The organism is Paraburkholderia sp. USG1, assembly GCF_031570135.1.
GTDB lineage: Bacteria > Pseudomonadota > Gammaproteobacteria > Burkholderiales > Burkholderiaceae > Paraburkholderia > Paraburkholderia dioscoreae.
The window spans coordinates 1-57671 of the sequence record NZ_JAMWXW010000011.1; the positions used below are offsets into that span (position 1 = coordinate 1).

The 57671-nt window shown below is 62.6% G+C and carries 38 protein-coding genes, 1 tRNA gene and 2 pseudogenes (1 of these 41 running past the window's edge); 30 read left to right on the plus strand and 11 right to left on the minus strand.

Annotation, left to right across the window (positions count from 1 at the left end; genetic code table 11):
• Positions 1 to 207 precede the first annotated feature (207 nt).
• The 8 genes and pseudogenes from NE850_RS16125 to cysK all read left to right on the plus strand — a co-directional run bounded on the left by NE850_RS16125 (position 208) and on the right by cysK (position 12150).
• Positions 208 to 2919: a hypothetical protein gene (locus tag NE850_RS16125; RefSeq protein WP_310698915.1), complete on the plus strand. Its 2712-nt coding sequence runs from the start codon at positions 208 to 210 to the stop codon at positions 2917 to 2919.
• A 596-nt stretch (positions 2920 to 3515) separates the two neighbouring features.
• Positions 3516 to 5498 (plus strand): acetate--CoA ligase, encoded by a 1983-nt coding sequence (gene acs, locus NE850_RS16130; RefSeq protein ID WP_007175517.1) that lies wholly within the window; start codon positions 3516 to 3518, stop codon positions 5496 to 5498.
• A 148-nt stretch (positions 5499 to 5646) separates the two neighbouring features.
• Positions 5647 to 6042: a DUF4212 domain-containing protein gene (locus tag NE850_RS16135; protein ID WP_310698916.1), complete on the plus strand. Its 396-nt coding sequence runs from the start codon at positions 5647 to 5649 to the stop codon at positions 6040 to 6042.
• Between the two features lie 4 nt (positions 6043 to 6046).
• Entirely contained in the window at positions 6047 to 8065 is a 2019-nt protein-coding gene (locus NE850_RS16140) for a sodium:solute symporter family protein (RefSeq protein ID WP_310698917.1), read from the plus strand.
• Between the two features lie 60 nt (positions 8066 to 8125).
• Positions 8126 to 8216, plus strand: a tRNA-Ser gene (locus NE850_RS16145).
• A gap of 134 nt (positions 8217 to 8350) precedes the next feature.
• Positions 8351 to 9494: pseudogene (locus tag NE850_RS16150) on the plus strand (NtaA/DmoA family FMN-dependent monooxygenase); the annotation flags it as partial.
• 127 nt (positions 9495 to 9621) lie between these two features.
• Positions 9622 to 10887, plus strand: coding sequence for an SfnB family sulfur acquisition oxidoreductase (locus tag NE850_RS16155; RefSeq protein ID WP_007175514.1), 1266 nt, complete (start codon positions 9622 to 9624; stop codon positions 10885 to 10887).
• 285 nt (positions 10888 to 11172) lie between these two features.
• Positions 11173 to 12150: a cysteine synthase A gene (gene cysK, locus NE850_RS16160; RefSeq protein WP_310698964.1), complete on the plus strand. Its 978-nt coding sequence runs from the start codon at positions 11173 to 11175 to the stop codon at positions 12148 to 12150.
• A 260-nt stretch (positions 12151 to 12410) separates the two neighbouring features.
• On the opposite strand, the gene NE850_RS16165 is transcribed toward cysK, so the two are convergent.
• On the minus strand, positions 12411 to 13238 hold the full coding sequence (locus NE850_RS16165; protein WP_007182508.1) for a MetQ/NlpA family ABC transporter substrate-binding protein: 828 nt from the start codon (positions 13236 to 13238) through the stop codon (positions 12411 to 12413).
• A gap of 307 nt (positions 13239 to 13545) precedes the next feature.
• Positions 13546 to 14562 (minus strand): sulfonate ABC transporter substrate-binding protein, encoded by a 1017-nt coding sequence (locus NE850_RS16170; RefSeq protein ID WP_007182507.1) that lies wholly within the window; start codon positions 14560 to 14562, stop codon positions 13546 to 13548.
• Between the two features lie 630 nt (positions 14563 to 15192).
• On the opposite strand from NE850_RS16170, the gene NE850_RS16175 reads away from it, so the two are divergent.
• From NE850_RS16175 to NE850_RS16190, 4 genes are read left to right on the plus strand one after another with little or no spacing between them, the layout of a single operon-like run.
• On the plus strand, positions 15193 to 16851 hold the full coding sequence (locus tag NE850_RS16175; RefSeq protein WP_165185468.1) for an ABC transporter substrate-binding protein: 1659 nt from the start codon (positions 15193 to 15195) through the stop codon (positions 16849 to 16851).
• 1 nt (position 16852) lies between these two features.
• The gene (locus NE850_RS16180; RefSeq protein WP_007182505.1) at positions 16853 to 17782 is read left to right on the plus strand and encodes an ABC transporter permease; all 930 of its coding nucleotides are present in this window, start codon (positions 16853 to 16855) and stop codon (positions 17780 to 17782) included.
• A complete protein-coding gene (locus NE850_RS16185; RefSeq protein WP_310698918.1) occupies positions 17779 to 18648 on the plus strand; it encodes an ABC transporter permease in 870 nt (289 codons plus the stop codon). The genes NE850_RS16180 and NE850_RS16185 overlap by 4 nt, the downstream gene beginning before the upstream one ends.
• Entirely contained in the window at positions 18645 to 20417 is a 1773-nt protein-coding gene (locus NE850_RS16190) for an ABC transporter ATP-binding protein (RefSeq protein ID WP_310698919.1), read from the plus strand. The genes NE850_RS16185 and NE850_RS16190 overlap by 4 nt, the downstream gene beginning before the upstream one ends.
• A gap of 281 nt (positions 20418 to 20698) precedes the next feature.
• Here the strand turns inward: NE850_RS16190 and NE850_RS16195 are convergent, their stop codons facing one another.
• Positions 20699 to 21973 (minus strand): acyl-CoA dehydrogenase family protein, encoded by a 1275-nt coding sequence (locus NE850_RS16195; RefSeq protein WP_007182501.1) that lies wholly within the window; start codon positions 21971 to 21973, stop codon positions 20699 to 20701.
• 51 nt (positions 21974 to 22024) lie between these two features.
• Positions 22025 to 23362 (minus strand): LLM class flavin-dependent oxidoreductase, encoded by a 1338-nt coding sequence (locus NE850_RS16200; RefSeq protein WP_310698920.1) that lies wholly within the window; start codon positions 23360 to 23362, stop codon positions 22025 to 22027.
• 980 nt (positions 23363 to 24342) lie between these two features.
• On the opposite strand from NE850_RS16200, the gene NE850_RS16205 reads away from it, so the two are divergent.
• The 6 genes and pseudogenes from NE850_RS16205 to NE850_RS16230 form a co-directional block, all read left to right on the plus strand.
• Positions 24343 to 25104: a substrate-binding periplasmic protein gene (locus NE850_RS16205; protein ID WP_405044849.1), complete on the plus strand. Its 762-nt coding sequence runs from the start codon at positions 24343 to 24345 to the stop codon at positions 25102 to 25104.
• Complete coding sequence (locus NE850_RS16210; RefSeq protein ID WP_007182497.1) at positions 25101 to 27899, plus strand: EAL domain-containing protein; 2799 nt, start codon at positions 25101 to 25103, stop codon at positions 27897 to 27899. Before NE850_RS16205 ends, NE850_RS16210 begins: the two co-directional genes overlap by 4 nt.
• A gap of 78 nt (positions 27900 to 27977) precedes the next feature.
• Positions 27978 to 28886 carry a class I SAM-dependent methyltransferase gene (locus tag NE850_RS16215; protein ID WP_007182496.1) on the plus strand — a complete coding sequence of 303 codons (909 nt, stop codon included), beginning with the start codon at positions 27978 to 27980 and terminating at the stop codon, positions 28884 to 28886.
• A 107-nt stretch (positions 28887 to 28993) separates the two neighbouring features.
• Positions 28994 to 30127: an acyltransferase gene (locus tag NE850_RS16220; protein WP_035518213.1), complete on the plus strand. Its 1134-nt coding sequence runs from the start codon at positions 28994 to 28996 to the stop codon at positions 30125 to 30127.
• 170 nt (positions 30128 to 30297) lie between these two features.
• Positions 30298 to 31560 (plus strand): MFS transporter, encoded by a 1263-nt coding sequence (locus NE850_RS16225; protein ID WP_007182494.1) that lies wholly within the window; start codon positions 30298 to 30300, stop codon positions 31558 to 31560.
• A gap of 126 nt (positions 31561 to 31686) precedes the next feature.
• Positions 31687 to 31797, plus strand: a pseudogene (locus NE850_RS16230) (LysR family transcriptional regulator); the annotation flags it as partial.
• Between the two features lie 76 nt (positions 31798 to 31873).
• Here NE850_RS16230 and NE850_RS16235 read toward each other — a convergent pair.
• The gene (locus NE850_RS16235) at positions 31874 to 32785 is read right to left on the minus strand and encodes a DMT family transporter (protein ID WP_007182493.1); all 912 of its coding nucleotides are present in this window, start codon (positions 32783 to 32785) and stop codon (positions 31874 to 31876) included.
• A 125-nt stretch (positions 32786 to 32910) separates the two neighbouring features.
• Between NE850_RS16235 and NE850_RS16240 the strand changes: the two genes are divergently transcribed.
• A complete protein-coding gene (locus NE850_RS16240) occupies positions 32911 to 33840 on the plus strand; it encodes a LysR family transcriptional regulator (RefSeq protein ID WP_007182492.1) in 930 nt (309 codons plus the stop codon).
• A 98-nt stretch (positions 33841 to 33938) separates the two neighbouring features.
• On the opposite strand, the gene NE850_RS16245 is transcribed toward NE850_RS16240, so the two are convergent.
• Positions 33939 to 34919 (minus strand): chemotaxis protein, encoded by a 981-nt coding sequence (locus tag NE850_RS16245; RefSeq protein WP_007182491.1) that lies wholly within the window; start codon positions 34917 to 34919, stop codon positions 33939 to 33941.
• A 413-nt stretch (positions 34920 to 35332) separates the two neighbouring features.
• Here NE850_RS16245 and NE850_RS16250 point away from each other — a divergent pair, with 413 nt between their 5' ends.
• From NE850_RS16250 to NE850_RS16260, 3 genes are all read left to right on the plus strand, one after another.
• The gene (locus NE850_RS16250; RefSeq protein WP_007182490.1) at positions 35333 to 35896 is read left to right on the plus strand and encodes a DUF4142 domain-containing protein; all 564 of its coding nucleotides are present in this window, start codon (positions 35333 to 35335) and stop codon (positions 35894 to 35896) included.
• Positions 35897 to 36085: 189 nt separating this feature from the next.
• Positions 36086 to 37819 (plus strand): tetratricopeptide repeat-containing glycosyltransferase family protein, encoded by a 1734-nt coding sequence (locus NE850_RS16255; RefSeq protein WP_310698921.1) that lies wholly within the window; start codon positions 36086 to 36088, stop codon positions 37817 to 37819.
• A gap of 87 nt (positions 37820 to 37906) precedes the next feature.
• Positions 37907 to 38932 (plus strand): aldo/keto reductase, encoded by a 1026-nt coding sequence (locus NE850_RS16260; RefSeq protein WP_007182488.1) that lies wholly within the window; start codon positions 37907 to 37909, stop codon positions 38930 to 38932.
• A 51-nt stretch (positions 38933 to 38983) separates the two neighbouring features.
• On the opposite strand, the gene NE850_RS16265 is transcribed toward NE850_RS16260, so the two are convergent.
• The 3 genes from NE850_RS16265 to NE850_RS16275 form a co-directional block, all read right to left on the minus strand.
• Positions 38984 to 39427 carry a hypothetical protein gene (locus NE850_RS16265; protein ID WP_232064128.1) on the minus strand — a complete coding sequence of 148 codons (444 nt, stop codon included), beginning with the start codon at positions 39425 to 39427 and terminating at the stop codon, positions 38984 to 38986.
• 134 nt (positions 39428 to 39561) lie between these two features.
• A complete protein-coding gene (locus tag NE850_RS16270; RefSeq protein WP_197740259.1) occupies positions 39562 to 39729 on the minus strand; it encodes a hypothetical protein in 168 nt (55 codons plus the stop codon).
• A 68-nt stretch (positions 39730 to 39797) separates the two neighbouring features.
• On the minus strand, positions 39798 to 40541 hold the full coding sequence (locus NE850_RS16275) for an SDR family oxidoreductase (protein ID WP_007182486.1): 744 nt from the start codon (positions 40539 to 40541) through the stop codon (positions 39798 to 39800).
• A 158-nt stretch (positions 40542 to 40699) separates the two neighbouring features.
• Between NE850_RS16275 and NE850_RS16280 the strand changes: the two genes are divergently transcribed.
• Positions 40700 to 41593 (plus strand): LysR family transcriptional regulator, encoded by an 894-nt coding sequence (locus NE850_RS16280; RefSeq protein WP_310698922.1) that lies wholly within the window; start codon positions 40700 to 40702, stop codon positions 41591 to 41593.
• Between the two features lie 6 nt (positions 41594 to 41599).
• Here NE850_RS16280 and NE850_RS16285 read toward each other — a convergent pair whose 3' ends face one another.
• The gene (locus NE850_RS16285) at positions 41600 to 42643 is read right to left on the minus strand and encodes a glutathione S-transferase family protein (protein WP_007182484.1); all 1044 of its coding nucleotides are present in this window, start codon (positions 42641 to 42643) and stop codon (positions 41600 to 41602) included.
• Positions 42644 to 42870: 227 nt separating this feature from the next.
• Here NE850_RS16285 and NE850_RS16290 point away from each other — a divergent pair, with 227 nt between their 5' ends.
• Positions 42871 to 43794, plus strand: coding sequence for a LysR family transcriptional regulator (locus tag NE850_RS16290; RefSeq protein ID WP_165185484.1), 924 nt, complete (start codon positions 42871 to 42873; stop codon positions 43792 to 43794).
• Positions 43795 to 43917: 123 nt separating this feature from the next.
• The gene (locus tag NE850_RS16295) at positions 43918 to 44235 is read left to right on the plus strand and encodes a single-stranded DNA-binding protein (protein WP_007182482.1); all 318 of its coding nucleotides are present in this window, start codon (positions 43918 to 43920) and stop codon (positions 44233 to 44235) included.
• Here NE850_RS16295 and NE850_RS16300 read toward each other — a convergent pair.
• The gene (locus NE850_RS16300; protein ID WP_007182481.1) at positions 44205 to 45131 is read right to left on the minus strand and encodes a LysR family transcriptional regulator; all 927 of its coding nucleotides are present in this window, start codon (positions 45129 to 45131) and stop codon (positions 44205 to 44207) included. The genes NE850_RS16295 and NE850_RS16300 overlap by 31 nt on opposite strands.
• A gap of 164 nt (positions 45132 to 45295) precedes the next feature.
• Between NE850_RS16300 and NE850_RS16305 the strand changes: the two genes are divergently transcribed.
• From NE850_RS16305 to uvrA, 5 genes are all read left to right on the plus strand, one after another.
• Positions 45296 to 47062, plus strand: a complete 1767-nt coding sequence (locus NE850_RS16305; protein WP_007182480.1) for an acyl-CoA dehydrogenase family protein — start codon at positions 45296 to 45298, stop codon at positions 47060 to 47062.
• Positions 47059 to 48276, plus strand: a complete 1218-nt coding sequence (locus NE850_RS16310; RefSeq protein ID WP_007182479.1) for a CaiB/BaiF CoA-transferase family protein — start codon at positions 47059 to 47061, stop codon at positions 48274 to 48276. The genes NE850_RS16305 and NE850_RS16310 overlap by 4 nt, the downstream gene beginning before the upstream one ends.
• A 69-nt stretch (positions 48277 to 48345) precedes the next feature.
• The gene (locus NE850_RS16315; RefSeq protein WP_007182478.1) at positions 48346 to 49659 is read left to right on the plus strand and encodes an MFS transporter; all 1314 of its coding nucleotides are present in this window, start codon (positions 48346 to 48348) and stop codon (positions 49657 to 49659) included.
• 180 nt (positions 49660 to 49839) lie between these two features.
• Positions 49840 to 51351: an amino acid racemase gene (locus NE850_RS16320; protein ID WP_310698923.1), complete on the plus strand. Its 1512-nt coding sequence runs from the start codon at positions 49840 to 49842 to the stop codon at positions 51349 to 51351.
• 670 nt (positions 51352 to 52021) lie between these two features.
• A protein-coding gene (gene uvrA / locus NE850_RS16325; RefSeq protein WP_310698924.1) for an excinuclease ABC subunit UvrA crosses the window boundary here: on the plus strand, positions 52022 to 57671 show its 5' portion. It continues 236 nt past the right edge of the window; 5650 of the gene's 5886 nt are visible here — the first part of the coding sequence; it begins with the start codon at positions 52022 to 52024; its stop codon lies off the right edge, out of view.

Genomic DNA, 57671 nt, shown 5'->3' on the forward strand with positions numbered 1-57671 from the left:
GGGCTGGTTGACATGGTCGCACCTCGATGAGTTGTGGACGAACGGCGCGCGCTGAAAATCCGCTCACCGGCAGCGCCATCAGATCATCGGTACCGCAGCCGCATGTCGTACGGGAATATTAAGTTTGTGCGTGCATTCGGGCGGAGCCGACTCATTTCGCTGTGCTGTAGCGATACCACAATGCAGTCGATGGGCATGACCTAATGAATGCTCGTATCGCTCCATTCAGAGGTCATCGAAATGACGACATCCACTTTGAACAGCACAGTGCGTGAAAGTGCACATGAAGATGGTTATCCTAAACAATATGATAATGGCGTGAAGCAGGGCGTCTCGCCGTCGCTCCCGACGATCCAGTCGCCCGACCCGCACGACCCAGTGTCTCCCTCCCTATCTACACCGTTCTCCAACAGTCTGAACTTCAAGACAGGACTTCTCCTGTCTACGTTGAACACTCTGCAGGACCGGCAGTCTCGGCCGGGAGACAGTTCCTTTTCATCCCGATTGATCTCGGCAAACCGTATGGGGCACGCGGCTAACGGCATGGCGTCGAATCTTGGGAGGTTCTTCGGTTCGTTAGGAAAGGCGCTGGATCCGTACGGTGGACAGAACACTACCCTGGCCGGATTGCAGGCAGGTAAGGGACTGGGCAACGCGATCGGCTATGCGATCGATTTCTCGAAGGTCGAGGATAAGCAGGCAACAGCGCGTAATTACATGCGTGGACCCTTGAGACAGGGAGCTTTCTCGCTTCTCCCCGGACACGATCCGAACGAAGAAATCATGCTCGTTCATTTCCGACCAGCTTCGGCATCGAAACAATCCCAAACGACCACACCCAGAACGGGTGATGCGCAAGTGCAAACGACGAACTCGCTGTATCAGTCGCACGGCACGCAGACGCGTTCGCCCGCAATGGGTCGCGATAGACGGACTCAAACGGATGGTTCCAGCGTCAGCCGGACGACGCAAACGCAGCAATTCGCGCATAGCCGCCTCACGCAGACGGATCCGAATCAAACCGAAATGCGACTGGCGCACGCGCCCGACGAAGAGACAGCGGACGAGCACGGGAATTGGCCGGCAGGCAATCACGCCAGTACTCAAACGGATAAGCAGGTTGTCGATGAAGAAACCCAGATATCGCGAAACGTGCAGGGTGCCGAGGTCCAGACGCGTTCGCGAAGAACAACGGATAGCGGTAATCAGGCGACGCCGCGGGTCGCCGACGCAGGCAATCAGAGTCGCATCCATGTGGCGGATCAGGCCGTGCAAACGCACTCATCGAGCCAACTGGATGAATCTGTTCAGACAAGCGCGCAAATGGAGCACAACGAAACGCAAACGAACCTCCGCCAGCATGACCGCGCGGTTCAGACTGCCAATAAGGCGAAGATCGATACAGCGACTCAGGCCGCTCCGTTCAAGACCACGGCAGGAACCCAGACAACGATCGTGAGGCACGACGCCGACGTACAGACCGTGCCGCCAAGCGTTGCCCCGTCAGGGACGCTGAAGCCGGATGCCTCAGACGGCGCTGGGCAACCAGTGCAGCCGGGTGTCCAGCAACGAAGAAGCGGGCATGATGCCGGATCTCAGGCCGGGGGGACGTTGCTTGATCGTGCATCTCAAGCGAATGTCGGCACTCAGCAGCGCGCCACGCAGATGTCCCCACCGGTGACCGATCATCACGGCAGTCAAACAGTGGTCATAACGCGCGAACGCGACACCCAGGCCGCGCCGCCGGTCCGATCTCGGGCTGTTCAGACTGAGCGCGTGTCCGCGAACTCCAACGTTCCCGAAGCTACGCGCAAGGTGCTGCCAGGCAGCATGAAAGCCAATGGCCACTGGTTACCGATCGACATACTCGCGCTGGCATCGAGTTCGACGAACGTGAACAACGACTCGAACACGATGAACAGGATGTCATTAGCCGCAGACTCGTTCAGTACCAGCGGCGACGCCATCGCCGTAGCCAACATCAACGGCAACAAGCTGCTGGGCCTTTCGTCGAAAGCACTGTCGCTGCTCGGCACGGCGATCGGACTCGCTCCGTCAGTCGGGCAATTGTCTTCCGATGTCAAGGAACTGATCCGTAATCCGGGAAACGAGCAGGCGAAATGGAACGTGGGTAACGACGCCGCGCAACTCGCAGGCGGCCTCCTCGCAACGGCCGCGTCTTTTGCTTTTCCGCCGGCGGCACTTGCACCGTTGCTGCTACCGAACTTCGCCGAGATCTATCACGCGGAGGCGCTTCGGCAGAAAGTCAGCGACCTGCGCGCGCAGGGGCTCAATGCAGAAGCCGACGCACTTCACACTGAGTATCAGAAAGCTGCACTCAATGCGACGCCTGTGGTCAACTGGTTCTCTTCTTTCTATACACCTGCCATGCGACCTGCCATCGAGAGCTTCGAACTATCTCAAGGAAACAAGCCCGGCGCGGCGCCTATGGGGGACATAGGTTCCGCAGCCAGAGGCGACGCGACTGTTCTCGACTACTACGGACAAGCGATGCAGCAGCGTGGACAGAGTCTCGCCAAGTCCGCGACACCTTACCTGAAGGCGCTAGCCAAGGACACGGGAACGGACTCCGTTACGATCGTATCGCGTGCGCCGCAGATGTTTGGGTGGCCATCTACGGGACAGCCGATGCGCGTATTTGACCGATCGATTGCGATGACCTATTCGAAAGAAACCGGCTCGGTGAGCTATCAGTTCTTCGGCAAGGAGAAGGACGGCGTTTTCCGGCTTCCCGTGCTGAACGAAGGCGTGACGACAGGACGTGGAAAAAAGAACCTTGTTGTCTTGGGTAATATGCTGGACCCCGACAAGCAGGGGGTTAAATTCGATCTTCAGGCGTATCGCGGCGATAAAACGGGCAGCATCTATCTGGTCGACCCCAATCACTACACGGCTTGAGGAATGGGAAGCGGCTGGGCGTTGATCCTGATTTAATTTCCAATACTAAGTAAAGTAGAGAGCCTGCTAATCGGTATTGCAGCGCCTGTATTCAGATGGCGATGCGCGCTTGCCGGATTGCAGTCATGCCGCTCCGGGGCCGCCGACAGGGCGGTGAACTCGCGAAGGCGACTGGGTTCATCGAGCGACGTCGCGTCGCTCGTCCGGCCGCGGTGCGGCGCTGCTGGCAGACCGCTACAAAAGCGCTGAACTACCCAGGAGTAACCCTGGGTGATGCTTGGGAATGGCGATGACGACGCGCATGTCTGCGGTGTGCCGTCATGACACGGCTGGATGGCTTCGGCTAACATTGAAGAATATAAGCGGCAGTGCGCGTCACTGCCGACGATACCGCTGCCCGTAAGTAGCAGGTAAGTTGCGGCCTTTATCGTGTTTGAGAGTCGGTGAGCGATCGCGCGCATGGTGCAGTGCGGCAGAGGCGATCGGGTTGCCGAGGGTTGGAGACACCCGCCGCAGCTTTCGGGCGCCATACGATACGGCGCGTTTCACGCGCGTCGGCACAGGTTTTACGTTTCATCTTCACCAAGGGGTTGTCGATGTCTGCGATTGAATCGGTTCTTCAGGAACGCCGTGTTTTCCCGCCCTCCGCTGAAACAGTAGCGGCTGCGACGATCTCCGGCATGGATGCGTACCGGGCGCTCGCCGCCGAAGCGGAGCGCGATTACGAAGGTTTCTGGGGGCGCCTCGCTCGCGAGACGCTAAGCTGGAATACGCCCTTCACCAAGGTGCTCGACGAATCGAAGGCGCCGTTCTACACGTGGTTCGAAGACGGCCAGCTGAACGCGTCGTACAACAGCATCGACCGTCACGTCGAAGCCGGCAACGGCGGGCGCGTCGCGATCATTTTCGAGGCCGACGACGGCACCGTCACCAACGTCACTTATCAGGATCTGCTGCAACGCGTCTCGCGCTTTGCGAACGCGTTGAAGAAGCGTGGCGTGAAAAAGGGTGACCGCGTGGTGATCTATATGCCGATGTCGATTGAAGGCATTGTCGCGATGCAGGCTTGCGCGCGGATCGGCGCCACGCACTCGGTCGTGTTCGGCGGCTTTTCGTCGAAGTCGCTCAATGAACGGCTGGTGGACGTGGGTGCGGTCGCGCTCGTCACGTCGGACGAGCAGATGCGCGGCGGCAAGGCGCTGCCGCTGAAGAACATTGCCGACGAAGCGCTCGCGATGGGCGGCTGCGAAGCGGTCAGGAGTGTGATCGTGTACCAGCGCACCGGCGGCAAGATCGCCTGGAACGCAGATCGCGATCTGTGGATGCATGAACTCACGCAGGCCGAATCGGATCAATGCGCGCCCGAGTGGGTCGGCGCCGAGCATCCTTTGTTCATTCTGTACACGTCCGGGTCGACCGGCAAGCCGAAGGGCGTGCAGCACAGTACCGGCGGCTATCTGCTGTGGGCCGCGCAGACCATGAAGTGGACCTTCGACTGGAAGCCCACCGACGTGTTCTGGTGTACCGCCGACATCGGCTGGATCACCGGCCATAGCTACATCACGTATGGTCCGCTGACGCTCGGCGGCACGCAGGTCGTGTTCGAAGGCGTGCCGACCTATCCGAACGCCGGCCGTTTCTGGGACATGATCGCGCGGCACAAGGTGTCGCTGTTCTACACCGCGCCGACAGCGATCCGCTCGCTGATCAAGTCCGCCGACGCCGACGGGAAAGTCCATCCGAAGAGCTACGACCTGTCCACGCTGCGCGTCATCGGCACGGTCGGCGAGCCGATCAATCCGGAAGCGTGGGTGTGGTACTACGAGAACGTTGGCGGCAGCCGTTGCCCGATCGTCGATACGTGGTGGCAAACGGAAACCGGCGGTCACATGATCACGCCGCTGCCGGGTGCCACGCCGCTCGTGCCGGGTTCGTGCACGTTGCCGCTGCCCGGCATCATGGCGGCGGTGGTCGATGAAACCGGCCAGGACGTGCCGAACGGACAGGGCGGCATTCTGGTGGTGAAGCGCCCGTGGCCGTCCATGCTGCGTAACGTGTGGGGCGATCCGGACCGCTACAGGAAGAGCTACTTCCCCGAAGAACTCGGCGGCAAGCTGTATCTCGCCGGCGACGGCGCGGTGCGCGACAAGGAAACCGGCTACTTCACGATCATGGGCCGTATCGACGACGTGCTCAACGTGTCGGGCCACCGCCTCGGCACGATGGAGATCGAATCGGCGCTGGTATCGAACCCGCTCGTCGCTGAAGCGGCCGTGGTGGGGCGCCCCGATGCGACAACCGGCGAAGCCGTGTGCGCGTTCGTGGTGCTCAAGCGTTCGCGTCCGGAAGGCGAGGAAGCGGTGAAGCTCGCCAACGAACTGCGCAACTGGGTCGCCAAGGAGATCGGTCCGATCGCCAAGCCGAAGGACATCCGCTTCGGCGAAAACCTGCCGAAGACGCGTTCGGGCAAGATCATGCGCCGCCTGCTGCGCTCACTGGCGAAAGGCGAGGAAATCACCCAGGACGTGTCCACGCTGGAGAACCCGGCGATTCTCGATCAGCTCGGCGAGTCGCTCTGAGCTTGGGTTTGCCGGTGCAAGTGGCAGGGGCGTATCGAACGGTGCGCTCTTGACCTGAGGCAACTATCGGCCACTCAAGCCGGCTCGCCATGGCCACCGCGCGGACAATCCCGATTGCCTGCACGGTGGCTTTTTGATACATAGGCGCATGGCCGCGCCGCACCCTCCCTCTCACGCTACGCTCAATCCTCCGCCCGAACCTCCCGCGGTCTCGGCGGCGATGGCGCGCGCGCACCAGAAGTACTGGCGCTTCAACCTCGCCCTGATCGCGACGCTGATGACGGTGGGCTTTCTCGTGTCGTTCGTCCTGCCGCTGATGACGCCGGCTCTCGCGCAGGTGCGTATCGGCGGTTTCAGGTTGCCGTTCTACTTCGGCGCGCAGGGCGCGATCCTGATCTACCTGGCGCTCATCGTCGTGTATATCGTGCTGATGCAGCGCGCCGATCGCCGGCTGCAACGCGCCTTCGTTGCGGACGCAGGCGCCGTGGTCGGCATTGCCGGCGCCGACGGTGGCGCTGGCACGCCCACCGCGCGCGGAAACTGAGCCGATGAAGCTCACGAACCGGCTGATCCGTTCCTACGCCCTCTACACGCTCGGCTTTCTGCTCTTCATCTATGTGATGTGGCGCATCGAGCGCACTACCGGTCCGGGCGTCTGGATCGGCTATGTGTTCCTGTTCGTGCCGATCGCGGTGTATGCGGTGATCGGCTTGCTGTCGCGGACTTCCGATCTGGTCGAATACTACGTGGCGGGACGGCGCGTGCCATCCGCCTTCAACGGCATGGCGACGGCCGCCGACTGGCTTTCGGCGGCCTCGTTCATCGGCCTTGCCGGCTCGATCTATGCGACCGGATATGACGGTCTCGCGTATCTGATGGGCTGGACCGGCGGCTATTGCCTCGTCGCATTCCTGCTCGCGCCGTATGTGCGCAAGCTCGCCCGCTACACGATTCCCGATTTTCTCGGCACGCGTTTTTCGAGTAACGCAGTGCGCGGCCTCGCGGCGCTATCGGCGATCCTGTGCTCGTTCGTTTATCTGGTCGCGCAGATCCAGGGTGTCGGCCTGATTGCGACGCGCTTTATCGGCGTGGATTTCGCCGTGGGTATTTTCTGCGGGCTAGCGGGCATTCTGGTGTGTTCGTTTCTCGGCGGCATGCGTGCCGTGACGTGGACACAGGTCGCGCAGTACATCATCCTGATCGCCGCGATTCTGATTCCCGTGTCGATGATCGCTCACAAGGACGGCCTTGGCTGGGTTCCGCAATTCAACTACGGCCGCCTGATGGAGCGTGTGGAAGGCCTCGAGAAGCAGGTGCGCGAGGCGCCGCTCGAACAGACCGTGCGCGACGATTATCGGCGCCGTGCCGCGCTGATGCAGGTTCGGCTCGATACCTTGCCGCAATCGTTCGTCGACGAGAAGCTGCGTCTCACGCAGGAAGTTGCCGATCTGCGCCGCCATAATGGGCCGCTGCGCGAGATCAAGGAACGCGAGCGGGCGCTCGAACTGTTTCCACGCGACGCCGCCGCCGCGCAGATCGTCTGGACCCAGCGGCGCGATGAAATGCTGATGCGCGCCGCCGCGCCGGTGCCGATGCATGAGCCGTTCCCCGCCCCGAGCGACGAAGAGCGGCGCACCCATGAACGCAATTTCCTGTCGCTGCTGCTGTGCCTGTCGCTCGGCACGGCGAGCCTGCCGCATATCCTGACGCGCTACAACACGACGACCTCGGTCGCTTCCGCGCGACGCTCCGTCGGCTGGACGCTCTTCTTCGTCGCGCTGTTCTATCTGACGGTGCCGGTGCTCGCCGTGCTGATCAAGTACGAGATATTGACCAACCTGGTCGGCCATCACTTCTCGGACTTGCCGCAATGGCTCATGCAATGGCGCAAGGTGGAGCCGAGCCTCATCAGTCTCGCCGATACCAACGGCGACGGCATTGTGCGCTGGAGCGAGATCCAGATGCAGCCCGACATGGTCGTGCTTGCCGCGCCGGAGATCGCGGGGCTGCCGTACGTGATGTCGGGGCTGATCGCCGCGGGCGCGTTGGCCGCGGCGCTCTCGACCGCGGACGGTTTGCTGCTCACCATCGCCAATGCGCTGTCGCACGATGTCTACTACCACATGGTCGATCCGAACGCGTCGAGTCAGCGGCGCGTGACGATCTCGAAGATTCTGTTGCTGGGGGTGGCGCTGTTTGCGTCGTATGTGGCGTCGCTCAATACGGGGAACATTCTGTTTCTGGTGGGCGCGGCGTTTTCACTGGCGGCGTCGAGCCTGTTTCCTGTGCTGGTGCTCGGCGTGTTCTGGAAGCGCACCACCCGGCTCGGGGCGGTGGCGGGCATGGTGGCGGGGCTGGTGGTGTGCATCTATTACATCGTCTCCACGTACCCGTTCTTCACGCAGATGACGGGCTTCGCCGGCGCGCGGTGGTTCGGAATCGAGCCGATCAGCTCAGGTGTATTCGGCGTGCCGGCGGGCTTTCTGGTGGCGATCGGCGTGAGTCTGATCGACCGGAAACCGGACGCTTATACGCGGGCGCTGGTGGACTATATCCGCCATCCGTAAGGCGGATTGCGCGAGGGTGTAGCGCAGGGCGCGAAGTTTGCTATAATTCGGCTCCCCGCCGGAGAGATGGATGAGCGGTTTAAGTCGCACGCCTGGAAAGCGTGTATAGGTTAATAGCCTATCCGGGGTTCGAATCCCCGTCTCTCCGCCAGAAATGAATGATAAGCCGTTGAATCTAAAGAGATTCAACGGCTTTTTGTTTTTCTGGCCCACAAATCGGCTATCGAGAAATTTTCCTTGCCGTTGAGTACGCAACAGGAAGGTCCTTGCGGCTGCACTGGCATTCCCTTGCAACCGGCGGCGCCGATCGCGATGGTCACCGAACATCTCGGCATCGGTATCACGGCATCGACATCATTCGAACATCCATATACGTTCGCGCGCAGGCTGTCGACAGCGGACCATCACACGAAGGGGCGGGTCGGTTGGAATATCGTGACGTCCTACCTCGAGAGTGGGGCCAGGAACGTGGGGCAGAGCGGTCTCGCGGTTCATAACAATAGATATGAGATCGCTGCGGAATACCTCGAGGTGATCTACAAGCTCCTGGAAGGTAGCTGGGAGGATGGGGCGGTTGTGCGTGACCGTGAAAAGCGAATCTTCGCTCATCCGGAAAAGGTGCATGAAATCGGCCATAAGGGACGTTATTTCGACGTGCCGGGCTACCACCTGAGCGAGCCGTCGCCGCAGCGTACCCCCGTTCTTTACCAGGCCGGATCATCGGGCGCCGGAAAAGCATTTGCTGCTGGACATGCCGAATGCGTATTTGTGTCCACTCCGCTGCGCAGCACGCTACAGGAGTATGTCGCTGATATCCGCCGCCGCGCTGCAGTGGCCGGGCGCGACCCACGATCGATCCTGACTTATGCGCTCGTCACGGTGATCGTCGACGAGACCGATGCGAAGGCGCAGGCCAAGTTCGAGGAATATCAGCGATACGCGTCGCGTGATGGCGCGTTGGTACTTCTGTCAGGTTGGACAGGCATTGATTTTGGCCAGTATGCGCCGACGGATCTGGTCAAACAGGTTGAAACCAACGCGATTATCTCGGCTGTCGAGCATCTGGCGAATGGCGGTAAGAAGTGGACGATCGACGAGCTGGGGCGGTGTCGGTGGGCTCGGTCCGGTGTTCGTCGGTTCGGCTTCAACGGTAGCCGACATTTTGCAGACATGGGTTGAAGAAACCGACGTCGATGGCTTCAATCTGGCTTATGCCGTCGCCCACGAAACGTTTGCCGACGTGGTGCATTACCTTGTGCCCGAGTTGCAGCGGCGTGGTGTTTATCCGACTGTCTATAAACCCGGGACACTGCGCGAGAAGCTTTTCGGCGAGGGCGCGTACTTGCCGGAAAATCATCCGGCCAATCAGTATCGCGATATCGAGCGAGTCAAGCGCGAGCAGCAACAACAACTGGCCACCGCAGGGTGATCGGGGAGACCGGGTGTGGGAACTGTTCAGCTGGTTGATGTGGATGTGCCAATCGGTGCCGCATTTGCAGAGGTGAGGTTGAGCGTGGATATCCTGGCGCGTAATACTCCTCATGGTTTTGCAAATCATGTCTGAGAAAATAGAAGATGGAAAGGTAGCGTCCCGTCATCGTGTGAATTCTTCCGAGCCGTTCGAGCCACGTCCACGTCCGGGCGTACCTGCGCACACGATCCGCGATGATGCCGAGGCGATCACGGTTGCCCAGCGTCTTGCCGCCGAATTCGCCGGCGGTGCTTCCGAGCGTGATCGCGAGGGGTGGATTCCCGTCGACGAGGTCGATGTGTATTCGCAGTCGGGCCTCTGGGGCATCACGGTGCCGCGCGCTTATGGTGGCGCGGACGTGTCCTATGCGACGCTCGCGGAAGTCATCCGGACCATTGCCGCAGCCGATTCGAGCATCGCGCAGATCACGCAGAACCATCTTGCGCTCGTCTCGCATATCGCTCTCGATGCGAGCGAAAGCCAGAAGAAGCATCTCTTCGAACTGGTGCTCAAGGGATACCGCTTCGGCAACGCATTCTCGGAGCGTAATAGCCGTAACGTCGCCGCGTTCGAGACGCGACTCGTCGAGCAAGGTGACGACGTGGTCGTGAATGGGCAGAAGTTCTATACGACCGGTGCGCTGCTCGCGCATATCGTACCGATTGTCGCAGTCAACGCTGACGGCGAGGGCTTTCTGGTGTTTGCGGATCGTGACGTGCCTGGGCTGACAGTCGTCAACGACTGGTCGAGTTTCGGCCAGCGTGTGACGGCATCGGGTTCGATTCTGATCGACAACGTGAAGGTGCCGAAGTCGCGTGTGGTGCCCGTAAAAGCATTTGATCGTCCGACCGCTGCGGGACCGATCTCGCAGATTATCCAGGCAGCGATCGACGCCGGGATCGCCAAGGGGGCGCTCGACGAGACGGTCGCCTTTCTGCGAACAAAGAGCCGGCCCTGGATCGACAGCGGCAAGGACACGGCAGCCGAGGATCCCTTCACGATTGCAACGATCGGGAACCTCGTAATCCGGTTGCACGCGGCGGAAGCGCTGCTTGATCGGGCTGGACGTCGTATCGACACGGCGCTGCGCGAACCCGGTGAGGACACGGTGAATGCAGCCGTACTTGCAACTTCGGAGGCCAAGGTGCTGACCACGGAGATTGCCATAGAGGCAACGAATCGCCTGTTTGAACTGGCAGGAACGCGTTCGACGCTGGCTGAGCACAATCTCGACAGGTACTGGCGCAATGCGCGCGTGCATACGCTGCATGACCCGGTGCGGTGGAAGTATTTCCACGTCGGAAATTACACGCTGAACGGTGTCAGCCCGCCGCGCTATCCCTGGAACTAGGTTTTCTGCCCGAGTGGGCTCCCGGCAAGGAAACTCGCCAACGAACTCCGTTAGTCCGTTCCGAATTGCAGATGGGTCGCGAGGCCGGGCAGCGTTTCGAGGTTGGGACGAGAGCGGAGCAGACCGTCAAACAGTTTGCGTGAAATCAATGTGTCGGGCCGGCGCCCGTCAGGACGCTTGTGAGTACCGGTGGTTCGGGATACTGTGCAACGACGGGCGTTCCGCTTGACTCTTGAAGCAGCGGCTCTACACTTGGCGCCATCAAATGGCGCAGGGGATAACACTATGGCACGGTGGTTTGAAGACAACTCGCGCTCCATCGGTCACACTCCGCTGGTTCGTCTCAATCGCGTGACGGACGGCGCTCCAGCGACCGTTCTGGCGAAAATCGAAGCGAGAAATCCCGCCTATTCCGTGAAGTGCCGGATTGGAGCCTCGATGATATGGGACGCAGAAGCGCGAGGCCTGCTCGGTCCGGGCAAGGAGATCGTCGAAGCGACGAGCGGCAACACGGGCATTGCTCTCGCCTATGTGGCGGCGGCGCGCGGGATTCCGCTCACCCTTACCATGCCGGAAACGATGAGCGTCGAGAGGCGCAAGCTACTGCTCGCCTTTGGGGCGAAACTCGTGCTGACCGAGGGCGCGCGCGGCATGCCGGGTGCCGTGGCGAAAGCGGAAGAGATCGCCGCTTCGCAGCCTGATCGTTACGTTCTGCTTCAACAGTTCAAAAATCCGGCAAACCCCGATATACACGAAAAGACAACGGGTCCGGAGATCTGGGACGACACCGACGGCGGCGTGGATATCTTCGTATCCGGCGTGGGAACCGGCGGCACGATTACCGGTGTGTCGCGTTTCATCAAAAAGATCAAAGGCAAACCGATACTGTCAGTCGCGGTTGAGCCGGCTGCGAGCCCGATTCTGACGCAGACACGGGCGGGTGAGCCGCTAAAGCCGGCGCCGCACAAAATTCAGGGCATTGGTGCCGGGTTCGTTCCCGACGTTCTGGATCTTTCTCTGGTCGACGATATCGAGCAGGTCTCCAATGAAGAGGCGATCCTTTATGCGCGGCGTCTCGGCAGCGAAGAGGGGATACTCTCGGGCATCTCGTCCGGGGCGGCCGTCGCGGTTGCGGTGCGACTCGCAAAGCGCCCGGAGAATTCAGGGAAAACGATCGTCGTCATACTTCCCGACTCGGGTGAGCGATATCTGAGCACAGTCCTCTACGAAGGACTCTTTGACGCCCAAGGGAAGCCTGCGTAACCACGGGCGCGTTGCCGACCGGCAACGCAGAGAAGTTTGGGAACCTCAATGTAGCCCCTGCGAAATGCCAGGTTGGATTAATTGATCGAACCGTCCGTCCAGGCGAGCGTGCGGCCGTCGCTTGCGTTCTACAGCGCGCCGGAAGAGGTGGACAGCATGATCACCGTGGTGAAACGGCTGGCGGTGCACTGAGACGTCCGGCGCGCTTACGAAGAATGTTCAGCCTGCGGCGAGCACCAACACTGCTGTGCCAGATTTCCTTATTGCTGCGGCACGCCTTCCCATGCCGGCAGCGTCGCGCCGTGATAGACGGTCAGGATGGTGGACGCGACGTTGGTCTGCTGATAGCTCTCCACCAGCGTCTTCACCCAGGGCGCCTTCGCATCTTTCGCGTTGACAGCGATGAAGTTGCGATAGGGATTGCCCGGGACTTTCTCCTGCGCGATGCGCTCCTGCGGAATCTTGATGCCGGCCTTGATCGCCCAGTCGGTATTGACGACGGCGGCGTCCACATCGCCGATTGCGCGGCCAACGATGCCGGCGTCGAGCTCCTTGATCTGAATGTGCTTCGGATTATCGGCAATGTCGCGAGCGGTCGGCAGCAGGCCAACGTCGGGACGCAGCTTGAAGAGCCCGTTCGCTTGCAGAAGCAGCAACGCGCGGCCTTCGTTGCTCGGATCGTTCGGTACGCCGATCGTGGCGTTTTGCGGGAGCGCTGCGACGGATTTCACCTTTCGCGAGTAAAGGCCGATTGGTTGCACGTAGGTATAACCGACTGGCACGATCTCGTAGTGGCGCGCTGCAATTTGCGCGTCGAGATAAGGTTTGTGCTGAAATGAATTGGCGTCGAGGTCGTGTTGCGCGAGCGCTTCGTTTGGTTGAGTGTAGTCGGAGAACGTCGTGATCTTGACGGTGAGGCCATGCTTGGCCGCATTGGCCGCGACGGTGCGCCACACGTCTTCATCTTCGCCGGACATGATGCCGACACGCACTGTTTGATCGGCTGCCAACGCCGATTGTGCGCTCACGACGCCGCAAGTCAGAAGAAGGGACAACATGATGCGGCTGAGAGTACTGGTCGTTTTCATATTTTGTGAAGTCATCAAAATGAAGGATCAGGAGATCCTAGAGGCACAGCCGCCGTCACACAAACAATATCCAGCACTAACGTTATGGCGGATGAGCGCAAGCAGAAAGGCGCGGCGGCAACGCTAAAAAACAGGCGCGAACAAGTCGTGCGGACGAATCGAACGCGGCATACGCAGTTTCCGACCAGATAGCAGGTTTGACTCCAGCCAGGCATCGGGTCGAGAAATGGCAGGCGGTTTGATATGGGTCGGCGAGAGCGGCTATTGGCGCATCTGCCTGCCGGCGCCAGGATAAAGCCGCTTCATTTCATGCGTTTTGCCAGCGCGCGTCGGTGACGACGAGCTTCTTCGGGATCAGCTTGATGTCGTAAAGCGTGTCCGCGATTTGCTGTTGATACGCAAAGGTGCCCGCGTCGACCGGCAACACACCATAACCTGTGCGGCCGAGCGCGAGTTCGAGCGTGCCTGTGTCGAGGCCGGTAAGCGGTGCAAGCTGGGTAGCGACAGCCGCCACGTTGTGCTCGGCCCAACTGTCGAGCTGCTGAAGTTCGGCCAGCACCGCGTGGACGGCGTCGGCGTGCGCTGTCGCAAACGAACGGCGAGCGACATAATATTCGACGTTGCGCACCAGGCCTTCGCCATTCGTGAGCACGCGCGCGCCCAACTGGCGTTCGGCGGCGGCAAGATACGGATCCCAGATCGACCAGGCGTCTACACTGCCATTGGCAAAAGCGGCGCGCGCATCGGCGGGAACCAGGTAAGCCGTCTGGATCTCGTTGTAGCCAACCTTGCCGTGCTCCAGGGCTTTGACGAGCAGATAGTTGGCATTCGAGCCTTTGGTGACGGCTATTTTCTTGCCGCGTAACTCGGACAGCGAGCGGATCGGCGAGTCCTTGGGCACGATCAGCGCTTCGCCGCGCGGTGCGTCCGGCTCGGCGGCGATGTAGACGAAGTCCACCCCGCCCGCCTGAGCAAACACCGGCGGCGTCTCGCCCACGACGCCGATATCGACAGCATTTGCATTCACGCCCTCCAGCAATTGAGGACCCGCCGGAAATTCGAGCCACCTGACGGAAAAGCCGAGCGGAGCGAGACGCTTTTCAAGCGTGCCACGCGCCTTCAGTACGATGAAATTGCCATATTTCTGATAACCGATATTCACAACCTTGCCGGCTTGCGCATTGGCCGTGCCGCTTGCGCTCAACGCCATGCCGAGAGTGCCGAGTCCACGGAGCGCTGTGTCCGCGCCAAGGCTTGCGGCCATTTTCAATAACGAACGGCGGCTGTCGCGCACGCCGTTGGGCTTCGATTCGGTATTAGACATGAGGCGGATGTCCTGACGGGATAAACACGCCGCGCGAGCGGTATGGCGCTGCCGTTATTGCAGCAGCTTCGACGCACGAATGAGTGAGTGCGCATGATGCGCAACACTCAACGCGCCGTCAAAGAATAGTTTTTGCTATCGATACCGGCTATGCGGATATATGCCGTTGCTCAACCTTGCCGCCGTCGCCGGTGTCGTATTCGGCGGGCAGGCGAAGAGGATGTTGCGCGCCCTGAGCGCGTCGCCCAGGGTGTCGGTCGCGATGGGTAATCGGTGGGCTATTTCCCGGAATGCTATCCGCGCGGCTATGCGAATGAAGACCGCGCATACCCGTACATGCACTGCTAGTGCTTGATGGTGCGTTTTTCGTGCACATCATGAAATTCTTCTCGTACCGGTCGAGATATCCAAAGCAAATTTGCTTGGTTGTTGCACGACAGCGTTCAAACGTATGCTCACAGGTTCCTTCTTCAGGATGCCATACCTATGACCGTGCATGCAGCGACCGCCGCACAACGCAATGAGTGCTTGAGCCTGTCTCACGAAAGACAGAACCGAACCGCAGGGACGTCGACGCAACGCGTCGGCGTATGGGCCTATCGAGCCGCGCCAACCAGAGTGGTCCGTTAAATGAAAGCCGTTCATTTATCTCTGGCCGGACTCGCGGCCGTTGCCTTTGTTTCCATACTGAGCGGTTGCGGCAAATCCGATTCAGCACAAACCGGTCTGTCGGCGCAGGCAGCGAAGCCGGTCTCCGGTGGAACGCTCACCTGGGGTGTCACCACCGAGCCCGCCTGTTTCGACCCGCATCGCTCGTCGCAACAGAATGCCTTCTGGGTGGAGCGCAATTACATCGACTCGCTGATCAGCAAGAAGACCGACGGTACCTACGCACCGTGGCTCGCGAAGTCGTGGAGCGTTGCCGACGACGGCAAGAGCTACACCTTCAATTTGCGCGACGACGTTCACTTCACCGACGGCACGCCGTTCAATGCCGCCGCCGTGAAGGCCAATTTCGACTACATCCTGAACAATGTCAGCACCACGTCGGCCTCGGCGTCCCTGCTGGTTCACTATGACCGCGCTGAAGTCGTGTCGCCCTACGTCGTGCGTCTCGTCATGAAGCAACCCGATTCGACCACGCTCGAATCGCTGTCCAGCGTCAAACTGGGTTTCATTTCGCCGAAAGCGCTGGCCGGGAATCATGATCTGTGCGGAGGAGGACCGGGTGTGGTGGGAACGGGCCCGTTCGTATTCAGCGCCTATCAGCGTGGTCAGGCGGCCGTCTTCGCGCGCAATGCCGACTACAGGTGGGCACCCGGCAATGCACAACACCAGGGCGCCGCGTATCTCGACCGGGTGACTTACCGTTTCCTCCCCGAAGCGGCGGTGCGCACCGGTGCGTTGAGTTCCGGCCAGGTCGATCTGATCGAAGGCGTTCAGCCGACCGATGCGAGTGTGTTCGACAAGGTCGACGGTTTCCAGTACCTCACGGGCCCTTCGGCGACCACGTCTTTCACGCTGAACATCAACTACACCGTCGCCCCGGCCAGTGATGTCCGCGTGCGGCGCGCGCTGCGCGACGGCTTCGATCTCGATGCGATCGTGAAGAGCGTCTATCTCGGGACCGTGCAGCGCGCATGGTCGAACATCGGTCCGGACAATGCGGACTACAACGCCGCGCTCAAGGGTTCATGGGGCAACAACGTGGCCGCGGCGAACAAGCTGCTGGACGAAGCGGGCTGGACTCAACGCGATAGCGAAGGTTTCCGCACCAAAGACGGCAAGCGTCTGTCGATTGAGATCGGCTATCCGCAGCCGTATGTGCGCGACAGCCGCGACGTGCTGATTCGCGCTATCCAGTCGGCGTTGCGTCAGAACATCGGCCTCGATCTCGGCTTGCGCATCAACACGGCGGGCGATTTCGCGAACGAGAAGGCGACCGGCAACTGGACGATCTACCCCAACACCGACAATCCGTCCGACGTCGCGATGGAACTGTGGGACATGCTCGGCGACCAGGGTTTTCTGTACAACGCGATCAGGAATCCGGACCCGACGATCACAGACGCGATAAACCGTGCGCGCCTGCTGCCGGTCGGCGATGCGCGTCGCCAGTTGCTCGCCGACGTTCAGAAACGCGCCGTCGATCAGGCCTTTATCGTGCCGCTGTTCGCGCCGGCCTATCATCTCGCGGCGAAGTCGTCCGTGCATGGCATCGGCTTCGAGCCGGAGCTCGACGGTCCGGCCAGTTCGTACGACATCTGGGTCGACAAACAGGGAGGCTGACGTGGTCAGGAAGATCGTCACACGGCTGTTGACCGGTCTGCTCGTGTTGTGGCTTGCCGCCAGCGCGGCGTTCGTCGCGATTCACGCACTGCCGGGGCGTATCGAGGACGTGCTGGCCGGCGACCTTTCGTATCCGGGGCTGCGCGAGTCGATTGCCGCGCAGTGGGGACTCGACCACAGCCTGCCGTGGCAGTACGGACGATTCCTGCTGCGCCTCGCGCATGGCGATCTGGGGATCTCGTTCGTGATGCAGCAACCGGTGCTGGCCGTGCTCGGCAGCCAGCTCTGGCCGACTGTGCAGCTCGCGGCCGCGGCCGGCGTGCTCGCCATTGTGCTGGCGCTGGTGGTTGCCACCTCGACTGCGGGATTCAGCGGAGGCGCCGGCGCATGGGCGAGCCGCATTGCCTCGACGCTCGAACTCGCCTTTACGTCCACGCCCGTATTCTGGCTCGGGATGTTGTTGCTGATCGCGTTTTCGTTTCACTGGCGTCTGTTCCCGGTCTCCGGCGCGGCGGGCTGGCGCGCGCTCGTGCTGCCGGCGGTGACGCTCGCGTTGCCCACGGCCGGGGTTCTGTCGCAGGTGATGCGCGAAGCGTTGGAGACGACCCTCGACAAACCCTTCGTGATGACCGTGCGGGCGCGTGGTGTTTCTGAGGCGGCCCTGCGTGTGCGGCATGTATTGCGCCACGCGTTGCTGCCGGTCGTCACTCTTGGCGGCTGGCTGATCGGCGGCCTGCTTGGCGGGGCGGTGATTACGGAGAAGATGTTCGGCCGCCCCGGCATCGGCAGTGTGACGCTGGCAGCGGTCACGTCGCAGGACGTGCCGGTGGTTCTGGCCGTCGTGTTGCTGGCGGCATTCGTCCATGTGGTCATGTCGACGCTGCTCGATGTCGCCTATCTCTTCATCGATCCCAGGCTGCGCAATTCATGAGTGATCTGCCGCTTTCTCCGGTTTCACCGGTTTCACCGATTGCGCGCCCTGGTTGGGCGTCGCGGGTTCCCGTGCCGGTGCTGCTCGCCGCAGCGTTCCTCGCGGTGCTTGCTTTTTCTATGGCTTTTCCGCGCGTCGTGACGCCTTACGACCCGCTGGTCAGCGATGTGGCGCATGCCATGCAGCCGCCGGACGCTACGCACTGGTTCGGCACGGACAGAATCGGTCGCGACGTGTTCTCGCGGGTGATCTACGGCGCCCGATATTCGCTGCTGATCGGGCTGTCGAGCATGATCGTGAGCCTGTTGGTGGGGCTCGTGCTCGGCGTGACGGCCGGGCTTGGCCGACGTGCGGTCGATGAAGGCGCGTCGCGTGTGTTCGACGTGTTGTCGGCGTTTCCGCCGGTTCTGCTGTCGCTGTTCGTGGTCACGTTTCTTGGCCAGGGGATCGTGAACATAGCGGTCGCGGTCGGCATCGCGGGGATTCCGAAGTTCGGGCGCGTGTTGCGCTCACAGACCCTTGGCGTGAGACGTGCCGATTACGTGACCCATGCCGTGACGTTCGGCATGTCGCGAGCCCGCGTGTTCGTGCGTCACATCCTGCCTAACGTGCTCGCGGCCGTGCCGGTGATCGCGACCATCGACATCGGCAGCGCGATCATCGCAGTATCCGCACTGAGCTTTCTGGGGCTGGGACCGCAACCGCCGACGCCCGAGTGGGGCGTGATGCTCGCCGAAGGACGCGACGTGTTGCGTGTCGCGTGGTGGCCGAGCGTGTTCCCGGGCATGGCGATCACGCTGACGGTGATGGCGTTTTCGCTGATCGGCAAATTCCTGGCTCGTGTCTATGGAGTGCGCACCCGATGAAAACAGATCCGTCATTGGCGCAGCCGCAATCGCTCGTCGATATCCGCGGGCTGAGCATCAGTTTCCCGCACGCCAACCAGGGGAAGCCGCTCGTACGCGGCGTCGATCTATCGATACGCGCCGGCGAATGCGTCGCGCTGGTGGGTGAATCCGGTTCGGGCAAAAGCCTGACTGCACGCAGTCTGATCGGTCTCGCCGGCCAGGGCGCGCGGATCGATGCGCACCGGTTCGATGTCAACGGCCTGCCTGCGCTCGACTTTCGCGAGCACGACTGGCGAGCGCTGCGTGGTGCGTTCGCGGGACTCGTCATGCAGGATGCGCTCGTGTCGCTCGATCCGCTGCGCACCGTGGGGGCCGAGATCGGCGAGGCGGTCGCGTTGCACGCCGGACTGCGTTCTCACGCTGAGCGCTCGGCGCGGGTGCGGGCTGTCATGAGCGATGTCGGCATTCCCGAGCCCGAGCGGCGTGTCCGTCAATACGCGCATGAACTGTCGGGCGGATTGCGCCAACGTGCGTTGATTGCGTCGGCGATTGCAGCGGGGCCCTCGCTTCTGATTGCCGACGAACCGACCACGGCGCTCGACGTGACCGTTCAGGCACAGATTCTCGCGGTATTGGCAGCCCGTTTGCGCGAGGGTGTGGGCGTGCTGCTGATATCTCACGATCTCGCAGTGGTCGCGGATATCGCAGACCGTGTATTGGTGATGTACCAGGGCGAAGTGGTCGATAGCGGTCCCACCGGAAGCGTGCTGAACAATCCTTCTCATCCTTACACGCGGCAGTTGCTCGCTGCGCAGCCCTCCGCGCTCTCGCGTGGCCATCAACTCGGGTCGGCGCGGATGGTGCCCGATCCGCAGGCACTCGGCGAAAGTGGCGAACTGACGATTCTGCGCGAACCACTGCCGGCCCGGCCGGCGCCATCGGACGAGATCGTGTTGAAGGTCGATGCGATCGGCAAGCGCTATGCAAGGCGCGGAGCAGCAGGCAACGATATGTTCACCGCACTCGACGATGTATCGTTCAGCGTGCACCGAGGTGAAGTGGTGGGGATCGTCGGCGAGTCGGGTTCCGGCAAAAGCACGTGTGCCAACATTGTGCTCGGACTCGTCACGCCATCCGCAGGCGCGGTGGATTTTCTCGGTACGCGCTGGAACGGCGCGAAGCTCAAGGAAGCATCGCGCCGCGCATTGCGGCCGCGTCTTCAATACATTCCGCAAGACCCGCTCAGTTCGTTCGATCCGCGACATACCGTGCAACAGTTGCTGCAAGAGGGGCTGTTCTCTGTGGACCTGTCCAGGCGCGCGGTGATCGATCGCAGTGTCGAATTGCTTGAACAGGTCGGACTCGATGCCGGGTATCTCGGCCGGCGGCCTGCAACATTGTCAGGAGGTCAACGTCAGCGTGTGGCCATTGCCCGGGCGATCGCTCCGGAGCCGGCGTTGATCGTGTGCGACGAGCCTGTATCGGCGCTCGACGTTTGTGTGCAGGCTCAGGTGCTGGATCTGCTGGCCGCTTTGCAGGCGCGACTCGCCATGTCCTTGCTGTTCATTTCGCACGACCTCGACGTCGTGCGTCATGTCGCGGACCGGGTACTGGTATTCAAGGACGGGCGGGTTGTGGAAGCAGGGGAGGCGGAACGTGTTTTCGAATCGCCGCAACATGCCTATACCCGCGAGTTGATGGCGGCGTCGCCGTCGGTGCGTCGCGTGAAGCGCTCGCTCGAACCGGGCGGGGCGCTGATGAACAGAAGCTTGCTCGTAACCCTATGAGCTTTGTCTGGTTGCCCCGCGCTTCAGTGCCCGTTATTTTCGAACCATGCCTGAATCACGCCAGCGGTGGCATGCAGCGAATCGACGTGCCACGTTGCCGGGATGCATTCACCGCGAGTCGTTTGCTCCGCGTCACTCCCTGATTGGTGGACCGGACCCGCTTCGAAGCGCAAACCGGCAAGCGGCGCCGGTGCATATCTCACGCATGATCGCCAATGCATGTACAAGCGTCCTTCCGCGATCGTTCGATCCCGGAAGGTTGATGACTCTTGCCGAACGACTCAGGCTTTGCCCACCCGATAAAAACTCGGCGGCAGAGTGCCGTTGACTGCAAATGCGCCGACCTGGCGTTCGCGATAAACGCGCGGATTGTGCGACGAAATCGTGCGCGCGTTACGCCAGTAGCGGTCGAGACCTTCCGTGCGCAGCGTGGCCGATGCGCCCAGCGCGTCGAACAGATCGGTACTCGCGTCGAGCACCAGCCGGGTCACGACCGAGACGGACTGATCCACTTCCACATGGGCCTCGGTGTTGGCATGCTCACGTCGTGCTTCGCTCGCAATCGGATCCTGGTGAGCCTCGTAGCTGCGCTGCAATGCTTTCGACGCTTGCAGCACCACGGCATTGGCGGCATAGGCCGCCGCGTGCAGACGTCCGACTACCTGAAGGATTTGCGGATCGTCGGCCACGCGCGCCGCGTTGCCGTGACTGTACACACGGTCGCGATGGTGCACGCGCTGCGCAACGTCGTCCGCGAGGGCGCGCCCGATACCGGCCAGCGACGCCAGGTGGACCAGCTGATAGAACGGCACCGCATACGGAAAACGCGAGGAAGTCGGGCGGACCCATTCGGGCTCCACCGCGACGTCCGTGAAGATCGCGGTGCCGCTGGCGGTGAGCGCCTGGCCGAAGCCATCCCAGTCGTCCACTACTTCGACACCCTGCGCATGACGCGGCACCTGCAGGTACACCGTCTCCTCACCATCCTGTGCGGCCACGGCGATCCAGTCCGCGAACAGTGAGCCGGTGGTGTAGAACTTCTTGCCGTTCAGGCGCAGGCCATTCGGGGTCCTCGCCAGATGGGTGGCAAAGGTGCCGACCCTGGCGCTGCCCGCTTCGGACAGCGCTGCGCCGATCAATGCGCCCTCCGCCAGCAGGCCGAGCCAGCGCGCGCGCCAATCTTTTTCAGGCGCGGTCAGTACATCCTCGACGAACCCCAGGTGCGCCCGCACGGCGTTGACCACGTTGGTGTCCGCTGCGCCCAGCTCGATCAGCAGCGCAATCAGTTCGGGCAAGGTAGCGTCCACGCCGCCCTGATCGCGCGACAAACGCAGGCGGATGAAGCCCGCTTCGCGCAACCAGCGGATTTCCTCGTGCGGCAGTTGATGCAATCGGTCGCGCTCGACCGCGCTGGCACGGATGCGCGCGAATAGTGGCCGGAAGCGGCTGGCGAGTTCCTCATAACGGTCGCTGGGCGCGGCGCCCCAGGCGGAGTGGGGCTCGAAAGGGGCATCGCTATCCGATGAGGCGATGGTCGCGGGCACGGCATGGGTCATGGTCGGTCACTCTTTGAGGGAAAATAACGTGTCGAAGTGCGTGTGCGTGTATCAACGGGCGGAGCCAGCACGGGTGGGACGTTTCAGCCCAAGGTGCTCGCGCAGCGTGCGCCCTTCATATTCGGTGCGGAAAAGGCCGCGCCGGCGAAGCTCGGGCAGGACCTGATCGATGAATTCGGCGAGGCCTCCCGGGAACCAGGGCGCCATGATGTTGAAGCCATCGGCACCGCCTTCTTCGAACCACTGCTGCAACTGGTCGGCGATCGTTTGCGGCGTGCCGACCACCTGCTGATGGCCACGCGCGCCGGCAATACGCAGATACAGCTGCCGGATCGTCAGCTTGTCACGACGCGCCAGTTCCACCAGCAGATGCTGGCGGCTTTTGGGGCCATTGGTTTCGGGAAGCTCGGGAATGGGGCCATCCACGTCGTGATTCGACAGATCGATGCCGCCTATCACGGTCGACAGCAACGCTACGCCAACCACGGGATCCACGAGCGACTGCAACTGCTCGAATTTTTCGTCAGCTTCTTCCTGCGTGCGGCCTACTACCGGGAAGATGCCGGGCATGATCTTCACGTCGTCCGGATGCCGGCCGAAAGCGGGCAAACGGCCCTTGATGTCTGCATAGAAGGCCTGGGCTTCGTCGAACGTCTGGTGCGCGACGAAGATGACTTCCGCGGTGCGGGCTGCCAGCGCGCGGCCGTCCTCGGAGGCACCCGCCTGCACGATCACCGGACGCCCCTGCGGCGAACGGTTGACGTTCAGCGGTCCGCGCACCTGGAAATGCTCGCCGCGATGATCGAGCACATGCAGCTTGTCCGTATTCAGGTAGATGCCGCTCGCCTTGTCGCGTGGAAAGCTGTCTTCCTCCCACGAATCCCACAGGCCCAGCACGACATCGTGGAATTCAGCGGCACGTTCGTAACGCTTCGCGTGCTCCGGCAAATCGTCGCGGTTGAAGTTGCGGGCTTCGGTAGAGCTGCTCGATGTCACGAGATTCCAGCCTGCCCGTCCCCCCGAAATCTGGTCCAGCGACGCGAACTTGCGTGCCACGTTATAGGGTTCGTGAAACGAGGTGGAAACCGTCGCGATCAGACCGATGCGCTCGGTGACGGCCGCCAGCGCCGAGAGTAGCGTAAGCGGCTCGAAGAATTCGCTCCGGGCCGTGCGCGCGAGCGAGCCGGGATGCTTGCTTCTCACACCGGACGAATCGGCGAGAAACACGGCGTCGAATTTGGCCGCTTCGGCGAGGCGCGCCAACGCCACATAGTGGCGAAAGTTGCTGCCCGCGTCCGCTTGCGCATCGGGATGACGCCAACCGGCGATGTGATGGCCGGTCTGCATCAGAAATGCGCCGAGGCTGAACTGGCGAGTGGCTTGAGTCATGATGGCCCTGAAGGTGGGTGGGAGATCTGGCAGACCGGGATGACGGTGGTGGTGTCGGAATCCAATGCACGGGTGGCCGCGTCGCAAAGCAGCCCTTGCGCATCGGCAACCAGCGCCCACGCGTGCATTGCTACCGGAAGCGTGATTGGGAATTCGACCGCGCCGCGATATACCCGCGGATAGAGGCCTGACATGCGTCAAACGAAGCACCCGTGTCGGAAAGCGTGGCCCGGTCTGGAAGCCCAATGGTCAGTCGGTGATTGTTTCCCGTTGCCCGGTTGGACTCAACAAACCATTTTCGATATGCATATTGCGCGGGAAGGAATTATCGGGCGCCAGGCTTCGAACAGGTCAGTCGCGACGGAAATGGTTTGCTGCGAGTTGGCCGATGCGAAGCCCGCAATAGCAGCATTGGATTCGGTAGCCGGGGCGGAGCCGGCAGAGCCGAGGTTGTCGCCCGTGGTGCCCAGTGACGAAAATCCGGGGAAGTCCTTGCTGGGAACGGAGGGGATGGAATTTCGCGGTATTCCGCACAAGCAACGTAGTCCCCCTCTCTTCGCCAGAAACCGGACTAAAACCCCGTAAGTTGAAACGATTACGGCTTTTTTGCTTTTTTGGGCCCTTTGTCGGCCATCATGCAGCCCGGTATCGTGCAAACTTACTGTCGAAGTTTTGTGACCGCTGTCGCTCGACACGGGAATTCGCCCGCGGGAAAAGCTACGGCGCGTCCTAAAGAACGACAATGCGCTGCCGATAGTGCGTGCAGAGGTTTTGTGAAGGCGGATTTGGGCGTTCGTTGCGGATCAACTACGCATTGCCTCGGAAAAGCATCCTAAAATGCCCGACCAGGCCCGGATTTTCGGGGAAGTGGCGGTATGGCCTTGCCGCCGGGTCATGGTCGTCACGGATAAGCATTCAATGATGAGACATTCCGCTACGGAGGCGCTGTGATTCGAAACTGGCTTGGCGGTGTGTTATTGATGATATGTTGCGTGAGCAACGTCTTTGCGGCCGGCCCCGATTGTTCCCGGCCGTTTACGCTCGGATTACACGACCACGGGCTGCTCTATTCGCTCGATACCGATAGCGGCATCGACAAGGACTTCGCGGATGAGTTGATCCGGCGCAGCGGTTGCCAGATCAAGCTGAGCCTCATGTCGCGTGCACGTATCTGGAAGCTGATCGAGTCGGGTGCGCTCGATTTCAGCCTTTCCGGAATTGCGAATGACGAACGCAACCAATATGCTTCGTTCGCATGGTACTTCAGCAACAAATACTATCTGCTCGTGCGCAAAGACGCAGGCATCCACGACGTCGCGGAGTTCGAGCAGGACGATCACGCCCAACTCGGGGTAATCCGCAGTTTTCGCTATAGCGATTCCGCCAATCAACTGGTCGACAAACTGACGGCGGAAAACCGGATAAGCCAGGCAGGCGGACTCGAACCCCTCTATCAGGCGCTCATTCTGCGGCATATCCAGGGCATGATTATCGAACCGTTCGACTATCCCGCGCTGGAAGAGAAAAAGATACGCGACGTGACCACGATCATCGAGTTCAACGATCCCTCCGTGCCGCACGGACTGATCATGTCAAAGAAAGCACTCCCGGAGGCCGAACGGAAGAAGTGGCAGGCGCTGGTGGACGAAATGCGCGCTGACGGGACTGTGCGCCGCATCTTCGAAAAATACTTCAGGCCGGAGCTGGCCGATGCGATGGTGAACTTCAAGGCGTCGCCGTGACCCGGGTGCGCTCCGTCCTGCTGCCGCTGCTCGTGTTAACCGCGTCGCTTTGCGTGACGTGGACGGTATGGAATCACGAGCGGCAAGCCACCAGCAAAGAATTGCGCACCCAGTTTGATTACACCCTGGGCGATGCGGTCAGCCGCATCGAACAGCGCATGGCGAGCTACGAGCTCATGCTGCGCGGCGTGCAGAGTCTGTTTGCCGCGAACGGTACGATCGACCGCGACAGGTTCCGGCGCTATGTCGGCGCGCTCAATCTCGACGCGAACTTCTCCGGGATCCACGCCGTCGGTATCGTCGAATGGGTACCGGCGGCGTATAAGGCGAGTCACATGGCGAGAATGCGCGAGGAAGGCATTCCCGGCTATACGATCCAGCCCGAAGGGCAGCGTGAGGACTATGCGCCGCTCGTTCAGCGCGAGCCTTATGTCGGCCTCACGCAGAGTTCGCCCGGCTTCGACACCTGGAGCGATCCGGTGCGGCGCGCCGCAATGGAGCGAGCCCGCGACTCCGGCATGGCGGCACTTTCGGGAACGGTGCACCTTTTGATCGATGCGGATTCGGAGCGCCGGCCGGGCTTCATCATGTACCTGCCGATCTATGCGTCGGGTGAAACGCAGGAGAACGTCCTGCAGCGGCGGGCCCACATTACCGGTTGGGTCTATGCATCGTTCCGTATGCACGACGTGATGGCGAGCCTCTACGGCGAACAGCCCGCGGGCGTCTCGCTGGCCATTTACGATGGCGTAGCGGCATCGGACGCGGCGCTTCTATACCGCACCCCGGCTGCGAACAGGCGGCATGCGCCCGCGTTGATGTCCGCAAACGAATACCTGGTCGTGGACGGGCGCGACTGGACGCTGTCGATGGATGCCTCCGACGAATTCCGTTCCCGGCTGGGCAGCAACGCGGAGTCGTTGATTGCAGGCGCTGGAATCGGGCTGAGTCTGCTGCTGGCTCTTCTGACCTGGCTGATGGTGACAGGGCGGGAGCGCGCCATCCGTCTGGCTTCGGAAATGACACGGGAGTTGCGCGAGAGCGAAGAGAAATTTCGCGCGATCGCCGATTGCACGGTGAACCTGGAGATCTGGTGGGGACCGGACGGGAAACCGCGCTGGATCAATCCGTCCGTCGAACATTACACGGGCTACACGGTCGCCGAATGCATGGCCATGCCGAACTTCGCACGCACGCTGATCCATCCGGATGACGTAGAGCGCGTTGCGCCTGAATTTCAGAAAGGGCTTCAGGGCTTTCGCGGCGACGATCTCGAGTTTCGTTGCGTGCGCAAGGATGGTTCGCTGCTGTGGCTCTCGCTCTCGTGGGTGCCGATCAGCAATGCGAGGGGAGACTTCGTCGGCTTTCGTACGAGCGGGCGCGATATCACCGAGCGTAAGAAGTCGGAAGAGAAGATCCGGGAACTGGCCTTCTACGACACGCTGACCCGCCTGCCCAATCGCGCACTTCTTCTGGACCGGCTGAGGGAGTCGATGGCGGCCAGCCGCGAGAACAACGTCTGCGGCGCGCTCATGTTCATCGATCTCGATCACTTCAAGACGTTGAACGATACGCTCGGCCACGACAAAGGCGATCTGCTGCTGCGACACGTCGCGTATCGGCTGTCCAGTAGTGTCAGCAAGGGAGACACAGTCGCGCGGGTGGGCGGTGACGAGTTCGTGGTCGTGCTGGGCAATCTGAGTCTGAACAAGGCGGCCGCGACCGCGGAGACCGAGGCCGTGGGCGAGAAAATCCTCGCCGTGCTGGGCCGCGCCTACGAGCTCAATGGCGTTCAGTTTCGCAGTACCGCCAGCATCGGCGTCACCGTCTTCGACGCAGAGCAGACCTCCACGGACGAGCTGTTCAAACAGGCCGATCTCGCCATGTATAAGTCCAAGGAGCGTGGCCGCAATGCCATGTGCTTCTTCGATCCCGCCATGCAAACGACGGTGCTGAAGCGAGCCGAGCTCGAGGTGGGCTTGTGCAATGCGATCGAGGAGAACCGCTTCGTTCTGCATTATCAGGCGCAAGTCGTCGACGGCGATCATATAACCGGCGCCGAGGCACTCGTGCGTTGGGAGCATCCCGTGTGCGGCCTGATACCTCCGGCGGAGTTCATTCCGCTTGCGGAGGAAACGGGCCTCATTCTCGAAATAGGGCGAATGGTATTGGAGTCCGCATGTGCGCAGCTCGCGCTGTGGGCAACGCAGCCGCAGATGGCGCATCTGTCGATCGCAGTGAACGTCAGCGCCCGGCAATTCCGTGAGCCGGACTTCGTGGAGAGCGTGCTGGACGTGATCAACCGGAAAGGGGCGAGGGCGGACCGGCTGAAGCTGGAACTGACCGAGAGCGTTCTCGTTGAAAACGTCGAGGATATTATCGAAAAGATGGGCGCTCTTCGAGCTCGAGGCGTGACGTTCTCTCTGGATGACTTCGGGATTGGATACTCCTCGCTGTCCTACCTGAAACGGTTGCCATTGGACCAGCTGAAAATCGACCGTTCCTTCGTGCGCGACATCCTGGAAGACCCCAACGATGCTGACATTGCGAGAACCATTGTGGCGCTTGCCCGCAGTTTCGATCTTGGCGTCATCGCCGAGGGCGTCGAGACCGAGGCGCAAAGAGACTTTCTTGCGGTAGCAGGATGCCATGCCTATCAGGGGTTTCTTTTCTGCAAGCCGCTTCCGGTACGGAGTTTCGAGCAGTTCGTGGCGAGCTTCGAATGCCGGGACCGGATGGAAGACCGGCGGCATGGTCGCGATGAGAGAAGCGTCGATTCAGATACGGTGACCTGACCGGCATTGTGCAACGCACCGTCCGGCCGATTTTCGATGCTGTACACTTCAGCGGAAACTTCAGCCGGAGGGCGCGGCATGGATCGCAAGGTCAAACTGCTGTCTGGACTGAATCTGTCGAGTGCAATCGGTGCGGAAATCGGTGCGCTTTGCCGACCCGTGGTGACGCGCTCGGAGGGTACGGTTTACTACATCGACCACGCCAGTACAGAAGTTCTGCGCGAAAAATATAAACACGATCCGAATGTCGATATCGACGCGCTCGTGGACGTCGATGCCGTATGGGGCCAGCAATCGTTATCCGAAGCGCTTGGCGGCAAATTGGTCGATTATGTGATCGCCTCTCATGTGGTCGAGCATGTTCCCGATCTCGTCGGCTGGCTTGCCGAGGTCGGTGCAATACTCAAACCGGGCGGCCAGTTGCGGCTCGCAGTGCCCGATAAGCGTTTCACCTTCGATCTGATGCGGGAAGATTCGCGCATCAGCGACGTACTGAGCGCCCATGTCGTGCGGGCGCGCATTCCGCAGCCGCAGGCCATCATCGACCATATTGTGAACGTGCGATACGACGTCAGCGCAGGAGAGATTTGGGCCGGCATACGTTCGGATGGGCGGCCGGCGCATACGTTCGCGGATGCGATTGCTTCCGCCCGGGACGCATTTGCAAACGGCAACTATCACGACGTGCACGTCTGGGTATTCACGCCGGTCACGTTTGCAAGGATTTGCCGGCAACTCGTTGAAAACGGATTGCTGAGCATGTCATGCGCTAACTTTTTCGACACCGCCAGAAACGAACTCGAGTTTCAGGTTCACATACGGCAGTGCGCCGATGTGGAATTCGCTGCCGCCACCTGGGCACGCGTGGAAGCGGCAGCCATGTCTCTGCCGCCACCCGCGAATCCCGCTGTGCCGTTGCCTGAGGGGCGCGCCGCGCCTTCTCTATTGCAGCGTGTCGTCCGGCGCATGGGACGTGTGCTGTCATAGCGCGATCCCGGCAGCGGACCTCCGTCGCCCTCCTTCATTGCAACTCGATTACGGTTATCTATTATCGTGACGACCCGGAATGTTTCCCTAATCTGTAAAATGCGCGGATGGAAACACACAGCATCCGAGACGCAAGCTCTTTGCGCTACGTAGCCGGCCTCGATGGACTCCGAGCCATTTCGATGATGCTGGTCGTTCTGTTTCATTACACGAGCTATTTTTCCAGCCGCCTGGCAGGGTTGGGCGGCACCTGGAGCGGTGTAGCGCGTATTGCTTCGACCGGCTGGATAGGCGTCGACGTATTTTTCGTGATCTCGGGTTTTCTGATCACAACAACGCTGTTGAAGAGGCCGGTCGATTCGCTCGCGTCATACTCGACATTCATTCGGCGCCGCGCAATCAGATTGCTGCCGGCCTATGTCGCAAGTCTGCTGATATTCACACTTGTCGCGCTACTGGGTGATCCGCATAGCAAAGTACTGAGAAACGAGTATCTGCTATGGACATTCACGGCCAGCCTGCAGTCGCTGCTGGGTGATCGGGTCGCACTTGCCGATCAGTATTTCTCGATGGCGCATTTCTGGACGCTGGCGGTGGAATGGCATTTCTATCTCGTCTTCCCGCTTCTCGTCGCCCGTTGCCGCTCATACTTTCGCCCGGCCGTGGCGCTGCTGCTGATCGCCATCGCCTTCCGACTGATATGCCATTTTGCCGGGATTTCCGACAACGGCATCTATACATTCACGCTTTGCCGGATCGACTCGATTGCGGTAGGTTGCCTGCTGGCACTCGTGCCTGCCCGCATTGGTTCAAGGCAGTCGGCAGCGGCCGGCATGCTCGGCGCGGCGCTTTTCATATCGATCTGGATTGCCTTGGCGCTTTCAGACGTGCCATTCAAGACCCTGGCATGGCTTCAGACGTTTGGTTATACGCTTCTGGCCATTTCGCTCGCGTTGATGATCTACCGGGTCATCCATTCCTCTCCGCGCTCGGTGATCGTGCGTGCGCTGGAATCCAAGCCGCTTGCTTCGACGGGACGCGCAAGTTATAGCCTGTATATCTGGCACTTGCCCTTTTATCCGGCCGTTGTGCTGGCCGCGCAAAGTAACTTCACGGACGTCAGGCTTGCCTATCTGGTCGCAGTGCTGACTGGCGTCGTGATGACGGCGGCGCTCGGGGGGCTCTCTTATCGGCTGGTCGAATCCCGGTTCGCCCGGGCGCGCCCAGCGGTGCTTGCCTGAAAACGGCGTACCGTTGCGCGGCAACGCATTCGCACTGCTGCAGAATCACCGCGATCGACCCCGTCGGGTAATCGCGGCAAGACGCGCTGCGCGGGATCGTAGAGCAAGGCGGATCATCTTGCTCTAAACTAGCTGCCGCCCAAGCCAGCCTAGTCAAAAGCAAGAACGCCATGCCTCCAGAACCCGCCGACCCGTCCGACTCTTCATCCGTTAGTCTGCCGAAACAGCCCGCATTTCAACGTTTCTGGTGTACCCGCATCCTCTCGTCGCTGTCGTTCCAGATGCTCGCTGTGGCAATGGGCTGGCACATCTACGCGCTCACACACAGCGCCTTCGCACTGGGCCTCGTCGGCCTCGCGCAATTTCTACCGATGTTCGTGCTGACGCTCGTGGTCGGCCATGTTGCCGACCGTTATGACCGCCGGCGAATCGCGGCCATCTGCCAGAGCCTCGAAAGCGTTGCTGCATTGCTGTTCGCCTGCGGCACTTTCGGTGGCTGGATCAGCGCGCCGGTCATCTATGTGCTGGCCGCGTGCGTCGGCGCGGCGCGAGCATTCGAGTCGCCCGCGGTGGCTTCACTGCTGCCGGGCGTCGTGCCGCGGGGGCAGTTGCCCAAAGCCACGGCGTGGGCCACATCAGCGAATCAGACCGCGCAGATCGCGGGCCCGGCACTGGGCGGTCTGCTCTACGGCATCGGCCCCGGCGCGGCTTATCTCGCCTGCACGTTGTCGTTCGCGGCCGCCGCCACGGCCGTGTGGAGCATCCCACTGCGGGCGAAGCCGGCGAACCGCGCGCCCGTCACGCTCGAGTCGGTATTCTCGGGCATCGCCTTCATTCGCAAGGAGCCGGTCATTCTCGGCGCACTGTCGCTCGATCTGTTCGCCGTGCTGTTCGGCGGCGCGACCGCGCTGTTACCGGTCTTCGCGCGCGACATCCTGCACACGGGGCCGCTCGGCCTCGGGCTGCTGCGTTCGGGCACGGCCATCGGCGCGCTCGCGGGCACCATCTGGCTCGCGCATTTCCCGTTGCGCAACCGCCCCGGCGCGGCGATGTTCGGCGGCGTAATCGCGTTCGGCGCGGCCACTGTGGTGTTCGGGCTGTCGCATCAATTCCTCGTGTCACTCGTCGCGCTCATGGTGCTGGGCGCCTCGGACACCATCAGTGTCGTCGTGCGCCTGTCGCTCGTGCAGTTGCGTACGCCGGACGACATGCTGGGACGCGTCAGCGCGGTCAATTCGCTTTTCATCGGGACGTCGAATCAATTGGGCGAATTCGAATCCGGCGTGACGGCGGGGTGGTGGGGCGCACAGCCGGCTGTCCTGGTAGGCGGCGTGGCGACCATTGCCGTCGCTTTGCTATGGATGCGTTTTTTTCCGGAACTCGCTCGCACGCGCTCACTGGAGCGCGAAGAGGAACTGGCGCCGAGCCATTGACCGGTTGCACCCGGCGCGCGGACATATTCCCAACCTTTAGCGGCTTGCGCGCCTCCCACGCGCGGATGATCTGACGTCGGCTTCACCCATCCATGATGGCGGCACCTTCACTCGGCTCCTCTCATCATGCGCATTGCCCCGTTGCCTCCGCTCCAATGCCTGGTCGCATTCGAATCGGCCATACGGCATGCGAGTTTCACCAAAGCCGCCGCGAAACTGCATCTGACTGTTTCAGCGAGGCGAAGTGGTGAGCGAGCGCGGCAGCGTGGCGTCGCGCTGATCGACGCATCTGTGTTTTGGCGCAGGCCGTTGCTCAGGCCCGCGCGGCACTCACGCGCAGTGCGCTCCATCGCACTGTCGCCAGAACCGATGCCGCGACGATCAATGCTCCGCCGACCCACGCGGTTGCCGAAATTCGCTCACCTAGCCAGAGGCAGGCAAACAACGCTCCGAACGCCGGTTCGCTGCCCATCAGCAGCGAGACGCGTGTCGGGCTGCTGCGCTTGATCGCGAAGTTCTGCGCAAAGAACGCGAACAGCGTGCATGCAATCACGAGATAGCCGACGTAACTCCAGAACACAGCATGTCCGGCAAGCGAGGGCAACGGCTGCCACTGCTGCGGCACGAACAACCAGGCGGCCGCGGCGCTGCCGAATGCCACCACACCCGACTGAACCGCTGTTACCGACAAGGGCGGCAGGGCAGAGTCGCGCATGACGCGTTTGGTTACGCACACCGTCAATGCGCGCAACAGCGCGGCCAGCAGAATCAGCGCATCGCCCGGGTTGAAGCTCAGTGCGCCGTCGCCCGCGAGCAGCCACGCGCCCAGCAGGGAAAGTGCCACCGCCAGCCATTCGACACGACTCGGCTTGCGCCTGAGCAGCAACCATTCGACAAGCGGCGTGAGCACCACGCATAGGCTGATCAAAAAGGCGGCGTTGGCCGCACGGGTCATCAGGATGCCGAAGGTTTCGCACAGAAAGATGCCCAGAAGCAGCGCGCCGGCGATCAGCACGCCGCGTAGCGTGCGGGCGTCGGCGGCGCGCAGATGGCGCAGAGCCGGCGACAGAATCACGAAAGTGATGCCGAAGCGCAGCGCAAGCAGGCCCAGCACCGGATAAAACACTAGCGCGCTCTTGACCACGCCGTAACTGGTGCCCCACACCACGGCGACGGCGAGCAGCATCAGATCGGAAAGCATGAGCAGGCGTTCCTGTTTCGACATGGTAGACCTCGATTGAAAGAGCCCGTATTGTCGAACTTTGCGTGACGCGTGATAATCGGGTCGTGGTGCATAGCGTTTGTGTCACAAATGCATTAATAGACTGGTCGCACTCACGGAATCCGACGATGACCCCAACGGAGCTTTTCGCCTTGCTGCCGGACATGGCGGTATTTGCACGCGTCGTCGATGCGGGTAATTTCTCGGTGGCCGCGCGGCAACTCGGCAGCACGCCATCCACGGTCAGCCGCCAGATCAAGCGGCTCGAAGACGCGCTCGCAACGCGTTTGCTCGAACGTTCCACGCGCACGGTGCGAGTCACGGAGTCCGGCGCACAAGTGGCGCGATTCTGCCGCGACATGGTGAGCGCCGCGTCGGGTGCGGTCGATGCGGCGGGACAACTGGCTGGCAAACCCCAAGGCAAGGTCAGCGTAAGCGCGCCGACCCAGTTCGCGAAGTCCGTGATTCATCCGCTCATCCCCGGCTTCCTGCGCGCTTACGACGAGGTTGACCTGCAACTGCTTTTCACCGATCGCGACGTCGATCCGCTTGCCGACGATATCGATCTGGTGATCCGCCTGACCGAGCATCCGCCGCAGGGTCTCGCGGGGCGCCGGCTGGGCGCGGTGCGTTGGCTGCTGGTGGCGTCGCCGGCGTATTTGCGCGAGCGCGGTACGCCGGCGCAGCCGCGCGATCTGCTGAAACACGCGTGTATCTATCTCGGCGAGACGGCCGACGACAACCGCTGGCGCTTTCGCCGCGGCACCGAGACACAGAGCGTCGACGTGAAGGGGCGCTACATTGCGAATCACGCCGGTGCGCGACTCGAAGCCGCGTTGCAGGACTTCGGTATTGCGTGCGTGCCGGAATTTGCCGCCGCGGAGTGGTTGCCAGGCGGCGAACTCGTACAGGTTCTACCGGACTGGAATCTCGAAGCGCGCGCTTACGTGGGGTCGGTGTGGCTGCTTTATCCGCCGAACCGTTTCTTGCCGCCGAAGGTGAGGGCGTTGATCGATTACCTTGTCGAGCATCTTCACGACGCGCTCGATACGGCATGAGAACCGCCGCACGCGTGCTGAATCGCGGCGGATATTCTTCGGTTTCTGCCCGGGTGTTTCGCTGCGGATGCTGCCAGACAACCCGGACAAACGAACCCTCAAGCAACCACCTCACTCAAAGGCAAAACCCCCAGAGCATTCCGAATGGCGTCGGCCAACTCAGCAGCGGCAAACTTGGCCACATACCCATTAGCCCCAGCGTTCTTCACATGCGCCTCGTTGGCCGCCCCGGTCAGAGAAGAATGAATGATGACCGGAATATCACGAGTACGTTCGTCCGCCTTGATCTGCCGGGTCAGCATGAACCCATCCATCTCGGGCATCTCGAGATCGGTGAGAACAAGCGCAATACTATCCTTCACCCGCGTCCCATTGGACTGAGCCTCGCGCGCAACCTGCTGCAAGGTATTCCAGGCTTCTTCCCCGGTCTTGGTCATGACGAAGTCAGCCCCAATAGCACTCAAAGCCTGCTCGATCAACTTACGGGCAAACCCGGAATCATCGGCAGCAAGAATCTTCGCCCCATGCCGAATGCCCAACGCCGCCCCAACGGAAGCAGGATCGACACTCGGATGCTGTGACGGAAACACATCACGCAACACCTGCTCCACATCGATTACCTGAGCGAGCCGCGAGTCGCCCGTATTGCCGTCGATCCGCGCGATACTCGTGACGAGATTGCCGCCTGCCGCGCCCTCGGCGGACAACACCTGGTTCCACTCCAGCCGTACGATATCGTCGACTTCCTCGACCGCGAACGCCTGCGTCGAGCGCGCGAATTCCGTCACCAGCAGGATGTTCAGACCGCGTGTGGGCTCGCAGCCCATCAGTCGCGGCAGGTCGATCACAGGGATGATCTGCCCGCGAATGTCCACCGCGCCCATCACGAACGGCGACGAACCGGCGATCGGCGTGACGGTCGGCATCGTCGAGATCTCACGCACCTTGAAGACGTTGATGCCGTACAACTCATGCGCGTCGCTGCCGGGTACGGAGCCCAGCCGGTACAGCAACAGCTCGAATTTGTTGGAACTCGTCAGGTTGCTGCGTTCATCGCTCGCGCGGTTTTCTACGGCCATTGAATCTCTCCAGAATTGCGGTGCGTGTGGTGCGCCATGCAATCGCTATGTTCGATCCTGGCGCGCGCCCTACCTTTCAGTTATCGGCGCGATCGGCGGAAAGTTCAACGATTCCACGCTCTTTTCCTTGCATGCTCTGGTTAACACGCAGCCGATAGGCGAGGCATGAGGTCGCCCGAACGGGGCCGCCGCGATGCAGACCTGGCAGGCCATTCATATGAAGGTTACCTGCGGTTACAGAAGCGACAGCGTCGTATCACATGGTGCACAGCGCGCCTCCTAGAATGCACAGCGATTAAAGCGTGGCGCAGTCAGGGGCTCGCAAGCTGACCGCGAGGTGTCCGTGCGGTCAGCACGCCGCCCGAGGCGCACACGCATTTGCCGTCGTTTCGCTTCCACCTCAAGGAGAACGTATGATCCGCTTGCCTCTCGCCACCATCACCAGTGCCTGCGCGGCTGGTCTGCTCGTCGTCGCCACCGCGGCCAGCGCTCAAACCGCTCCCGCGGCGCCCGCTGCGGACGCCGGCCGTCTGCATGCCGCCGACCAGACATTCATCGCGGACGGCACCAAAGCCGTCGCGACGCAGCGCGACGCCGCACGCCTCGCCACCTCGCGCTCGACCGACCGCGACGTCAAGGCGTTCGCCGAACGCGTGTCGGCCGATAACGCGAAAATCTCCGACGCGCTGCGCGCGGCGAGCCCGCGCGGTGTCGATGTGCCGAAAAACGACCCCGACGCAGCCGTGATCGCGAGCATCAACAACCTGCGCGGCGCCGACTTCGACAAGGCCTATATCGAACAGGTCGCGCTCGCCGGCGAACAGAAAGCACTGTCGGCATTCCAGGCGGAAATCGCTTCGGGCCGCGACGAGCAGTTGAAGGACGCGGCAAAGAAGGCGCTGCCGACTATCCAGGAGCACTACGCGATGGCGCAGGATCTCGCCAGGCGCAAGCATCTATCCAGCGCGGCGCAATAAGCAGCAGGCAGTAGACAGCAAGCACTTTGACACGCGTCACGCTGCTGCGTGAACGCGTGTCAGTTCCAGTGCGCAGTTTTCGGCGATAATCGGCTTCGCTCTTTCGGGTCCGCTGCGCGCATGATGCTGCGTGGCGCGCGCTCCGAAAGCTCCCATGATCTTCACGTGCATTCGATCGAAGCTGTCCGCATGAGCAAGCCTGTCAATCTGCCGCAACAGTTGGACCATATGCTTCGGCAAGCCGTCGGGCTTCAGCAGAACGGCGCATTTGCCGAGGCCGAGGAACTCTATCGCGAGATTCTCGAACTCAAACCTCGTCATTTCGACGCGCTGCAATTGCTGGGTGCGCTGGCGCTGCAAGCGGGCCGCTTGCAGGAAGGCGTCGAATTACTCAGAAAGGCGCTTGCCGTCAACGCGAAACAGGCGCCGATCCATTCGAATCTCGCCTATGCATTGAACGCGTTGCAGCGTTTCGACGAAGCACTCGCGAGTGCGGAGCGCGCACTGGCCTTGCAGCCCAAATTTCCCGACGCACTGAACAATCGCGGCAACGCGCAAGCCGGCCTGAACCGGCCGCTCGACGCGCTCGCCAGTTTCGATCGCGCGATTGCGCTGACGCCGGATTTTGCGCAGGCCTGGAACAACCGCGCCTGTGTGCTGCGCGACCTCGGCCGTCCCGCCGATGCGCTCGCCAGCTGTGATCACGCGCTCGCATTGCAGCCGGCTTATCCCGACGCGTGGAGCAATCGCGGCAACGCATTCAGCGACCTGAACCAGCCGGAAGAAGCGGAACGCAGCTACCGTCGCGCGCTCGAATTGGCCCCGGCATTTGCCGACGCCTGGAATAACCTCGGCCTCGCGCAGATCGATCTCAATCAGCACGCGCAAGCGCTCTCGAGTTACGAGCGCGCACTCGCCGCGAATCCCGCGGCGGCTGAGACGCATTGGAACGAGTCGCTGTGTCTGTTGCAAATGGGGCGGCTCGAAGCTGGCTGGCAGAAATACGAGTGGCGCTGGGAGCGCAGCCGGATCAAGGCAAGCCGGCGCGTGTTTGCACAGCCTCTTTGGCTGGGGGATTTTTCGATCGGGGGCAAGACGATTCTGTTGCACGCGGAGCAGGGCCTCGGCGACACGCTGCAGTTTTGCCGTTATGCCGCGCTGGTGTCGAAGCTCGGTGCGAAGGTCATGCTCGAAGTGCCGCCCGAATTGATGCGCCTCATGTCCACGCTCGACGGCGTGGACCAGTTGATCGAAGCCGGCGAGGCGCTGCCGCCGTTCGATTGCCACTGTCCGCTGCTGAGTCTGCCGCTGGCATTCAAAACAGACCTCGACAGCATTCCTTCGGCCACGCCGTATCTCTACGCGCACGCCGAAGCGGCTCGCCAATGGCGCGACCGGATTCACGCGCAAGCAGACACGCGCCTGAAAGTCGGACTCGTGTGGGCAGGCGGAAACCGGCCGCATGTCGCTGAACTTCGCAAGAACGACGCGCGCCGTTCGATCGCCTTCGAGCAGCTCGCGCCCATTCTCGACGTGCCCAACGTGCAGTTCTTCAGCCTGCAGAAAGGACCGGCTGCACAGCAGTTGAAAAGCGGCGAGTGGGGTGGCCGCATTGTCGATTACACGGAAGAACTGGACGATTTCGCCGACACCGCGGCCCTGGTGGCGAACCTCGACCTGGTGATTTCCGTGGACACATCCACGGCCCATCTGGCCGGCGCACTCGACCGGCCGGTGTGGATTCTGAACCGCTTCGACACCTGCTGGCGCTGGATGCTGGAGCGCACCGATACGCCGTGGTATCCGGGCGCGAGGCTGTTCAGGCAGCCCGCGTTGGGCGATTGGGACAGTGTGATGCAGGCCGCGCGTGATGCGCTGGCTGCGTTGAGCGCATCGGCTGCGAACGCCGCGCATCCCGGATAAAGATACCGTTCCCGCTCCGGCGAATTTACGCGGACGCGCGTAGACTGAACGTCCGTTTATCGACGGTTCAGCCACGGAGATACATCAATGGAATACAGACATCTGGGTGCATCCGGTTTCAAGGTGCCGGTACTGAGCTTCGGCACGGGCACGTTCGGCGGCAAAGGCGAGTTCTTCCAGGCGTGGGGCGCGACCGACGTCGCCGAGGCGCGTCGTCTGATCGACATCTGCTTCGATGCGGGCGTCACCATGTTCGACAGCGCGGACATCTATTCGAGCGGGGCCTCCGAGTCGGTGCTCGGTGAAGCGCTCAAGGGCAAGCGCGACAAGGCAATCATCTCGACCAAGGCAACCTTCCGTTTCGACGACGGGCCGAACAGCGTCGGCTCGTCGCGCTTCCATCTGATTCAGGCGGTGGACGCGGCGCTCAAGCGCTTGCAAACCGATTACATCGACCTGTTCCAGTTGCACGGTTTCGACGCCAGAACGCCGGTCGCCGAAGTGCTGTCGACGCTCGACGATCTGGTGCGCGCCGGCAAGATCCGCTATACCGGCGTGTCGAATTTCTCCGGCTGGCATCTGATGAAGTCGCAGGACGTGGCGGACCGCTACGGCTATCCGCGCTACGTCGCCAATCAGACCTACTATTCGCTGGTCGGCCGCGATTACGAGTGGGAGTTGATGCCGCTAGGCGTCGATCAGGGCGTGGGCGCGGTGGTGTGGAGTCCGCTCGGCTGGGGGCGTCTCACCGGCAAGATCAAGCGAGGTCAGCCGTTGCCCGATTCGAGCCGCTTGCATAAAACCGTCGACATGGCCCCGCCGGTGCCGGACGAGTATCTGTTCCGCGTGCTGGATGCGATCGACGAGATCGCGGCCGAAACCGGCAAGACCGTACCGCAGATCGCGCTGAACTGGCTGCTGCAGCGGCCTACCGTCTCGACGGTGCTGATCGGGGCGCGCAACGAGGAACAGTTGCGGCAGAACCTCGGCGCGGTGGGCTGGAATCTGACGCCCGAGCAGGTAGCCAAACTCGACGCGGCGAGCGCGGTGCGTCCCGCTTATCCGTACTGGCATCAGGAAGGCTTCGCGGAGCGCAACCCGAAGGCGGTGTGAGCGCGTGCTTGCGTTCGGCGACACGCTGCATACACGCGCTCCGGTTCGACCTCACTTCGCGAGTTCGGCCGGGGCGGCGAACAGTTCGCTGTAATAGCGGCGGCCGGCGTCGAGATGCGGGCCGAACGCAAAACCTTGCGCGAGCATGGCGTCGAAATCCGCGCGTTCGATTTTCATCACGTAGCTGTGTTCGGTGGTGACGAGGCGGCACGAGGTGCCGGTCGCCGCCGCCGCGCTGAACCACTTGCCCGCGCTCGCGTGGCCCGACGCAAACACATGTTGTCCGGTTTCGATTTGCCAGCCGCCGTCCAGCAGAATCCAGATGGACTGGTCACGAGCCGTAGTCGTGTCGTGCGTGCATTGGGCGACGACGGCACCGGCTTGCGCTTCCCATTCATGCGAGTGGGCGATCACCCATCGCAGTTGATCGGTCGTCAGGCGGGTAAAGAACGGCGTGTGCTTCAGCAAATGAAGGTAAGTGACCGAGGGTTTCATGGTCGTGCTCCTCGTCGTGACTGAGGCGTCGGACGGTTGAGGTTGAGGTTCGCATGCGCCGATCAGAACCGGCAGCAGGACGGCGCATGCGATCAGCGTGGCTGCTTTCATGGCGGTATGTCGTACCGCCGCGCTCAACACCGGACCCGTGCTTCGAGTAAGTCGCCCATGCCGATTCGCCGCGCGAAGTCGATCCGCACACGCTCCGACACTTCAATATGGCCGGCTTCGGCGAGCGACTGCGCGGTCAGTTTGCCGATGCCCGTGCCGGCGCCCGTCACGAGGATGACGTTCTTCTGCATTTTCTTCTCCGATTCGATGAAGTGAGGCGGCCTTCAAAGGCCGCTCGGCGAGATGCGCGTCAGGCGCATCATGCGAGGCCGCCGTTGGCACGCAGAATCTGACCGTTGACCCAGCCCGCGTCCGGACCGGCGAGGAACGCCACCACGGATGCGATATCGTCCGGCTGGCCGAGACGTTGCAGCGGCGGCATCTTGGCGAAGGTCTGGATCTGTTCTTCAGTCTTGCCGTCGAGGAACAGCGACGTCGCGATCGGACCCGGCGCCACGGCGTTGACGGTGATGTTGCGGCCGCGCAGTTCCTTGGCGAATACATGCGTAAAGGCTTCGACGGCTGCCTTGGTCGCGTTGTAGATCGCGTAGCCCGGCATGTTCAGCGCCAGCGTGGTGCTCGAAAAGTTGACGATGCGTCCGCCGTCGTTCATGCGCGCGGCTGCTTCGCGCAACGTGTTGAAGGTGCCGCGCACGTTGATGTCGAAGGTCTGGTCGTACAGCGCGTCGCTGGTGTCGGCAAGCGGCGTGGTCTTGAGCACGCCGGCGTTGTTGACGAGCACGTCCACTTTGCCGAGCTGCTGTTCGGTGATCTCGAACAGGCGGCGCACGTCGTTGGCGCTCGACACGTCGGCCTTCACCGCCACGGCTTTGGCGCCGGCCGCCGTGAGTTTCGCGACGAGCGCATCGGCTTCGGTCGAACTGGACGCGTAATTGATCGCGACAGCGAAGCCGTCGTTGGCGAGGCGTTGCGCGACCGCTGCGCCAATGCCGCGGGATGCGCCGGTGACGATAGCGACTTGCTGGCTGATTGAGGCGTTCATGATCCGGTTCCTTGTGTGTGGTGAGTGGATGAGTCGAATCATGGACGCTTTCCGCGCATAGATAATCGGGTTAGACTGGTCATCATTATTCTATTTGCTTTAATAATTGGCGTACAAACCGACAGAACTGACGCCACCGGACACCAGCAGACACCCACATGGATCGTTTCGAAGAAATGCGCGTTTTCGTGCGGATCGCCGAGCGGCAAAGCTTCACGCGCGCTTCGGACGATCTGCAGATTCCACGGGCCACCGTGACCAACCTGATGAAGCGCATGGAGCAGCGGCTCGGCGCGCGGCTGCTCGAACGCACCACGCGCACGGTGCGGCTCACGCACGACGGCGAGGCGTACTATCGCCGCTGCGTGCGGCTGATTGCCGATATGGAGGAGGCCGAGGGCTCGTTCTCGAATCTCGCGCCCAAGGGCCTGTTGCGGGTCAATTTGCAGGGCACGCTGGCACGGCATTTCGTGGTGCCGGCGCTGCCGGCGTTTCTCGCGCGCTTTCCGGAGATCGAACTGACCATCGGCGAAGATGACCGGCTCGTCGATTTGGTGCGGGAGGGCGTGGATTGCGTGCTGCGGGCAGGTAACCTGCAGGATTCGTCAATGGTGGGGCGGCGCGTCGCGCAACTTCCGCAAGTCACCGTGGCGAGTCCGGCGTATCTCGCGGCGTATGGCGAGCCGGCCGATCCGTCCGCGCTGTCCACGCACCGGGCGGTCAATTACGTGTCGAGTGCCACGGGTAAGGCCGTGCCGCTCGAATTCAACGTGGCGGGCCGCGAGGTGGCGATGGTACTGCCGTCGGCGGTATCGGTGACCGGTACGGAACTCTATACGGGCTCGGCGCTTGCCGGGCTCGGCATCGTGCAGGTGCCGCAATACCGGGTGGCGGCCGAACTGGCGGCGGGGCGGCTGAAAATCATTCTCGCGGACTTTCCGCCGCCGCCAATGCCGATATCCGTGCTGTATCCGCAGAACCGGCAGTTGTCGTCGCGGGTACGGGTGTTTGCGCAGTGGCTGGGCGATATTTTTGCCACGGCCACAACATGATGTCTTCTATTCCTTGACCGGATACGGCTGCGAGCCGGCAGCGGCGGTCAAGGCGCAGGTTGAGCCGGGCACGCCAGGCCGCGCGCGATCGTGCGGCGCAGAGAAGTCCTGAACCGGGCCGAGCGGCACGATGCTGGACGGATTGATGCTGCGGTGACTCCCGTAGTAATGCCGCTTGATATGCGTGAAATCGACCGTCTGAGCAATGCCGGGCAACTGGTAGATGTCGCGCGTGTAGGCGGACAGATTCGGATAGTCGGCGATGCGGCGCAGATTGCATTTGAAATGGCCGACATAGACGGCGTCGAAACGGATCAGCGTCGTGAACAGCCGGATATCGGCTTCCGTGAGGTGCGGGCCGCTCAGATAGCGTTGCGTTGCGAGTTTCGCGTCGAGCCAGTCGAGCGTTTCGAAGAGCGGCGTGACGGCTTCTTCATACGCTTGCTGCGTGGTGGCGAAGCCTGCTTTATAAACGCCGTTGTTCAGCGTGTCGTAGACGCGCGCGTTGATCGTGTCGATTTGCGCGCGCAATGGCGCCGGATAAAAATCGCCGGGCTTCGCGCCAATGCCGTCGAACGCCGAATTCAGCATGCGAATGATTTCCGACGATTCGTTGCTGACGATCGTGGCGCGCTGCTTGTCCCACAGGATCGGCACGGTCACGCGGCCGCTGTAGTGAGGGTCGGCGGCGGTGTAGACCTGGTGCAACAGTGTCGCTTGATTGACGGTGTCGGGCACGACGCCGGGGCCGTCCGCGAAAGTCCAGCCGTTTTCCAGCATCAGCCAGTGCACGATCGAGACGTCGATCATCGTTTCGAGGCCTTTGAGCGCCCGCATGATCAAAGTGCGATGCGCCCACGGGCAGGCGAGGCTTACATACAGGTGGTAGCGTCCCGCTTGCGCTTCGAAGCCGCCGGCGCCGCTCAGACCCGGCGAGCCGTCCGCCGTGACCCAATTGCGGAATGCCGCGTCATTGCGCACGAAACGGCCGCCGGTCGATTTCGTGTCGTACCAGCGATCCTGCCATTGTCCGTCCACTAAAAGGCCCATGTCGCTGCTCCTTACGTGTGCGCTATCGTGCCACGACCGCGCGCAATGAATGTTCCAGAGAACGTTCGATCTGGTTTCGGGCATTTCATGCGCGGCTCGTGCGGCGTTTTCGAAAGCCGACCGCCATCGCGCTTTCCCGAAAACGCCGCCGCCCTATCGCTATAGTGGACTGGCATTGTCGCTTTGCCGTACCATCTTTGCGTCGAACTCGTTCGAAGGAATGGAACATGTTGTCGGAAGACGAACTGGCTCTACTCGACGCGATTCGCGAGACCGGTAGCCTGTCGCGCGCGGCGGCGCGCCTCGGCAAGGCGCCCTCCACGGTTTCGCATGCTGCCCGGCAACTGGAGACGCGCTTCGACGCGCTGCTGTTCGACCGGCGCCACTACCGTCTGCAACTCACGCCCGCCGGCCAGCTTCTCGCCGATGAAGCCGCGCGTCTGATGCTCGACATGTCGCGCATGACGCAGCGCGTGAAGCAGATCGCGAGCGGGTGGGAAGACCGCCTCTGGATAGTTACGGATGAAATCCTCGAGTTCGAACTGATGATGCCGGTGGTGCGCGCGTTCGACGCGCTCGGCTCGGGCGTCAAACTGCGCTTCACCCACGAAGTATTGAGCGGCACCTGGGAGGCGCTGCGCGACGGCCGTGCCGATCTGATCGTGGGCGCGACCAACGAACCGCCGGCGATTCCCGGCCTGCGCTGGTTCGAGCTCGGCGTGATGGAGTGGGTGTTCGCGGTGTCGCCGCGCCATCCGCTGGCGGCCGTCGAGGGGCCGCTCGGCCGCGAGCGGATTCTCGAACATCGCGCGGTGGTGGTGGCGGATTCGTCGCGTACGACGGCGGGGCGCGCTTACGGTCTGATCGGCGGACAGGCGTCGCTGGCCGTGCCGTCCATGCGGGCGAAAATCCTGGCGCAACGCGACGGTCTGGGCGTGGGGTGGTTGCCGCGTCAGCGTGTCGCGACGCTGTTGAAGCAGGGTGAACTGATCGAGAAGGCGACTGCCGACCCGCGTGAGCCGAATGTGCTGTACGTTGCGTGGCGCGGCGATAATGAAGGGCGCGCATTGCAGTGGTGGCTCGAACAGCTGCGGCAACCGCGGCTGGCGAAACGCCTCGTGCGCGGCGTGGATATGACGGTCGGCGGGTGAGCCTCGCAGCGGCCAACGGCGAGTGAGTGGCTTTTTATGCGGCTAGCGCGGCTTCTCGTGGGATCATACGCGCCGTGCTGGGCGATTCTGCTTTCCGCACAGTATGGAACGAGGAGCAAGGCGATGATCGATGGACTGGTGGGCGGGCGGTTGTACGGCGAGGCGCAGATTCGCACCGGGCAGAACGGCAGGCGTTTCGTGACCTGCAAGGTGCGCGCGGCCACCAACGACGGCGACACGATTTTCGTCAACGTGATTGCCTTCGACGACGACGTGCAAGCCGCGCTGCTCGCATTGAGCGACGCGGACAGCGTTGCGCTGAGCGGCACCTTGACGCCCAAGGTCTGGACCGACAAGAACGGGCTGGTCAAGCCGGCCGTGGATATGGTCGCCCACAAGCTGCTGACGGCTTACGAAGGCCGCCGTGAAGCAGACGAATGAGGCGTGCCTCGCGGTCCGCCGCCGGCATCCCTGAGATAGCCGACGAAGCGGTCCGCGACCGGCTCGGCGTCGCCGCTTCTGCGCAACAGGAGCACTTGCGACATCAGCGTCTCGCCCGTTAGCGGCAAGAAGCAGACGCGCGGATCCTGCACCTGGCGCAACGTGTACGGCACGAGCGCCACCCCCATGCCGAAGCCGACCATCGTCACCACGGTCTGCCACAAGCGCGCTTCATGGCGAATCAACGGACTGAATCCGGCGCTCACGCACTGCGCAATGATCAGGTCGTGATAATGCGGCGACACAGTGCGCGGAAAGAGAATGAACGGTTCCTGCGCCAACGCCCGTAAATCGACCTTGCGTTTGTGCGCGAGCGGATGCGCGGCGGGCAGACAGCACAGGAACGGTTCGGAAAAGATCGGCGCGGAAATGACGTCGGACGGGAAATTGCCCCAGTGCGCGCAGCCCATGTCGATCTGCATCCGCTGGATCGCGTGGACCTGCTCGCTGGTATTCATCTCCTTCAGCACGATTTCCACGCCGGGGTAATCGGCCTCGAAGCGTTTCACCGCCTGCGGCATGCCGCGGTACAACATGGAATTCACGAAGCCGATCCGCAAACGGCCGGCAAGGCCATGCGCCGAGCGCACGGTCATGCGTTCCGCCTCGCTCGCCTGCAGGAGCAGGCGGCGTGCTTCGCCGAGCAGCACCTGGCCCGCGTTGGTCAGCGATACCGTCTTGTTGGTGCGCGCGAGTAGCTGCACGCCGAGTTGTTCCTCGAACTTGCGAATGTCGAAACTGAGGGCGGGCTGCGAAATGAACAGCCGCTTGGCCGCGCGGCCGAAATGCAACTCCTCGGCAACCGCCACGAAATAGCGCAACTGCTTCAGGTCCACGGCTGTCTCCAGGTTTCTTATCGATAAGCTGCGTCTATCGTACCGGATATAAGTTGTATTAGACGATTATCGACGCGGCTTTTATGCTCCTTTCACTTGCACTACGTGCATGGGACCGGAGTAACGCGCCAAAGCGCGAACTCCGGTCGATAAAGGAGACACGCATGAGCGAAATCACCGCGCAGCCGGCACACGGCTCGTCCAACATTCCCGACAGCCGGGGCATCAACTTCTTCACCAGCGATCCCGACTTCGAGCGTCTGCTCAAGCTGCATCTCGGCGACGCGCTGTTTCACGATCTCGAAGGCCAGCTCGTTTCGCTGGGCCAGCGCGCTTCCGACGAACTCGATATCTGGGCCACGTCCGCCGACAGAAATCCGCCGCAGTTGCGTCATCGCACACGGCGCGGCGAAGCGCTGCAAAGTATCGACAAGCATCCCGATTACGTCGCGCTGGAACGTGTGGCTTATGCGGAGCTGGGACTCGCCGCGCTGAGTCACGAGACCCGTGACGGCAAACAGTCGCCGCCGCCGCTCGTCAAATACGCGCTGACGTTCCTGTTCGTGCAGGCGGAATTCGGCCTGTGCTGTCCCGTCAGCATGACCGATTCGCTCACGCGCACGCTGCGCAAATTCGGCGCGCCGGAACTGGTCGCGCGTTTTCTGCCGAAGCTCGCCTCGCGCGATTTCGACACGCTGTTTCAGGGCGCGATGTTCATGACGGAACAGGCGGCGGGCTCGGACGTCGCGCGCATTGCGACGCGTGCGTCGCTCGAGAGCGATGCGGACGGCGGGCAAACGTGGCGCCTGTACGGCGACAAATGGTTCTGCTCGAACGCCGACGCCGATCTCGCGATGGTGCTCGCGCGTCCGGACACGGCGCCGCCCGGCATCAACGGACTCGGACTGTTCCTGCTGCCGAAGACGCTGCCGGACGGATCGCGCAACAGCTACCGGATCGTGCGTCTGAAGGACAAGCTCGGCAGCCGCTCGATGGCGAGCGGCGAGATCGTGCTGGAAGGCGCGGTGGCGTATCTGATCGGCGAGGTGGGGCGCGGTTTTCATCAGATGGCGGACATGATCAACATGTCGCGCCTGTCGAACGGCGTGCGTGCCGCGGGTTTGATGCGCCGCGCGCTGACGGAGGCGCTGCACATTGCCCGCAATCGCGAAGCGTTCGGCCGCAAGCTGATCGATATGCCGTTGATGCAGCGTCAGTTGCTCAAGATGATGCTGCCCGCCGAACAGGCGCGTTCGATGTTCATGCGCATCGCGCTGCTGCTGCAGCAGGCCGACGCGGGCGACCGCCAGGCCGCGAAATGCGTGCGCATTCTCACGCCGCTCATCAAGTTCCGCGCCTGCCGCGACGCGCGCCGCGTAACCGGCGACGCAATGGAAGTGCGCGGCGGCACCGGCTATATCGAAGAATGGAGCGACGCGCGTCTCGTGCGTGATGCGCATCTCGGCTCGATCTGGGAAGGCACCAGCAACATCGTCGCGCTCGATATCGCGCGGGCGGCGAAACGCGACGGCGCGCTCGAACCGTTGCGCGCTTATCTGCGGGATCTGCTCGGCGCGGCGGGATTGCCGCCGGCCAGTCTCGCGTTGCTGCGCTCGACGCTCGCGCGTGCGTGCGATGCGCTGGCCGGCGTGGCGGATTCCGGCCGCGACGAATGGGTCCGGCAAGCGGGCACCGCGTTGTATCACGCAACGACAGCCGTGCTGATGGCCTGCGAAGGCGTGCGTCTTGCGCCAGACCACCGGCGTCTCGCGCTCGCGCATCTGGTGGTGCGGCACAAGCTGTTGCCGTCCGATCCGCTGGCGTTGCAGTCGGAGCAGGACGAAAGCGAGGTGATCGACGCGCTGGTCAAAGGCCGCAGCGTCACGCTCGTGCAGGCGTTGCAACTGTTGCAGCGAGGGGGCGCGCAATGACGGCACCCGTGAATGCCGGCACACAAGGCGCGCTGCAAGGCATCAAGGTCATCGACCTGAGCCGCGTGCTAGGCGGCCCGTACTGCACCCAGGCGCTCGCCGATCACGGCGCGCAGGTGATCAAGCTCGAACCGCCGGACGGCGACGAAACACGCGGCTGGGGGCCGCCGTTCTATGGCGACACCGCATGGTATTTCGCTGGCGTGAACCGCAACAAGCAGGGCATCGCGGTCGATCTTTCACGCGACGAAGGCCGCGCGATTCTCTGGAAGCTGCTCGAAGACGCCGACGTGCTGGTCGAAAACTTCAAACCCGGCACGCTGGCGCGCTGGGGCATGGACTACGAGCGCGATTTGCGCGAGCGTTTCCCGAAGCTGATTCATTGCGCCGTGTCGGGGTTCGGTCCCGACGGCCCGCTCGGCGGCTTGCCTGGCTACGATGCCGCGATTCAGGCCATGACCGGCCTGATGAGCGTGAACGGCGAGCGCGACGGCCCCGCCATGCGCGTCGGCTTGCCGGTGGTCGACATGGTTACCGGCTTGAATGCGTTCGCCGGCGTTCTGCTCGCGCTCGCCGAGCGCGCGAAGAGCGGTCGTGGCCAGTCGATCGATATCGCGTTGTACGACTGCGGCGTTTCACTGCTGCATCCGCATCTGCCGAACTATTTCGGCTCGGGCCGCACGCCGCAGCGCAGCGGCAATGCGCATCCCAACATCACGCCGTACGACAGCTATCGCACCGCAACCGCGCCGATCTTTCTCGCGGTGGGCAACGACCGGCAGTTCGCGAAGCTGTGCGCGCATCTCGGCGCGCCCGAACTCGCCGACGATCCGCGCTACGTCGACAACCGCAGCCGCTGCGCGCATCGCGAGCCGCTCAAGGCCGCGCTGGAACACCTGCTCGCCGCGCACGACTGCGAACCGCTCGCGCACGCGCTGATCAACGCGGGCGTACCGTGCGGACCGGTGCAAACCGTGGACGTGGTGGCGCGGCATCCGCACACCTTGCACCGCGGCATGGTGGTCGAGATGGGCGAGTATCGCGGCACCGCGTCGCCGATCAAGTTGTCGCGCACACCGGCCACGTATCGCAGCGCGCCGCCGTTACTCGGTGCCGACACGCGCGACGTGCTCGATGCATTGGGTATCGACGCCGCCACCCAGCGGCGTCTGTTCGAAGCGGGCGTGCTCAAAGCGGGCGCACCTGAAGCATAAGCGCAGCAGTTCCCGGTGACGGCACGAAGAAGCCGCGCCATCCAGAAGAACGACCTTGGAGACACAGACATGAATCGCGATCCAGACGTCCACGCCGCAGGCCGGCAACCCATGCGCGCCGCAGCCGCGGCCTTTGTCGGCACCACGATCGAGTGGTACGACTTTTATATCTACGCCACGGCGTCCGCGCTGATCTTCGGCAAGCTGTTCTTTCCCGGCGGCGATCCGTTCTTCGCCACGCTGGCTTCGTTCGGCACCTTCGCGGTCGGCTTCTTCGCGCGACCGTTCGGCGGGTTGGTGTTCGGCCACCTTGGCGACCGTATCGGCCGCAAGAAGGCGCTCGTGGCGACGCTCGCGATCATGGGCGTCGGCACCGTCGGTATCGGCTTTCTGCCGACTTACGCGAGCGCCGGCGTGTGGGCACCGGTGCTGCTCGTGCTGCTGCGTGTCGCGCAGGGGATCGCGATCGGCGGCGAGTGGGGCGGCGCGGTGCTGATGGCGAGCGAACATGCGCCGCAAGGACGGCGAACGTTCTTCGCCTCGTTCGCGCAACTCGGCAGTCCGGCGGGCCTGATCCTGTCGCTGCTCGCGTTCCGCGCGGTGGCCTCGATGGACAAGGACGCGTTTCTCAACTGGGGATGGCGTCTGCCGTTTCTCGCGAGCGCGGTGCTGCTGGTGGTCGGCCTGCTGATCCGCGCGGGTGTCGACGAATCACCGGAATTCAAGGCGCTCAAGGCGCAACGGCGAGTGGCCGCGCTGCCCGTGGCCGAAGTCGTGCGCGATGCGTGGCGCACGCTGTTGCTGTGCCTCGGCGCGAACGTGATCGGCGTGGCCGGCGCATGGTTCGTCAATACTTTCATGCTCAATTACACGACGCAGACGCTCGGCCTCGACCGATCGTTGATTCTCGACTGCCTGTTCGTCGTAGCGTTCATTCAGTTGTTTACGCAACTAGGTTCGGGATGGTTCGCGCAACGCATCGGCACGGGACGTTTCCTGAAGGGCGCGGCAGCGTTGGCGATGCTGTCGCCGTACCCCATGTTCGCGCTCGTCTCGACCGGGCGGCCGGTGGCCATCGTGATCGGCATTGCAATGGCGGTGATGTGCATGTCGAGTTCCTATGCGGTGATGGCCGGCTTCATGTCGACCGCGTTCGCCGTGCGCGTCAGGTATTCGGCGATTTCGCTGTCGTACCAGGTGTGCGCCGCGCTGGCCGGCGGCCTGACGCCGTTGATCGGAACGTTGCTCGCGCATCGTTATCCGGGTGCCTGGTGGCCGCTTGCCGTGTTTTATAGTGTTCTGGCCGGGGTGTCGCTGGTGTGCATCAGTACGCTGGAGCGCCGCAAGCGCGGCGCGGCGCATGGCGTGGTCGAAGCGGCCTAGCATTGCGCGCGTGATTGTGATTGTGATTGTGATTGTGCGCGTGCCGCCGCCGCCCGGAAGCGCGAGGAAATGCGCTTTTCGTGGTTAACCCCACGTCATAGTCCCCCGACATAATGTCATCCTCTCTGGCGCAAAAGCCGCCTACCATCAAAGCGGAAGGCAAAAACGGGGGAAGTCATCATGAATCGCTATCGTTCGCTGGGGGTCGTGACCGGTGCCGCCCAGTTTGCCAGCGCCGACGTACTGTGCAGAATGAGTGCCGCCTGGCAACGGCGCGGTGCGGCGCGGCCGTTCGATCTCCTTCTGGAGCGGCAGTCGTGGCAAGGGCCGGCCTCGCAACGCGAGGTGGATGCGCAGTTCAAGATCCACGTGTTCGATACCATGCGGGCGTTCGAAAAACGCGGTGTCGAAGCGATCGTGTTGCCGTGCTTCCTTAGCCATACCTTCATCGACGAACTTTCTGCGAACGTGGCCGTGCCGGTCGCCAACATCATGACGGCGCTCTCGGCGTATGTGCGGCGAGCGTTTCCGTCGGTGCGCCGGATCGGCGTGCTGACTTCGGATGCTATCCGCGATAACGGACTTTTCGAGCGTTATTTCGACGCCGCGCAGTTCGACGTGCTGCATCCGCGCAACGAAGCGGGCTTCGATTGCGTGACGAGCGCCGTCTATAGCGACGAAGGCATCAGGAACGGCTGTCTCTATGGCCGGCCGGTCGAGTTGTTGCGCGCGGCGTGCGCGGATCTCATTGCGCAGGGTGCGGAGATCATCCTGCCGGGGCTCGTCGAAATCGCGCTGGTCGCGCGCGCACTCGGGCGGCTCGAAGTGCCGCTCGTCGACGTCAATCTGGTGTACGCGCGCTATGTCGCGGCCGCCCAGTATTCGCAGCAGGCGCGGCGCTTCAAGGTGGGCGTGCTGGGCGGAGTCGGGCCGGCGGCGACGGTCGATTTCATGGCCAAGCTGGTGCGCAATACGCCGGCCGCGTGCGATCAGGACCACATCAAGATCATGGTCGAGCAGAACCCGCAGATTCCGGACCGCACCGCCGCGTTGCTCGGTAACGGCGAGGATCCGACGCTTGCGCTATATGCCGCCTGCAGGACGCTCGAAGACGGCGGCGCGGACCTGATCGCGATTCCGTGCAATACGGCGCATGCGTTCGTCGAGCGGATCCAGCCGTCGCTCGGCATTCCGATCGTCAATATGCTGACCTGTACCGCCGATTATCTGCGCGTGACCTTTCCGGGCTTGCGTGAAGTGGGCGTGCTGGCCACCACGGGTACGCTGGCGAGCCGCGTCTATGAACAGTCGCTCGAAGCGCGCGGTTTCGTGCAGATCGCTCCCGGCGAGCAGGCTCAGGCGCGGCTGATGCATGCCGTCTACGGACCGAAGGGCGCCAAGGCAGGGTTCACTTCGGGCGAGTGTTGCGACGACCTCGCCGCGGCGGTCGACGACCTGATCGCGCAAGGCGTGCAAGTGATCGTGCTGGGCTGTACCGAGTTGCCGCTGCTGTTGCGCGACGCCATGCTGGCTTGTGCGGCCGGGCGGTTGGTAAGACTTGTCGATCCGACCGAGGTGCTGGCGAAACGCTGCGTGGCTTATGCGCTGGGTGAACGCGGGGCGCAGGGTGACGTGCCGGGGGCGGCGCTGCCGACGGCGCGGCGGGGCAGTGTGGAGAGTGTTTGCGGGTAGGAGCGCGGGTGCCCCGCGCGAGGGGTCATTAGCGCTGCTCTGTGGTGGTGCGTCAGTGGCCCGGTCCTATGTCCGCGTGGCGCCGCGTTTCCACCACAATGCCCAGAGGACGGCACGATCAGTACTGCAGCGTCCAGTGCGCCCAGTATGGGCAACGGGTCGGCCCACTTGCCCATGTTTGTCGACCGGGAATAGTAAGGCGCGCCGCTGCCATAAGCCTCCGCCAGATTGCACACGTTGACCGCGCCTGTGGCAAGCAGGACGGCACACACCGGGACAACGGACAGAACGCGTTTTGTGCCATTTGCTCGCGCACAAAGTTTTCCATTCATGGAATCCTCTTTGGTCATCGATGAGGTTTCAGACTATCCGCGTCCCGATCACAACTTGTAAAAAATTCGCTTATCGGTTGCTGCGTCATCGCAGCATTGCTGGCGACGCACGATCGGGTAGGCTACTGCTGGCGGAACAGCAGATCTTGTCCGCACAGGGCTCCCGGCAAGACAGTTGCAATTGCGACTTGCAGGCCAAACCTGTATAAATATACAGTATAGTATCCCCTTGCAAGCTGGGCTTTGGCGCGCGTTTCCGCCGGCCCCAGCGGCACCGAACTTGCGCGGTCGCGAGGCGTCCGTGAGAGGTGGCCCACTCATTCAGGCGGTCGAAAAAATTGGCATCTAACGGCATTATCAGGATTCGCGGCGCGCGCCAGCACAACCTCAAGAACGTCGATCTCGACGTACGAACCGGCGAAATGACGGTCGTGACCGGCCCGTCCGGCTCCGGCAAGTCGAGCCTCGTGTTCGACACGCTTTATGCGGAAGGGCAGCGGCGCTACGTCGAAACGTTCAGTGCTTACGCACGGCAGTTTCTGGACCGCATGGACCGGCCGCAAGTCGACCGCGTCGACGGCGTGCCGCCCGCCATCGCGATCGACCAGACCAATCCGGTGCGCAGTTCGCGCTCCACCGTCGGCACCATGACGGAGCTCAACGATCACCTGAAGCTCCTTTACGCGCGCGCGGCCGAACTGTTCGACCGCAAGACGGCCCGGCAGGTGCGGCACGATACGCCGGAAACGATCTACGCGGAGTTGCTCGAGCGCACCGCGCAGAACGAGCTGCGGCTCGTCGTCACGTTCCCGGTCGAACTGCCGGAGTCGGCGTCGGAGCAGGAAGTGGAGCAGTGGCTGTCGGCGAGCGGCTACACGCGCGTTCAGGCGCAGCGCGAAGTCGATTCGCCCACGGGTAAGCGCAAACTGCTCGACGTGGTGGCGGACCGCTTCCGGCTGCGGTCGGTGGACAAGCAGCGAGTGGTCGAGGCGATCGAGGCGTCGCTCAAGCGCGGCGGCGGGCGCGTCAATATTTACGTGCTGCCGGCGTCGTCCGAAGGGCCGGAAGCTCAGGAAGCCGAACCGCAAATCTGGCGCTTCTCCACCGGGTTGCATAGCCCCGAAAGCGATCTGCGCTACGCGGACCCGCAGCCCGCGCTGTTCTCGTTCAACTCGGCGTACGGCGCGTGCGAAGTCTGCCGCGGTTTCGGCCGCGTAATCGGCGTCGACCTCGGGCTGGTGATTCCGGACGCGCGCAAGACGCTGCGCGACGGTGCGATCAAGCCCATGCAAACGCCGGCCTGGAAGGAATGCCAGGACGATCTGATGCGCTACGCGGCGAAAGCGGATATTCGCCGCGGCACGCCGTGGGGCGAACTGACGGACGCCGAGCGCGACTGGGTCATCAACGGCTCGCCCGACTGGAACGGCAAGTGGCAAAGCCACTGGTACGGTGTCAAACGCTTCTTCGAATATCTCGAATCGAAAGCGTACAAGATGCATATCCGTGTGCTGCTGTCCAAGTACCGCAGCTATACGCCGTGCGAAACCTGCGGCGGCGCACGCCTGAAAACCGAATCGCTGTTGTGGCGCCTCGGCAGCAAGGCGAATGCGGACGACGTGTTGCCGGCCGGGAAGCGCTTCCTGCCGCGCGGCGTCGACTGGACGCGCGAACAACTCGAAGCGTTGCCGGGTCTGACCGTGCACGACCTGATGCTGATGCCGATCGAGCGTATCCGGCGCTTCTTCGACGAAGTCAGCTTGCCGAGCGCGCTGCTCGACGATGCGCTCAAACTGCTGCTCGCCGAAGTGCGCACGCGCCTCAAATATCTGTGCGACGTGGGCCTCGGTTATCTCACGCTCGACCGGCAAAGCCGCACGTTGTCGGGCGGCGAGGTGCAGCGGATCAACCTGACCACGGCGCTCGGCACGTCGCTCACCAAGACGCTTTTCGTGCTCGACGAACCGAGCATCGGCCTGCATCCGCGCGACCTGAACCGCATCGTCGAAGCCATGCACCGCTTGCGCGACGCGGGTAATACGCTGGTGGTGGTCGAGCACGATCCCTCTGTCATGCTCGCGGCGGATCGTCTGATCGACATGGGCCCAGGGCCGGGCGAGCGCGGCGGCTCGATCATTTACGACGGCGTGCCCGAGGCGATCCGTTCCTCCGGCACGCTCACCGGTGAGTATCTTGGCGGCCGCCGGCACGTGGCGGACGCGGCGCACTGGTCACAGCGTCCGGTGAATGACGCCACGCCGCGCATCGTGCTGGAAGGCGCGACGGAACACAATCTGCGCGATGTCACGGTGGAGATTCCGCTGGAGCGGCTCGTCTGTGTGACGGGGGTATCGGGTTCCGGCAAATCCACGCTGCTGCAAGACGTGCTGTATCCGGCCATGGCGCGCCACTTCGGTCTTGCCACCGAATCGCCGGGCGCATTCAGAAGCCTGAGCGGCGCCGATCAGGTCACCGACGTCGTGTTCGTCGACCAATCGCCGATCGGCAAGACCGCGCGTTCGAACCCGGCCAGTTATGTCGGCGCGTTCGACGAAATCCGTAAACTGTTCGCCAAGGCGCCGCTCGCGCAGCAACGCGGCTATGGCCCGGGCATGTTCAGCTTCAACTCGGGTGACGGCCGCTGCCCGACCTGCGGCGGCTCGGGTTTCGAACATATCGAAATGCAGTTCCTGAGCGACGTGTACCTGCGTTGCCCCGATTGCGACGGGCGCCGTTATCGCGCGGAACTGCTCGAAGTGAAGATCGAACGCGGCGAACCGGCGCGCGCGCTGAGCATTGCCGACGTGCTGGAATTGACGGTGAGCGAAGCAACCGCCTTCTTTGCCAAAGACGCCGAAGTGCTGCGCGTGCTGCAGCCAATCGTCGACGTGGGTCTCGAATACGTGAAGCTCGGCCAGCCGGTGCCCACGTTGTCGGGCGGCGAAGCACAACGGCTCAAGCTCGCCGGGTTTCTCGCGGAATCGGCTCAGGCGCGCACCGCGCGCAACGCGAAGCAGCCGGTCGCGAAGCGTCTGTTCATGTTCGACGAACCGACCACCGGCCTGCATTTCGACGACATCGCCAAGCTGATGCAAGCGTTCGGCAAACTGCTCGCGAGCGGTCATTCGCTGATCGTGATCGAGCACAACCTCGATGTGATCCGCTCTGCCGACTGGCTGATCGACCTCGGTCCCGAAGGTGGCGACGGCGGCGGCCGGGTGCTGTGCGTCGGCACGCCGGAAGACGTCAAGACGTGCCCGGAATCGCATACCGGCGAAGCGCTGCTGCAATACGACCGCGCCATGAACACAGCGGCTGAGCCGGCGTCGCAAGGCCTTCCGCTGCAGAAGGCGCTGAGCGCGGCGCGTGCGCGCCGCGCCGTCGAAGGCGAGGACGTGGTGCGCATCGTCAATGCGCGCGAGCACAACCTGAAATCGCTGGACGTGGACATTCCACACGGCAAATTCAACGTGATTACCGGGGTCTCCGGTTCGGGCAAGTCCACGCTCGCTTTCGATATTCTGTTCCACGAAGGGCAGCGCCGTTACCTCGAATCGCTCAATGCCTACGCGCGTTCCATCGTGCAGCCGGCGGGGCGGCCCGAGGTGGACGCGGTGTACGGCATTCCGCCGACCGTCGCGATCGAGCAGCGGCTTTCGCGCGGCGGCCGCAAGAGTACCGTGGCGACCACGTCCGAGGTGTGGCACTTCCTGCGTCTGCTGTATGTGAAGCTCGGTCTGCAGCATTGCATTCACGACGGCACGCCGGTTACGTCGCAAAGCGTCGAATCGATCGCGGCGCAGTTGCTGCGCGATCACAAAGGGCAGCACGTTGGTTTTCTCGCGCCGCTGGTCGTGAATCGCAAGGGCGTCTATACAGATCTGGCGAAGTGGGCGAAAGCACGCGGCAATACGCATCTGCGTGTGGATGGCGAATTCGTGCCGGTGGACCCGTGGCCGAAGCTCGACCGCTTCCGCGAGCATACGATCGAGTTACCCGTGACCGATCTCGTCGTGTCGCCGGACCATGAAGCCGAGTTGCGTCAGGCGCTCGACCAGACGCTGGAAGTGGGCAAGGGCGTGATGCATCTGCTGGCGCCGCTCGACGGTTTGCACGACGCGATGAGCGGCGGCCGTCCTACGGCGCAACTCGGCGCCGTGAAGGTGCTGTCCACCAAGCGCGCGTGTCCGGTGTGCGGCACGAGCTATCCCGAGCTTGACCCGCGCATGTTCTCGTATAACAGCAAGCATGGCTGGTGTACGACCTGCGTGGGCACGGGTCTCGCGCTCACGCGCGAGCAGCGCGCCGCTTACGACGACACGATCGTCGTCGACGACAATCGTGGCCGCGAACAGAGCCTGCCTTCGGAAGAGCAGGAGCCCGAAGGCCTCGTGGATGAACCGTGTCCGGACTGCGCGGGCACGCGTCTGAATCCCACCGCACGCGCGGTCACGTTCAACGCGCAGTCCATTGTCGACGTCGCGCAATGGACCGTGTCCGACACGCGCGCGTGGATCGACACACTGGAAATGACCGGTCGCGACGCAGAAATCGCGCGTGACGTGATCAGCGAAATCGGCAGCCGCCTGCAGTTTCTCGAAGAAGTCGGACTCGGCTATCTGAGTCTCGATCGCGCCGCGCCGAGTCTCTCGGGTGGCGAGGCGCAGCGTATTCGTCTCGCCGCGCAACTCGGCAGCAATCTGCAAGGCGTGTGCTACGTACTCGACGAACCGACCATCGGCCTGCATCCACGCGACAATCAGATTCTGCTGAACGCTCTGCGCAAGCTGGGCGAGAAGGGCAACACGCTGGTGGTCGTCGAACACGACGAGGACACCATCCGGCGTGCCGATCACATCATCGACATCGGGCCGGGCGCAGGCAAGCGCGGCGGCACGCTGGTCGCGCAGGGCAGTGTGGCGGATCTGTCGGCGCAGCCCGATTCCGTGACAGGGCAGTTTCTCGCCAACCCTATCGTGCATCCGTTGCAGCCGCGTCGCGAAGTGGTCGCGGCGAGCAAGCGCATGGCCGCGGTGCCGGAAAACTGGCTGACCGTACACGGCGGCAAACTGCACAACCTGCGCAACGTCACAGTCGGCATTCCGCTATCGCGGTTGGTGGCGGTCACGGGCGTCAGCGGTTCCGGCAAGTCGACCCTAGCACGCGACGTGTTGATGACCAATCTGCTGGATGCGGTCGGGCGGTCGGTGCTATCGTCGCCGGCCACGCGGCGCGCACGTGCCGCGGCCGAGGAGAAGCCCGCGGCGAACCGGCGCTCCAGCGTGCTGGCGCGCACGGCGCCGCGCGCGCAATTGAACGTGACGCATGCATGGCAAGGTTGCGATTCGATCACCGGCTGGGAGACTATCGACCGCGTGCTTGAAGTCGATCAAACGCCGATCGGCAAGACGCCGCGTTCGTGTCCTGCCACTTACATAGGCGTGTGGGACGCGATCCGCAAACTGTTCGCCGGCACGCTCGAAGCGCGTGCGCGCGGCTATACGGTCTCGCGTTTCTCGTTCAACACGGGCGAAGGCCGTTGCCCGGCCTGCGAGGGGCAGGGCGTGCGCACCATCGGCATGAGCTTTCTGCCCGATGTGAAAGTGCCTTGCGATGTATGTCGCGGGCAGCGCTTCAATCCCGAGACGCTCGCGGTCACATGGCGCGGCAAGAATATCGGCGACGTGCTGACCATGGAAATCGACGAAGCCGTCGAGTTTTTCGCGCCCATCTCGAACATTGCTCATCCGTTGCAGTTGATGAAAGACGTCGGGCTCGGCTATCTCACGCTGGGTCAACCTTCGCCCACGTTGTCGGGTGGCGAAGCGCAGCGTATCAAGCTCGTCACCGAATTGAGCAAGGTGCGCGACGACATTACGCGGCGCGGTCAGAAGCCGCCGCACACCTTATATGTACTGGACGAACCGACCGTGGGCCTGCATATGGCCGACGTCGCCAGGCTGATTCGCGTGCTGCATCGTCTCGCGG

Excerpts from the sequence above, each read along its gene's own strand:
- NE850_RS16125 (WP_310698915.1), top strand. The coding sequence starts at position 208 with ATGCTCGTATCGCTCCATTCAGAGGTCATCGAAATGACGACATCCACT.
- acs (WP_007175517.1), top strand. The coding sequence starts at position 3,516 with ATGTCTGCGATTGAATCGGTTCTTCAGGAACGCCGTGTTTTCCCGCCC.
- NE850_RS16135 (WP_310698916.1), top strand. The coding sequence starts at position 5,647 with ATGGCCGCGCCGCACCCTCCCTCTCACGCTACGCTCAATCCTCCGCCC.
- NE850_RS16140 (WP_310698917.1), top strand. The coding sequence starts at position 6,047 with ATGAAGCTCACGAACCGGCTGATCCGTTCCTACGCCCTCTACACGCTC.
- NE850_RS16155 (WP_007175514.1), top strand. The coding sequence starts at position 9,622 with ATGTCTGAGAAAATAGAAGATGGAAAGGTAGCGTCCCGTCATCGTGTG.
- cysK (WP_310698964.1), top strand. The coding sequence starts at position 11,173 with ATGGCACGGTGGTTTGAAGACAACTCGCGCTCCATCGGTCACACTCCG.
- NE850_RS16165 (WP_007182508.1), bottom strand. The coding sequence starts at position 13,238 with ATGAAAACGACCAGTACTCTCAGCCGCATCATGTTGTCCCTTCTTCTG.
- NE850_RS16170 (WP_007182507.1), bottom strand. The coding sequence starts at position 14,562 with ATGTCTAATACCGAATCGAAGCCCAACGGCGTGCGCGACAGCCGCCGT.
- NE850_RS16175 (WP_165185468.1), top strand. The coding sequence starts at position 15,193 with ATGAAAGCCGTTCATTTATCTCTGGCCGGACTCGCGGCCGTTGCCTTT.
- NE850_RS16185 (WP_310698918.1), top strand. The coding sequence starts at position 17,779 with ATGAGTGATCTGCCGCTTTCTCCGGTTTCACCGGTTTCACCGATTGCG.
- NE850_RS16190 (WP_310698919.1), top strand. The coding sequence starts at position 18,645 with ATGAAAACAGATCCGTCATTGGCGCAGCCGCAATCGCTCGTCGATATC.
- NE850_RS16195 (WP_007182501.1), bottom strand. The coding sequence starts at position 21,973 with ATGACCCATGCCGTGCCCGCGACCATCGCCTCATCGGATAGCGATGCC.
- NE850_RS16200 (WP_310698920.1), bottom strand. The coding sequence starts at position 23,362 with ATGACTCAAGCCACTCGCCAGTTCAGCCTCGGCGCATTTCTGATGCAG.
- NE850_RS16205 (WP_405044849.1), top strand. The coding sequence starts at position 24,343 with ATGATATGTTGCGTGAGCAACGTCTTTGCGGCCGGCCCCGATTGTTCC.
- NE850_RS16215 (WP_007182496.1), top strand. The coding sequence starts at position 27,978 with ATGGATCGCAAGGTCAAACTGCTGTCTGGACTGAATCTGTCGAGTGCA.
- NE850_RS16220 (WP_035518213.1), top strand. The coding sequence starts at position 28,994 with ATGGAAACACACAGCATCCGAGACGCAAGCTCTTTGCGCTACGTAGCC.
- NE850_RS16225 (WP_007182494.1), top strand. The coding sequence starts at position 30,298 with ATGCCTCCAGAACCCGCCGACCCGTCCGACTCTTCATCCGTTAGTCTG.
- NE850_RS16235 (WP_007182493.1), bottom strand. The coding sequence starts at position 32,785 with ATGTCGAAACAGGAACGCCTGCTCATGCTTTCCGATCTGATGCTGCTC.
- NE850_RS16240 (WP_007182492.1), top strand. The coding sequence starts at position 32,911 with ATGACCCCAACGGAGCTTTTCGCCTTGCTGCCGGACATGGCGGTATTT.
- NE850_RS16245 (WP_007182491.1), bottom strand. The coding sequence starts at position 34,919 with ATGGCCGTAGAAAACCGCGCGAGCGATGAACGCAGCAACCTGACGAGT.
- NE850_RS16250 (WP_007182490.1), top strand. The coding sequence starts at position 35,333 with ATGATCCGCTTGCCTCTCGCCACCATCACCAGTGCCTGCGCGGCTGGT.
- NE850_RS16255 (WP_310698921.1), top strand. The coding sequence starts at position 36,086 with ATGAGCAAGCCTGTCAATCTGCCGCAACAGTTGGACCATATGCTTCGG.
- NE850_RS16260 (WP_007182488.1), top strand. The coding sequence starts at position 37,907 with ATGGAATACAGACATCTGGGTGCATCCGGTTTCAAGGTGCCGGTACTG.
- NE850_RS16265 (WP_232064128.1), bottom strand. The coding sequence starts at position 39,427 with ATGAAACCCTCGGTCACTTACCTTCATTTGCTGAAGCACACGCCGTTC.
- NE850_RS16270 (WP_197740259.1), bottom strand. The coding sequence starts at position 39,729 with ATGCAGAAGAACGTCATCCTCGTGACGGGCGCCGGCACGGGCATCGGC.
- NE850_RS16275 (WP_007182486.1), bottom strand. The coding sequence starts at position 40,541 with ATGAACGCCTCAATCAGCCAGCAAGTCGCTATCGTCACCGGCGCATCC.
- NE850_RS16280 (WP_310698922.1), top strand. The coding sequence starts at position 40,700 with ATGGATCGTTTCGAAGAAATGCGCGTTTTCGTGCGGATCGCCGAGCGG.
- NE850_RS16285 (WP_007182484.1), bottom strand. The coding sequence starts at position 42,643 with ATGGGCCTTTTAGTGGACGGACAATGGCAGGATCGCTGGTACGACACG.
- NE850_RS16290 (WP_165185484.1), top strand. The coding sequence starts at position 42,871 with ATGTTGTCGGAAGACGAACTGGCTCTACTCGACGCGATTCGCGAGACC.
- NE850_RS16295 (WP_007182482.1), top strand. The coding sequence starts at position 43,918 with ATGATCGATGGACTGGTGGGCGGGCGGTTGTACGGCGAGGCGCAGATT.
- NE850_RS16305 (WP_007182480.1), top strand. The coding sequence starts at position 45,296 with ATGAGCGAAATCACCGCGCAGCCGGCACACGGCTCGTCCAACATTCCC.
- NE850_RS16310 (WP_007182479.1), top strand. The coding sequence starts at position 47,059 with ATGACGGCACCCGTGAATGCCGGCACACAAGGCGCGCTGCAAGGCATC.
- NE850_RS16315 (WP_007182478.1), top strand. The coding sequence starts at position 48,346 with ATGAATCGCGATCCAGACGTCCACGCCGCAGGCCGGCAACCCATGCGC.
- NE850_RS16320 (WP_310698923.1), top strand. The coding sequence starts at position 49,840 with ATGAATCGCTATCGTTCGCTGGGGGTCGTGACCGGTGCCGCCCAGTTT.